Below are 56,780 nucleotides of genomic sequence, written 5' to 3'. Positions count from 1 at the left end.
CCAGCATTCAACGCAACGGCTCGGCAGGTATCACCGTTATTGCAGCGAATGACTGACCGTGTGCTGACCTTATGCTCGCCATCCGGCCCGCTAAAACTCCATTCGTTACCGCTCGAAAAATTGCTATAGGCAATCACTCGGTGATCAATCAGGTCTTCTGGTTTTTTCATCGGCGTATGGTTTGCCAGATAGTCCGGTGATGCACACAGACGCATCCGAGTGCTCGCGAAACGCCGTCCCACCAGCGATGAACTCTCCATCCGCGCAATCCGTACTGCGACGTCATACCCCTCTTCCACCAGATCGACCTGACGATCGTTCAGGCTGATATCCAGTTCAAGTTTTGGGTGCAGGCTCAAAAAATGCGTCCAGAGCGGTGCCAAATGCAACACCCCAAAGCTCACCGGCGCATTCACTCTCAAGACGCCAGCAGGCTCATGAGAGCCGGACGAAACCGCGCTCTCCGCTTCCCCCATCAACGCCAACACTTCCCGCGCTTGCTGGTAGAAAACCCGCCCTTCTTCTGTAAGCGATAAGCGTCGTGTCGTGCGTTGCAACAAGCGCACGCCCAGACGTTCCTCCAGCGCGTTCACGTGTCTCGAAACGGCAGCTTTGGACATTTCCAATGCTTCAACCGCGCCGACGAAACTGCCCTTGTCGACCACCGCGCAAAAGACTTGCATCTCCAATGCTCGATCCATTATTGCCTCACTTTGCGGAACTATAAGTCACATTAAAGCAGCTTTATCTCGATTAACGAATCTTTAAACTAAGCCCATCAAAACGCACACCAGGAGATACCCGCATGAACATTACCCTTATCGGTACCGGCAACATGGGCTCGGCTTTTGCTCAACAGTTATCCCAGGCAGGCCATCAGGTTCGCATCACCGGCCGTGATCTGGACAAGGCACGCGCCGTCGCAGCACAGCATGCAAACGTCGAAGCGTTCGCCGCCGACCAAGCGCTTGGCCAGAACGAAGTAGTGATCGTCGCTACTGCATACCAAGACGCGGTAGCCGCACTGAGTGGCCTGGGCAGGCTCGACGGCAAAGTGATCATCGACATCACCAACCCGCTGACCGCCGACTACATGGGCCTGACCATTGGCCACAGCACCAGTGCCGCGGAGGAAATTGCCAAGGCGCTGCCCGGCGTAGAGCTGGTTAAAGGTTTCAACACCTTGTTCGCTCAGGTATTGGCCTCCGGCCCCAACTTTGCCAACGGCCAACAGGGCAGCGTGTTCTTGGCAAGCGACAGCGCCCGGGCTAAGCAAACCGCTGCTGCCCTGGCAGAAAGCCTCGGTTGGCGGACCGTGGATGCAGGCGGCCTGGTCAACGCGCGCTATCTCGAGGCGCTGGCAGGACTGAACATCTACCTCGGTTACGGCGCTGGGCTAGGCACCCAGATCGCGCCGACCTGGCTCAATCGTTAATCCCATTTATTCATTGCCTGGCGCTACGGCCGAAACGGCTGTGGTCCTTGGCAACCCACACTCATACGTTATTGGAAATTCCTATGACCGCCACAAATCGCACCCTCCCCTATGCCGCTCTGGTTCTACGCGTGATCCTCGGCGTGATGTTTCTCGCCCACGGCCTGACCAAGCTGCTGGTCTTTACCCCGGCTGGCACTGCAGGTTTCTTTGAGTCCATCGGTTTTCCAGGTTTTCTTGCATACCCGGTCATCGCCTTCGAAGTCGTCGGCGGCCTGTTTTTGATTCTTGGCGTTTTTGCACGCTGGGTAGCGGCTGTAGCCACAGTGCAACTACTGGTGGCAGCAAGTGTGCATCTCGGCAACGGCTGGAGCTTTACTAACGCTAATGGCGGTTGGGAATACCCGGTGTTTCTGGCCTTCACTGCTCTGGCTTTGGCTCTGCTGGATGACGGTGCCTTTGCCCTGAAGCGCTCGGTACGTAACCAGCCTCTGTAACGTTAACTTGGTCGGCCTTGTTGCCAAGCCGACCAAGCACGCCCGAATCGGGCATCGACGAAGTTTTCATTCAAGAAAGCTGTAGCGATCAATCTCAACGCGTGCATAGCGTTTGGGCGGTTCACTAACATCAAGCGATACATTCACCCTGAATCGCTAATGGTCGATTAGTCTCCACCGATGATCCCCGTCTTGATGGTCGATGATGAGCAATTGATTATCGAGATTCTGGACCAGGTACTTAAGGACGTAGGCTTCAGAGTCACTCAGGCAAGCAATGGCAAAGAGTCGATGAGCTCAATCGCATCATGAAGAACCTTCCCTCTTAGTCTAAGACTACATGCTACCTTCGTTGAAGGAGCTGGCCGAAGATATTCGCCGCCGCCCTGAATGGAATCCTATCCCCATTATACTTATGAGGCCGCCCACGCTGATCTGGCCAGCAAAGTCCCGGTTCTCTTCAGGATTCGAGAAGCCTTGTCTGGTTTGGTCAGTCCACTCTACCCGGGATAGACCACAGGGGTTACTGGAGCCAACCCTCGACAACCTTAGCACCGTGCTTCTCTTTCCAAGCCTTCAGAACGTTATGGTTACCGCCCTTCGTCTCCACAATCTCGCTGGTTTCGGGATGTTTGTATATTTTGACTTGGCGCTGCCTCCGCGGCCCGCGAGCAGCCGGAGCGGCATTCGGGCGACCTGCTTGCGGGTCCAGTAGAGAAATGATGTCGCGTAAGCCCACACCATAGTCGGCCATCAGATTACGGAGCTTTTCCTCGAACTCGATTTCGCGCTCGAGTTCTTTGTCATTTCTCAGAGCATCAAGCTGCTGAAGTTGTTCTGCGAGCTTGGCCTCTAACGCTTTGTATTCTGCAAGTTTGGACATTGGTAACCTTTTGTACGGAACGGGCAATAGTTCGTTGTGGAGTTACTCTAACGCTTTGCCCCACTGTGTGAAATCGCTGCTGCGTTCTGCTGCTTCCAAAGTAAAGAAAGGCCGTGTTCGCGGTACTATTTCCCCACCGAGCAAGGGCTCGCTGGAGTAGTGTGTTTCGGATAAGCGATGGTGTACGTAGACTAAGACGGAGGTTGCCAATGAAGATCACAGCTATGGAGCAGACTGAATCGGTCAGCGATGTTCTATGCGACGTTTGTGGCGACAGCACCCGTATTGAAGGGTATGGATTGCAATTCGGCACTCTTAGCGCCAGTTGGGGTTATGGCTCGACCCACGATGGCGAGCGCTATGAGGTCCACCTTTGCGAGCCCTGCTTTTTCAGAACGATTTCCGGCCTCAGACGAGAGCGCATGGTGAACTTTATGTTCAGCGATGAGGACCAGGATCTCAGAGATTTCGGACTCGTTACTCGGAATAATTTTTTCAATGACAGCGGTAGTTCGACCTGAGTACTGAAAAGCCCAATTCTGCCAGCCTCCTGGCATAGGCAAGACCTACGCCCTTATTGTGCCGGTAGCTAGCCTAGACATCTTGCGTATTCATCGGTCGTTGGGGGCTATATCAGGCGGTCTGCGCTACCGCATCCCTCTGAGCCCCTTTGACGTGGTGTTGAAGGACCCCTGCAAAACGCAGCGTGACCTCCCGCCGGGTGAAGCGCCATTCCCCATCACTCCGCTCAAACTGATCGAGGTACTTGCCGGTGCAGATAGGCTGTAACGGGAAGTCATCGACCTGCTGATGAACCGTGTAGTAACTTGCCGAACTCGCCCTTTCACCGGACGGGTCCACGTCAATGAGCTGGTTGGTAATGGAGTGCCACGTACGCGGAGTGCCATCCCCATAAACCTGCAGACCCGCGTTGAAAAACGCCAGCAGTCCTTCGACAGTCGATGCCTCGTTGCCTAGCACATGAATAACGGCATGTTTGAGAACCTCTGCCACGCCCTCAAAGTCACCGTTGTCGAGACGATGGATATAGATGGCGTGGAGGCGATGGATCGCGCTTTCGGCATCCAGGCGTGCCACGAGATCCCATTGGTTGGTGCTGTCAGTCATATTGATCGCTCCAAGGATAATGTCGGTAAACAGGATTCAATTCTGCGAAGCCCCCCTCGGCGGATACCTCGACGCGTTGATATGGCTGGTCGCATCGCTGGCTAAGAACGACGCCCGTTAAACACCCAATGTGGGCCCTGGCGCTCAAGTCGTCAGCTGGCAAACAGCCTCCAGATTCACTCCGTCAGGGCCCAGTACATAGGCCGCGTAATAATTGGGGTGGTACCGGGGCCTGATCCCCGGCGCTCCGTTGTCCTTTCCGCCAGCGGCCATGGCAGCCGCATGGAACGCATCGACCTCCTCATGAGCCTGCGCGATCAACGCGATATGGGCCCCGTGGCTGGGGACAAGAGCGTGTTGCAGCCAGAGGAATGGCTTTCCTGCGGAACCGAACCCTAGTCGCCGTAGCGTCGATTGCGGAGGGTCGGTCTCGATGCTCATCATCAACGTGATCCCCAGCGGCTTGAGCGCCTGTTCGTAGAAATCACGTGCATACGAAATGTTCAAAACACCGATGCCCATATGATCGATTGCCGACCCAGCAAACTCGCTCATCAGGTAACTCCTTAAGGCGCCGATTGTTCGGCAGATTCGTAAATTCGCTACCTAAGGCGAGCATCGCCGACAGCACGGCGCGGCCGTATTAGGAGCAGGTTAGGTTTTCCTAGGTTTATAGAGATCATCAAGGGGCAAAGCGGCTACTCCTAGCCGATCAGACCTGGGAGGCGCCGCCGTCGGCGAACAGCTCGGCGCCGTTGACATAGCTCGACGCACCGCTCGCCAGGAAGAGCGCGGCCTGGCCGATTTCGTGCGCCTGACCGATACGGCCGAGCGTGCTCTTTTCGCTAAGGGCGGCGATCACCTGCTGCGCGTTGTCGGCAAGCATGCCGTGCAGGGACTGGGTATCCACCGGCCCGGGGCTGAGCAGGTTGATGCGGACGCCAGAGCCCTTGATGTCGAGAATCCAGCTCCTCACCATTGCGCGTAATGCGGCCTTGGTGGCTCCGTAGACGCTCAGACCGAGGCCGGGGTTGATCGAGGCGGTCGAGCCGATGATAACGACACTGCTGCCCGGGCCCATCAACGGCAACGCGCCCTGCACGGTGAAGGTCGTGCCCTTGACGTTGGTCGTGAAGACCCGATCGAAAACTGCTTCCGTAATCGATCCCAGAGGTTCGATCTGACCCATCCCGGCGTTGGCGATCAATACATCGATGCGGCCATGGACCGCGCTTATGTGCGTGAACAGCTCGGCAAGGTCGGCAGGGTTGGCAATGTCGGTCCGCACGGCAGAAACATTCTCACCGAGGCGACTCACAGCTTCGTCGAGCTGAGGCTGGCGGCGACCGGTGATGATCACGTCAGCGCCTTGGCTGGCGAACGCTTCGGCGATCGCGAAGCCGAGGCCCGAAGAACCGCCAGTAACCAGCACAACCTTGTTTTTGAATTGCATGGAAAATACCTCAATGAGCGAATATGTAGCGAACACTACATATATCCATGGCTGCTCGCAATATATTTAGCGATCACTAAATGCAAGCGACCCAGCAAGCCATAATGGATCTTGTATGTAGTGATCGCTACAGTTGTCGTGTCGACCTTCGAGAGATAGCCATGAACGAAAAACCCAGGCAGCGCCGCCCCGCCTTCGACCGAGAGCAAGGGATAGCCATTGCACAGGCACTGTTTCATCAGCGTGGTTTCGACGCGGTCAGCCTGGCCGACCTGACCGAGGCCATGAACATCAAGCCGCCTAGCTTTTACGCCGCCTATGGCAGCAAGGCCGAGCTTTTCGAGCGTGCGATGCATCGCTACGCCGATGAAAACGCGCTCCCGATGGACAAATTGCTGGCACCGGATCGACCCCCCGCCGAAGCGCTAACCTCACTGCTGGTTGCCGCTGCGCAGCAGTACGGACGAGATAGCGCTTTGCGCGGCTGCCTGATCACCGAAGGCTTACGCGCGGACGATCCGATCGCCCGAAACATGGCCGAGAAATTCGGCGACGCCGGAATCCAGGCGATCCGCTGTTACCTGGATCAGGTACGCCCGGACGCCGCACAGACCCTGGCTGACTACATGCTGATCACCCTGCGAGGGCTGTCTGCGGCGGCATGCAGTGGCATGTCCAGTGAACGCCTGGTGGAGGTGGCGCGGATTGCCGGCAGGCTGCTTGCCCGTGAATTCGAGGCAAGCGACAGCGCTGCGGATTCCGGAGCCACCGAGCATGGCCGCTACCCCGGCAGAATCAGCGATCAGTGATAGCCGTACCGGCGATGCTCTTGGCGAATCCGACGCCCAGCAGCTTTGCTGGCGTCTCGAAACCCGGCCGTCGTTCACCACTCATTACCCGGCGTGCCGCCTCTACTGCCGCAAGCGGCGTGTAGGTGTAGCCATTGACGGTTTCGATCACTGAACGCGCGACAGTGCCGTCAGCGCCGGTCACCTCGGCCACTGCTCGGGCGCGATGAGCTTCACGTTGTTGCGCGTCCGGACCCTCGGGGACCTGTGAAAGATCTCCATCTGGAAAGGGATCGCCAGAGAAATGCACGAACATGGATATGTTGGGAATGCCGGTGGAGTGCCAGCCAGTGACCAAGTCACCGAACGACAGCGGTGCACACAGTTCCAGGCCGTCGCCAAAATCGAAGTGCCGCGGTTGCGCATCGGGTGTTGCCACAAGCTCCCCGTCAATCCGAGCCAGAAGTCCCGCACCAATGATTTCGCTTACACTGCGGGCCGATCCACGCGACATAGAACCCGCGACCTGAAGTGCGATGCAGAGTGAATGCGGATCCTGCACACGGCGAGCAATATGCACTGCGAGGCAGTCTGTCGGCACCACGTCCCAGCCAACGCCAGGCAGCAGCATGACGCCCGACTCGGCCGCCTCAGCGCCCAATCGCTCAGCCAACCGGTACACATTGATCTCGGCCGTGATATCCAGATAGTCGACGCCAGCCTCGATACAGCCCCGCATCAAGGCATCGGCCGTTTGCGCGAAGGGCCCGGCGAAGTTCACCAGTACGCCAACGCCTTCGAGGGATTCGGCTGTTCGGGCATCGGGCGTGAATACGCGGTAAGGAACGTCCAGTTGTGCAGCCAGAACGCGCAGCTTGTCGTGATTGCGCCCGGCAATGACAATCTTCAGTCCCTGCGCTACGGCATACTCGGCCGCCATGCGCCCCATGTAGCCGGTTGCGCCATAAATCATTAATGTCTTCATTGGACGTGCTGCCAGTTCTTGTAGACGAACTCCAGGCTGTAGCCGTCTGGATCCAGGACGTTAGCGGCATAGTAATTTGGGTCGTAATGCAGGCGTGCGCTCGGTGCGCCATTATCGACCGCGCCCTGGGCCAATGCGGCCGCATAGGCAGCTTCGACTTGGGCTTTGCTGTTTGCTACAAAACCGACATGCACCGCTCGGCCTTCGACTACACCCTGGCGCAACCAGAAAAACATACGGCCGTTGGCGCCGAAGCCTTTCAGGTCCGGATGCCCAGGTGGGCCGTCCTTGCCGTCGTAGTCCAGGCGCGCGGTGATATCGAGCGGCATCAAGGCCGCTTCGTAGAAACGGATGGAGCGCTCTATGTCGCTCACAGACAGAAAAATATGATCCAGCATGACAGGTCCTCTATTGCTCAGATGATGTAGCCGCCCGCGACTTCAATGCTCTGGGCGTTGATCCAAGCGCCCTCTTCCATCAGCAACATGACGATGACCCGAGCCACATCCTCTGGCTCACCGACTCTGCCCAGCGCCGTTTGCGCAGCCAGCATCGCCTCGAACTCGTCATTGAGCCCGCCGCCCAACTCGGTTCGAATCGCCCCAGGGGAAACAGCATTGGCACGGATACGCCGATCACCGAACTCCTTGGCCATATAGCGTGTAAGCACCTCCAGCCCCCCCTTGAACGCCGCATAAGGCGCCACCCCAGCCGTGGCCACGCGGGTGGTGGCACTGGTCAGGTTGACGATGCTGGCGTTTTCTTCCAGTAGCGGCAGCAAGGTCTGCGTCAGAAAGAAAGGCCCTTTGAGATGAACATTAAATAGACCATCAAATTGCGCCTCGCTGACAGATGCCAACGGATTGAACAGGCCGTAACCGGCGTTATTCACCAAACCTGCGAGGGTGGTTGTACCCCAAGTGTCATGGAGCGCAGCGAGGACCGCCTCCCGGAACGCCTCGAAACTCCCGACATTCGCCACGTCGAGCTTGAGCGCAACGGCCTTGCCGCCCGCTTGCTCGATGCGTCGCACCACCTCATCCGCGGCGTCCGGATGCTGGTTGTAGGTGAGGATGACGCTCATGCCGTGGCGGGCCGCATGTTCCGCTGCACTGGCACCAATCCCTCGACTGCCTCCGGTAATGACGATAACGCCCATGACGTGCTCCATGACTGGTTGAATGAGCCTCCACACTAAGGGGCGTCCTCATCGCGAACGCAGCCGTTCCTACTCGAAACCTGCCTGTTTCTGCTTTTTGCTTGCACTGCTCCTGTTCCGCCATTCAGCATGGCCAGCATGAACGACCAACTGAACGAACTCCGCACTCTAGCCGCCAAGGCCGAAAACCGCCGCACAGAGACGGGCATTCCGCGCGTCGCCATGGTTCAGGGCAAGATTCCTGAGCATATGCTGGCGGCGGTCTATGACCCGATGATCAACCTGATCCTGCAAGGCAGCAAAACGATGACCGTGGGCGACAGCACGCTGCGGTATGACCCGGCGACCTATTTCGTCATGTCCATCGAGTTGCCCGCGGTGGGCACGGTGCACCCTGCCGCATCAGGCGAACCCTACTTGGCGGTAAGCCTGACGCTCGATCCCACCGTGTTATCGGCGCTGCTTACGGACTTGCCCAAACCTGTCGGGCGTCATGAAGGTGACCCTGGTTTCTCGGTGGCCGCCGTCACGCCCGAGCTGATGGATGCCTGGGTGCGGCTGTTGCGACTGATGGGCAATCCCGACGCCATCGCGGCCCTGGCGCCTGCGTACGAACGCGAGATTCTGTTTCGCGTGTTGCAAGGCCCGCACGGCTGGATGTTGCGAGAAATCGCAGCGCCGGATACCGCCATGGCCCGAGTGAATCAGGCCATCCAGTGGATCCGTCGAGATTTTGCCGAGCCCATCAGGGTTGACAGTCTGGCGCAGAAGGCGGCGATGAGCGTCTCGGCCTTTCACCGCCACTTCAAAGCGGTGACAACCTTAAGCCCGTTGCAATATCAAAAGCGCGTGCGTCTGCTCCAAGCGCGGATGCTCATGGTGGCCAGCGGCAAAAGCGTTACGGCTGCGGCTTTCGAAGTGGGCTATGAAAGTCCCACACAATTTAGTCGGGATTACGCGAGGGTATTTGGTCTTCCCCCTGCCAGCGACACACGAAGAATACTTGGGGGAATGAAGGAATTCAGACGCTAACGCCGGGGAGAAGCTGAATCCCTACAAGGTTTGGCTTGCAAGCTACTAGCGAAGGGCTGCAATCGGTGAGGAAGCGGTCGTCGGGAACGGCCTACTTTCGACTCAAGGCGAACGAAGGGTTCTTTCCATGCCAGTAAGGCTTTTGAATGCGAGCAGCCCTGGCGATCCGCAGGATCGGCTAACCGACCTAGCAGATCGCCCAATACTGCTCGAGCTCGTTCCGCACCCTTCCCATCTCAGGGGATGATCCTTTCGGCTCGTAGGCGATCGAACAGGTCGAAAAAGGCGCCGCGCGTCTCGCGGAAGTGGTCGAAACCAAAATCGCGCGACTTGGTGGTGTCGTTAACGCATTCCTGCTCGCGGCCCAGATCGGCGTCGGTGTGCCACCAAGAAACCAGCTTTTCGATGTCCGGCTCAGCCAAGTCGTGCCGCTGGGCAATCTCACGCCACACCGATCCTGCGTCCGTCATCTCATGCTCCAGCGGCTGCGGCGTCTCGGGGCAGTCTGCCACCTCAAGACCGAAATATTCGCCGATCTCGCGCCACATGCGACGCCAGCGGAAGACGTCCCCATTGACCGTGTTGAAGGCCTGATTCGCTGCGCCCGGCGTGGTCGCCGCCCACTCGAGCTGTCGCGCCAGAACCAGGGCATCGGTCATGTCAGTCAGCGCATTCCACTGCGTCTGTGAACCTGGGAACACGAACGGCTGACCGGTCGCTTTACAGATCGACGCATAAACTGCCAGCGTCGTGCCCATGTTCATGACATTGCCTCGGGCGTATCCAATCACCGTATGCGGGCGGTGCACGTTCCAAGCAAAGTTGTAACGCTTGGCGGCATCGAACAGCACGTCTTCCTGTGCGTAGTAGAAGTTATCGCCCGGTACACGTGGCTCGGACTCCCGGAATGGAGTCTCGGTACGCCCGCTACCGTAGGCTTCGAACGATCCCAGATATTGCTTAGTGCCTGTCACTAGCGAGGCGTGCTCCAGGTTAGCGCTATCGAGCGCCTCGAACAGGTTGCGCATCATTGCGCTGTTGGCCTCGACGTTAGCTTTTTCGTTTTCGCGCCGAACCCAGGTGCAATAGAAGACATGGGTGATTGGCAGGCCCGCTAACGCCTGCTCGGCGGCCTGCTTGTCCAGCAGGTCGACAGCAACAGGAATGACCCCGCTCTGCTCAGTGGCCCGGCGAGACAGACCATAAACAGACCACCCACTGGCCACCAGATAAGTAGCCAGATTGCCACCGGTAATACCGGTGGCGCCAACGACGAGCGCTGTACCTTTACGCATGATCAAACCCTTTGTTGATATGTGTAAATCCAGCTTCACGCCAGATCGATGAATGAAGTCTGGTGGAGAGGGCTCGTTGCTACAATCGAAAAAATCGCAAATCTTTATTGCGTTTCACGCAACATAACGAGACCCAAACAATGGACCTTAACGCCTTGCTCGTGTTCGAGCGCGTCGCTGCCACCGGCAGCTTTACCGCCGCTGCGCATCACTTCCATCGCGCGGTGTCGTCAATCTCGCGTCAGATTAGAGGACTGGAGGAATCCGTCGGTCAGCCGTTGCTCTACCGGCACACTCGTGCAGTCACTTTGACAGAGGCAGGCCGACGGTATTACGAAGAGGTGCGCGACATTCTTGAACGTCTCGATATGGCCACCGAAGCATTGAGTCAACCGCAGGCCGAGCCCAGCGGTGTGTTGCGCATCAATGCCCCGGCCGCCTTCGGTCAGCATCAAATCGTGCCATTGCTTTACGACTTTCAGCGCCGCTATCCGGGCATCAAGGCAGAGCTGTTTTTGAACGATCGCGTTGTCGATCCGGTGCGCGAAGGTCATGACGTTACCTTCCGGGTCGGTAACTTATCAGACTCGTCGCTGGTCGCACGGCGGCTTGCGCCGATGAACTATGTCGTCGCTGCATCGCCCGGCTACCTGGCAAGGCGAGGGACACCGGAGACCCCCGAGGCGCTCCTGGAGCACGACTGCCTTATCTATCAGGGCGAACTTGGCCGCCAGCGCTGGTATTTTCAGCGGGGCGGCATGGTGGCGGAGGCCGCTTATGAGTTAGAAGGCAGTCTCGCCAGTAACGACGCTGGAAGCTTGTTAAGGGCGGCGCTCCTAGGCCAGGGCATAATCATGTTTCCCACATGGCTGGTCGCCGAGGACTTGGCCAAGGGCGCTCTGGTGGAACTGCTCCAGCCATGGCGCTGCGAGGTCATGCCCGGCCGCCGCGAACTTTATGTATTGACCCGCGAACGTCAGCTCAGCACGCTCAAGGTACAGGTTTTTATCGATTATCTGTCCGAGACGGTGACGCCCATTCCTCCATGGGACCGCTGGCGGGAAAGACTGCCAATCGACCGGAGCGAGAAGGTTCGCTGACCTACTCCCTGATCTGTAGCCTGGCCAAGCCGCGCTCTTCTGGTGGGCGATGCGTCGTGCAGAGACAACGGCGCCGAGCTGTTGCCGACGGTGGGCTTGCCAGGTCTCAACAGGCACGGAGTGACCGCTTCGCCCCACGATGGTCTTTCATCTGACCCCAAGAACGCATAGCCGGCTCCTGACATGACCACATTGCAGGTGTGGGACAGCGGCATCAGTAGCAATTCTGTAGTGCATCGGCAGTCATAGGGCTTCTGACCGGATAGCTGACAGTGATGACAGGCAGCTAACGGGCCAAAAGCTGCCGTTAATTCCTCGTCACGAGCACCAGTAGCCGGCTAAAACAGACCATGGACACGCTGCTACCGACTTCGTAATCTCTGTGCAGACCATGTCGCTTTTTCTTCCCGCCTTATGTCGCGTCTCCACCGCGCCCTGTATGCTGCTGAAAGAGTTATCCATGGACAAGGAACGTTATCAGACATAAGTGGCGGCCCCGCTGTGTCGCTTACTTGGAATTGGACATAAACCGCTTCGCTAACTTGGGACGTCCGCAAGCGGCCGCTCCTTAGCCAAAGGTTGAGTTAGAAGGAATAAAAATCAAACATGGACGTCCTTACTTTCACATCAGTAACAATCAAGTCACTAGCTTGGCCTGCCGTAGCAATATTTCTTGTGCTAATGCTTAAAAAACCGATCACAGAGCTAATTCCCCTACTTCGGAAGCTCAAGTACAAGGAACTAGAAATTGAGTTCTCTGAAGCAGTAGCCGAATTAAAAGCAGAGGCGGGCACATCAATACTAGATGTAGGAAACCCAACAACATCTCAAGCTCAGCCTCAAAACAGACTATTGCAGCTCGTCAACTTCTCAACACGAGCTGCAATCATGGAAGCCTGGCTAGAGGTAGAGACCGCCGCAACGGCAGTCGCGAGCTCATTTTGGAATCAGCCTCCGAGTGATACCTTCAGAAATTATCCAAAACTTGGAGATTACTTACTTCAGTGCAAGGTTATCGACACAAAACAATTAGAAACTTTCAATAAACTTAAGCAGCTCCGCAACAAAGCGGCGCATGCCGAAGAGCTGAATTTAAGCGAAAGTGATGCAATATCTTACGTTGAGCTAGCCTCTGCGCTGGCCGCCCACATACGAGCTGCGTAGGTAACCGACATTAACTACATCAACAGACTTAGCCAATATTTACGATAAAGGGGCCACTTCGAGCTGCGCAATACCCATCTTTGACGATAAAACACTCAATCGTGTGCGAGCCTTTATAAGATGCCCGTTCGTTTCTGACTAAGTTGCCGGCTGAGACTGTCCCCTCTAAGAAGCCACCTCTTAAATCATTCGCCCTGAGGGCTGCAGGTCCGGTATTCACAACCTGCCAGAAAACCTTATATGGCCAAACAAGATTGGTTTTTGCCTCGAAGCGTAGCGAACTCCCGATCGGTACTGCGGCCCCATTGCTAGCTACAGCAGTCGGTCGGAAACCAGCCCTGCTCATCGCGCCGGAGAGGCTCACGCTCCCTTGAGGCACCGTCGGCCAGGCCACTGGTTTACGGTGCGGGGCATCAAACACACGCTGCATCACTCCATGAAGTCGACGTGTAGCAACTGACTTAGCGACAGCGCCAGGGCTATGCCGAGTTGCAGCCTTCTCCAACAACTCGCGACCGAGTCGGGGAGAAAGCAAATCGATCATTTGAGCCAGATCCTCAGTTTCTCCGGCCCGCTCAAAGTCCTTGCGCGCTGTATCGAGCCAGTCATCAAATGCCAGCTTTCGCTCCGGCTCTGCTTCCCACGCGTCAGCAAAATTCTCCCGAGGGTCAGAAGGATTGGCGATCCAATATGTTTGCCCTCTAACTTCAATGTACCGGTCCATCGAAGCGAGAATACTGAAGAGCGCCCCGGTGACCGTGGCCTCTTGCTGATATGCATGAGCGGCAAGCGTCGATATGACGATTGATGAAGGTCGACCATCGGGCTGCTCGGAAAAGCACAAGTCGCGATGCCGCTTCAGAATCTGGATTGCCGACTGCAAAGGGGTTTTGACCCGGAATGCGGGAATGTCCGCGACGTCGGCTTTCGCTTCGTTGAGCGCCATGGCACGGCGTCGTTCATTGAATGCGACCTCCATCCGAGCCATGAACCAATCGGCGTATCCGTTGGGATTACTAGATGGCCAGTCGTCGGTGTACTGCTGATATCGAGGGTGATTTCTATCAGTAATTGAAATGGACTTGTCCACATACTCAAGAGACAACTTTCGTGCCTCCCGTAGCGTGCGTTGCCGCTGGCCGTCCGGAATAGATGGCAGAAGATCCATATGAAACTGGGCAGCATCGGCGTAGTTCAACGTCCAGCAACGATCCCAACCAGATGGAGCTCCCATCGAATACCGTGCTGCGTACAATTTGAGCTCATGGCCCAAGTCGTCGAAAAGTTGCTTCTGAGTGCTCGATGTTTTGCTGGCACCAAACTCGCAGACAACATCCAGATCGTAATGCTCCTCGCCATTCAAGGGGCGAATCACCGTGCCAAGTCGAAAAGATCCTTGGGTATAAGCGTTTATATACACTTGCGCAAAACGGGATTCTGGCCGTTCCAGCCAATCGCAAATGGAACGATAGCTTCGATCGGCAGACGCGTAGCGTTCGTCAGGAATGTCGAGTGTGAAGGCAAGCTGATTAATGAACCGATCGGCAGAGTAGGTGACCTGCTTCATGAGCTTTTCTCACTACGCAGCGATGCCGGCAGGAAGCAGTCGATTTCTTCGTCAGAGAACGTGAACTCCTCGTTGAACTTAAGTGCTTTCTGAGCCTTCGCATAGGCCTTTGCATCCGTCTGCGGCGCGCCCTTATAGATAATAGCAAGCTGTTCCTGCAGCTCATCTCGACGCTCCGCCGCTTTGTGGTAGTTGATCGCTCCGGCCTTCAAATCAGTGAGTAAGGATAGGTAGGACTCTCGGATAGGCCAGATACGGGCAGCCGCATCACGATGCTTTTGTGCAGTTCCGCCGGGATCAAATCCTTTCATGTACCCAGACAGCAGTAAAGCAAGTAGAGAAAGGACAGCGGTGGCAATTTTCGCCCAGTCGGGGCCTAAAATCGCTGCGATCAAAGCCCCTGAGGCCGTCAGTGCTGAGATTACTATCTGCGAAATCTTCAGGTGCTGCAGGCGAGCTGCACACCGATCCGCCATTTTTTCATGCGTTTTGTGGGTGTATACGACCCGGCCTAAGCATTCGCGAATCTGCCCTTCCATATGCAAAAAGTCACTCATACCTGTCCTGCCTGAATGCCATATCGGGTCGTCAGTGTGCCACTACCCTGCATCGTAGTCGCGCTTCAGCGATATTTATCAACGCTGACTACACCTAATCGCGGTGACCGTCCGCCACCGAAGGTTAACGGGGCGCTGGTTACTCTTCAAAGCCGACAGTCCGCTTCTGGCCGATTCTGTTGAAAAAGTAGCGACCTCCCCGTGCCGTTGGCAAAATTGCTTTGTCAGCGGGCGTGGAGGCGAACAGCATGATGGGACAGTTACCGGGAGGACAGCAGCGCCTGTTCTACTCGTTCAATCTCGAAGATCACGTCCCGGCCCAACATCTCCTGCGCAGCATCGACCAGTGCTTGGATCTCAGTGATCTGCGCGCCTATCTGGCGGATTTCTATAGCCCCATCGGGCGTCCCTCGATTGACCCGGAATTGATGGTGCGCATGCTGGTCGTCGGCTACTGCTATGGCATTCGTTCCGAGCGGCGATTGTGCGAAGAGGTGCACCTGAACCTGGCCTATCGCTGGTTCTGCCGGCTGGGTCTGGAAGACGAAGTACCTAATCACTCGACCTTCTCGAAGAATCGCCATGGCCGTTTCCGTGACAGCGATCTGTTCCGCTGGTTGTTCAATGAAGTGCTGCGGCGCTGCATGGCAGCCGGCCTAGTCAAGGGCGAAGGTTTCGCCGTCGACGCCAGCATCATCAAGGCGGATGCCAGCCGGCAACGTGGGGTGGTGGGAGATGAAGTCGATTGGAGCGATCCCAAGCTCAGCAGCCGCGCCGTGCGCGAGTACCTCGAAGCACTTGATGAAGATGCGTTGGCTGAGGCTCTTCCCAAGAAGATTTCGCTCACCGATCCTCAGTCCCGTTGGACAGCAGCACCAGGCGGCCCGGCCTTCTTTGCCTACTCCACAAATTACCTGATCGACACTGAGCACGGTGTGATTATGGATGTGGAAGCGACACCCAGAAAAGATCGCGGGTAACCAAGGCCAACACCATCATCTACCGCTCCAGCCAAACCGACTGCGTCACCTGTCCGTTGAAAGCGAAATGCTGCCCCAACACACCGAATCGTAAGATCGTTCGCAGCATCCATGAGGCTGCCCGCGATGTGCCTCGACGCATCGCCAAGACACCGGAATACCTCGTCTCACGTTGCGAACGGAAGAAGGTGGAGATGCTTTTCGCCCACCTTAAACGGATCATGAAACTCGACCGTTTACGACTGCGTGGCCTGACAGGCGCCACTGACGAATTCACCATGGCTGCGATGGTGCAGAACCTGCGCCGCATGGCCAAGCTTTTGCCTCAAGGGCCACCGCTCACGGGATAGGTACGCCTGTGGCGAGCAGAAACCCTCGAATTAACCCTCAAACCTGAGCAAGGACGCTCAGTGAAACGCCGAAAGGTAACTTGAAGTGGCTTGCAGCCACTTCGACAGCAGGTACATCCGACCGCCTTGCTGCCGCTAAACCTACTTTTTCAACAGAATCGGCCGACAGCGGCACTTCAGATGTCAGCGTCGGCAGTATTCTTCTGCATCGATATTCCAGTTTTCATACTGGCGGAACGTGAGGCCTTATATGCACAGCCCTCGGAACGTGGTGCCGGAAACAGCCAGCAAACCCAACCCAAAAAAAACCGGCCATCTCGGGTTCAGAGAATGACCGGTAAACGCACCACGTACTATTCAGCGACAGGCGTTCTTGGCAGACGCAGCTGCCTGCTCAACGCCACTCAGTTAAACACCATCCCTCCGTCAATGATGACCGCCTGCCCGGTCATATAGTCCGAGTCCGGTCCGGAAAGGAATGATACGCAGGCCGCAACATCCTCAGGCTGAGATAGACGTTTCAGGGTGATATGTTGGGCGAATTGTTCCATGCCCCACTCGACGCTCTGGTTGGCGTTGTCTGCCACTTCCTGGGCAACTTTGCGCATCATCGGTGTATTGACGATACCGGGACAGTATGCGTTCACCGTGATGCCCAGGTGTGCCAGCTCTCGAGCGGCCGTTTGGGTAATGCCCCGCACGGCGAATTTAGTGCCGCCATAGACCGCCAAGTCCGGATTGCCGACATGCCCTGCCTGCGATGAAGCGCTGATGATTTTCCCGCCGTGGCCCAGTGCTTTGAACGCTTTTACAGCAGCCTGGATGCCCCACAAAACCCCACCGACGTTGATGTCGAAGGTCTTCCGGTAGATGTCCGGGGTGATGGTTTCAATCGGGGCAATCGGCGCGATACCTGCATTGTTGATGACCACGTGCAGATCGCCCAGCCCATCGACTGCTTGCTGGACGGCTTTGAACACATCATCGCGATCTGCCACATCGACCTTGATCGCCAGGGCAGTGCCGCCGTTCGATTTGATTCTCTCGACAACCTGGCTGGCCGTCTCAATATTCATATCGGCGCATGCCACCGCAAAGCCATCGGTTGCCAATCGCAATGCAATGGCTTCACCAATGCCTTGGCCGGCGCCAGTAACAAATGCAACTTTTCCTTGGGACTTGGTCATTTCCGTTTCCTTCTAAATTGTTATGGGAAATCAAACAGCGGGTACAGCTGCGCACAGGATCTCGCGGGCTCAGAAGTTCGCTTGCAGCTTCACGCCAGCGACGAGTGCGTTATCGACTTCATAAACACCGCCCGGGTGGCGGACGTATTGCAAGTTCGGGCGAACGGTCAGCCAGTCGGTAACATGCACACCGTAGTTGAGTTCAATGTTGTATTCGCTGTGCTGCACCGGAACGTACTGCGGGTTGTCATAGTCGGTAATGGCATTGGCAGCATTGATCTGGCGCTGACGCTTGCTGACGTCGTCGTTGATATGGATGCGAGCGATCCCCAGACCGATATCGTCGTTGGGGCGAGCATCGAACGGTCCGTTGTAGACCAGCCCGAGGTTCTGAAAACTGTCGATACTGCTGGTTTCTTGGTCATGGAAGGTGAAGCTGGCGAAAACGCTCAAGCCACGGGACGCATCGCCGTTGCGCGACGTTAGCTGCTGCCGGCCCATGACCCACCAACCACTTTTGCTGCTACGGCTTTTTGCGGTCATACCGGTCACTCCTTGCGGGCGGCCATCGACGTCCTCGTAAATGTCGTTGGCACTGGCGCTGCTGTGGTAATAGCCAAGTCGGTATTCGCCTGGTAGCGCATGGGTACCCACGGTTGGCTTCCAGATCACCTCTATCGGGACCAATGCTCCCTGGGTGCCACTACCGCTGAGCTTGAAGCCGTTACCGACTTCCAGATTCGAAGGATTCTGCTCGAACACTCCGATCTGCACCGCCCAGTGGTCATCCAGGTTGTATTTGGCACGTAGCGCCCACTGGCTGACGGGACCGCTGTACCAGACATCCCCCGCTACGTTGCCGATGGGAGCGGCGCAGAACGCCAGGCTCTGGAAGTCGCAAGGGAAGCTGTTGAAGTCCTCGTTGACGCCCATGCGCCCAATCTTGAGATCCAGCGCCTCATCGAAAAACCGTTGGCGATACCACATTTGTGTCAGGCGCCAGGTTTGCCCGCGCCCCCATACCTCCTGTACGGAGCTGAGCTGCCCGGTACGGGGATCGCCGATGCGTTCGTTAGACAGGTTTTTGCCGCTTCTCTCGGTGACCAACAACTGGAACTCGGCGGCGCTCCAGCCAAGCAGCTTCTGCAGGTCCAGATTGGCGCCCAACGCCCACTGCGAAGTGTATCGGGCGGTGCGGTCATCGTTGTAGCCGCCATCGAGATTGGCAGCACCCTCACCGACGTAGCCGATGGTGAAGTTCACACCCTTTTTGAGCAGTTCAGTGCGAGTGCCGCCCCAGTCCCCTAAGCCCCATCGGGACGACTCGCCGGCAGCAGTAGCGGGAAAAGCGATGCATGCAAAGAGGCTTAGCCCTACGGACAGGCGCCAGAGGTTATTCATGTCGATTGGTCCTTGTTGTTATGGTTACGACACAGCGTTATCCAATCCGCAAGGCAGGGCCGTTGCAGCTTGGGGAATAGTGATCAATGCAAGACGAGCGTGGCCTGACCTCAATGCCCAGTCAGGTCAGCTAGATTCCCGCCAGGCAGAGATATTTGATTTCGAGGTAATCCTCGATCCCGTACTTGGATCCTTCGCGCCCGACGCCGGAGGCCTTGATGCCGCCAAAGGGCGCCGCCTCGGAGCTGATGATTCCGGTATTCACGCCGACGATGCCGTACTCCAGCGCCTCGCCGATCCGGAACACGCGCCCCAGATCGCTCGCATAGAAGTAGGCGGCTAGCCCGAACTCGGTATCGTTGGCCTTGCGGATGACTTCGGCGTCATCGAAGAAGCGGAACACCGGAGCCAGGGGGCCGAAGGTTTCCTCTTTCGATACGCGAGCGTTATCCGGCACGTCGACCAGGATCGTCGGCTGGAAAAAGTTGCCTCCCTGTTGATGCGCCGCACCGCCCTGAAGCACCTTGGCCCCTTTCCCGATGGCGTCCTCGATATGCTCGCGAACCTTGGCGACCGCTTTTTCATCGATCAGCGGGCCGATGGTGGTGCCCTCGGTCAAGCCATCCCCGATTTTCAACCTACCTACAGCAGCGGCCAGCTTGTCGACGAACGCCTCATAGACCTTGTCGTGAACATACAGGCGATTCGCGCATACGCAGGTCTGGCCGGCGTTGCGGAATTTAGAGGCAAGGGCGCCCTCTACGGCGGCGTCCAGGTCGGCATCCTCGAAGACGATGAACGGCGCATTGCCACCGAGCTCGAGGGATATCTTTTTGATGTCATGGGCGCACTTCTCCATGATCGTGCGGCCAATTTCGGTGGAGCCGGTGAAAGAGATCTTGCGGACCACCGGGTTGCTGGTCAGCTCTTCGGCAATCTCGGCGGCCGAGCCGGTCACGACCGACAGCACACCTTTCGGGATGCCGGCTTGCTCGGCAAGCTCCACCAAGGCCAGCGCCGAAAAGGGCGTTTGCGAAGCCGGCTTGATCACCATGGTGCAACCCGCGGCTAACGCCGGGCCTGCCTTGCGGGTAATCATCGCGCTCGGGAAGTTCCAGGGCGTGATAGCGGCGCACACCCCTACGGGCTGCTTGAGTACCAGCAAGCGCTTGTCGGCAGAGCCCGGGATCACATCGCCGTAGATGCGCTTGCCCTCCTCCGCATACCACTCGATATAGGAAGCCGCGAAAACGATCTCGCCACGCGCTTCGGCAAGGGGCTTGCCCTGTTCGAGGGTCATGATGTGAGCCAAGTCTTCCTGGTTTTCGATGATCAGCTCGTACCAGCGGCGTAATGTAATGGCCCGCTCTTTCGCCGAGAGGGCTCGCCAGGCAGGCAAAGCACGGTCTGCCGCCTCAATGGCGCGACGGGTTTCCGCCCCACCCATGCGCGGAACATGGCCGATGACTGCGCCGGTCGATGGGTTGCCGACAGTGATGGTGGCGGCACTGTCGGCACCGATCCACTCGCCGTCGATATAGGCATGCTGACGAAACAGTTCGTTTTTTTTCAGGTTCACTGCATGTTCTCCGTCGGATACGCGGCGCCTCACGGGCGCCGTACGAACGCACTCGCCCTCGCGAGGCGGCAACGAGTGCGCTTTCTTCGCGTTGATGTTCCGGTCAATGCTGGGCTTTTTGGGCGTAGCTACCGGACGGGCTCAGGCTCGTGAACTTGAAACCTCGATAGCCTTCGTTCTGGACCGACGCGAGAATGTCTCTGAACGGGCCCAAACCGCCCATATAGAAGTAAACAGAGTTGGTCTTACCGGGTATGTTGGCTCCGAATATCCAGGAATCGGCCTTGGCAAACAGCGTCTGATCGGCGATCTCGCGGCAGGTCACGCCCCACTGGCGTTCAGATTCAGTATCGGGCTCCATGCAGGCCAGCTCTTTTTCTTCCATGAAGCCGATCATGTCGGATACCCACTCCACCTCTGTCTCGATGGTGGGCGGCAGGTTGGTGAACGGGCCGTTCGGGCCGAGAATCATGAACATGTTGGGGAAGTTGGCGGTCGCCACCGACAGATAGCTGGACGGCCCTTCGTTCCAGTGATCCTTGATGCTGACGTCATTCCGGCCGCGGATATCGATGCGTTTGTAGTTGCCGTCCACCGCGTCGAAACCGGTCGCGAACACCAGCACGTCCAGCTCGCGCTCCACGCCATCGGCGGTACGAATGCCCGCTTCGGTGATTTCCTCGATCGGGTTGGCTTTTACGTCGACCAGGGACACATTCGGCCGATTGAAAGTGGCGTAGTAGCCGCTGTCGCACAGCGGACGTTTCGCATAGAGGTCGCGTGGCATCAACTTGCGCGCCGTTTCCGGATCCTTGACGATTTCACCGATTTTCTCGCGAATGAAATCCTGAGCGGCCCGATTGGCTTGCTCGTCGATCGCAATGTCGTTGAAGGTCTGGAACATGAAGCGGAATCCGCCACCGCCGTCCCAGGCACGCTGGAAGATTTGTTTACGCTCTTCCGGCGACACGCTCATCGTTGGGATATCGCTTTCCTCGAAACCGAACGCCAGGCGAGACGAGCGTACCTGTTGCCAGATTGCATCATAGTTACGCTTGATGTCGTCGACGTACTCGCGGCTAACCGGACCATTGCCGACAGGGACGGTGTACTGCGCGGAGCGCTGGAACACGGTGAGATGGTCAACGGTAGGCGCAATGGCCGTAATCACCTGGCAACCGGTCGAGCCCGTGCCTATGACGCCGACGCGCTTGCCCTCCAGAACGGCATCGGCCGGCCAATTGGCGGTGTGGTACATCTTGCCCTTGAACTGCTCCATGCCCTTGATCTTCGGCACATTGGTGGCCGACAGCAGGCCAAGCGCGGTGACCAGGTACTTGGCGCTGTACCGATGACCATCATCAGTGGTGACGGACCAGCGGTTGGTTTGTTCGTCGAACACGGCCGAGGTGATCGCCGTTTCCAGTTGGATGTCCTTACGCAGGTCGTGGCGATCAACCGCATGGTTCAGGTAGGACAGGATCTGCGGCTGGTCGACGTAGCGCGTGGTGATGTCCCACTCCTGGCAAAGCTCGCGATCCCACGAGAAGCAGTACACGAAGGTTTCGCTATCGGACAAGGCGCCTGGATAACGATTCCAGAACCAGGTGCCCCCAACGCCAGCTGCCTTGTCGAAGGCGCGCACCTTCAAACCAAGCTCGTCGCGCAGTTTTTTCAGCATATAGATGCCACCAAAACCAGCACCAATGATAATTGCGTCAAAGTTGGTCACGTTGGTGCCAACGGAGCGTTTTGCCAGAACTGTAGTTGTCATTGTGTTCTCCTGATTGATCGGTGCGCCTGAAGTCATCGCTCGTTCGCTAAGAGAATCTTCAGGCAAGCCGGTACCGTCTCCCCCAAAAACAAGATCGGGGGCGTGTCGAACTCGATAGGTGAAGTGAGCGGATCAGCCCGACCCGCTCCGCTCTTAGTTACAGCGAGAAGCCACCATCCACCGCGATTGCCTGGCCTGTGACATGAGGCGCGCAGGCGAGGTAGACCGCCAATTGGCCCATGTCCTCGACGGTTTGCGCTTCGCCTTGCGGTAGCAGGGCCGCCTGATGCCGCTCCCAGGATTGCTCCTCGGTTTCGCCCGGCTCAGCCCAACGGCTGGACAGGCCCTCGTCACCGCGCCACATGCCAGTACCAACGACACCGGGGCACAGCGCGTTGACCGTGATGCCTTCACGGGCGACTTCTTTGGCGAATGCGTTGGAAAAACCGATGACAGCGAATTTGGATGCGCTGTAGTGAGACAGGTCTGGAAAACCGACCTTGCCGGCGATCGATGCCAGATTGATGATGCGACCGAACCTGTGCTCACGCATCAGCCGCAGTTCAGCCTGGCAACAGAGGAATACGCCGCGTGCGTTGATGTTCATGATGCGGTCCCACTCGCTGACTGGCAGCTCGTCGACCTTACCCAAACTCACTACGCCCGCGTTGTTGACGGCTACATCCAGGCGACCGTAGTGCTCGCGCACCTGCTCGATCATTGCACCAACGCTGTCGGGTTGGCTTACGTCCACTTGCAAGGTGATGGCGCGGCGACCAATTGCACGCACAAGGGCGGCAGCTTCTTCAGCGATGCCGAGGTCATAGTCGGCGAGTACCAGATCAGCGCCGGCTTTTGCCAGGCTCAAGGCGATGCCTTGGCCAATACCGCGGCCAGCGCCTGTTACCAGGGCAACCTTGCCGACCAGGGAAAACTCGACAGCAGTAGATTCGCTCATGAGATGCCTCTAATTATTGTTGTTGAATGCGACCGCTCATGGCGGTTCGCTGAGACAGATGGAGCAAATCAGGTGCCAATCTTAGAGCTGTCAGCTCAAAGCGCCGTTCCAGAGCGCTTCCAGCATCGCGAAAGGCGAATTGCGATCGCAGCCGATCAAGACGTTATGTCTCGCGATGAGCGGGACGAAGGGAGAACGGTGAGACGTTATGTCTCACCCTGTAACGCAAATCGATTCAGCTTGTGGACACCGGTCAACACGCATTAAATGGCCGTACAAAAATTAGAATTGACCATGCGGAGGTAACATGTCCTCTGGTTACTCAAAGGCTCATGTGGAACACGTGAGCAGAGTGCTACGCACCGCCCAAAGCGCGCCGACGCTTCCCGTTCCGAGCAGCATCGTCGACTCCTGGCGCCGTTCGGTGCAGCACCATCAACTCGATCCAGGCTCGCTGCAGGGCCCACGAGTGCTCGAAGCACACCAACTCAATGAGCATCGAGAGCGTATCGACGATTTCCTGAGGCTGGCGGGCGATGAGATTGGTCGACTCCACCATCGAGTGCGCGATGCCGATTATTGCGTGATGCTCACCGATACCTTGGGATGCACCGTCGATTACTGCATCGATTCAACGATCCGCGGCGAGTATCGACGTGCCGGCATCGACCTCGGCACGTGCTGGACGGAAAGCGAAGAAGGCACCACCGCCGTATGTGCGGTTCTGATCGATAAGCAGCCGATCACCGTACACAAGCAGGATCATTTTCGCGCAGCGTTCATCGGCAACACCTGCTCTGCCGCCCCGGTCTTTTCCCCTTCCGGCGAGCTTTTCGCCGTTTTGGACGTATCCGCCATACGTTCGCCGGATGACAGGCGTAGCCAACATCTGATCCGTCAGATGGTCATTCAAAGCGCCGCTGAAATCGAAAATGCGTACTTCATGTACAGCACCCAGGATCTTTGGGTGTTGCGCGCGCATCCGTTTCCCGGGTATGTCGATAGCCAACCGCAGTTCCTGTTCGCATGGGATAGCGATGGTGTGATCCAGGCGCTCAATCCCGCCGCACGGCGGCTGCTGCTACAGCGTCACGGCCGAATTCCGGATACCGTCGATGAAGCCTTTATTTCAGACCGGCTTCCTGATCGCGCTGATGACACGGTTCATTACCTATCTGCGCTGAACCTACATGTGCGACTCAAAGCGCCAAGACGCCGTCCGAGCGCACGTGCAACCGGCAAGGTGGTCGAAGCGCTCGATCCAACGGTTGCCCGAACTCTTGAACTGGCGGTGCGCGTCAAGGACCGGGGGCTGCCGGTATTGATTCATGGTGAGACAGGCGCTGGCAAAGAGCACTTCGCGTTGCAGTTGCATGCAGCCAGCAAACGCAAGGACAAGCCCTTCGTCGCCATCAATTGTGCGGCGATACCCGAAAACTTGATCGAAAGTGAGCTGTTCGGCTATTCGGCCGGCGCCTTCACCGGCGCATCAAGTAAAGGCATGCGGGGTCTACTGCAACAGGCCGATGGCGGCACGTTATTTCTTGATGAAATCGGCGATATGCCGCTCACACTGCAGACCCGCCTGCTGCGGGCGTTGAGCGAAGGCCAAGTGTCGCCATTAGGCGCCTCACGCCCACAGCCCATCGACATTCAGGTCGTGTGTGCCAGCCACCGCGATCTCGTGACGCTGGTCGAGCAAGGTACCTTCCGTGAAGACCTGTACTTCCGCTTGAACGGCGCGCGCTTCGATATCCCGCCATTGCGCGAGCGCACCGATAAATTGGCCTTGATCAATAAGCTCTTGGACGAAGAATTCACGCGATCCGCAGAGCGCTTCCAACTGAGTGACGCGGCCTTGGAGATGCTGTTGAACTACAGTTGGCCCGGCAATATGCGCCAGCTGCATCATGCGCTGCGATATGCCTGTGCGGTGTGCGCCAGCCAGGTGATCGGTGTCGAAGACTTGCCGGTAACGCTCGCTATCAGCGCCCCGGTGAACGGGGAGGAAACGTCAGCAGGAGACCCGGAACGTCAAGCGCTGATCGACACGCTCGTACGCAATCGCTGGAAGCCGGTACTTGCTGCACAGGAGCTGGGAATTTCCCGTGCGACCCTTTACCGCCGCGTGAATCAGCACGGCATCAAGATGCCCGGCAAAGGTTCGTATAACTAGACCTCCGTAGTGGAATGCCACCCTCGCGCTCAGCCAGCGCGAGGGCGGCTGCCCTTCTGACTCAGACGAGTTTTTCCAGCTCCGGCAGAATCTCGAACAGATCGCCTACCAGGCCGTAATCGGCAACCTGGAAGATAGGCGCTTCTTCGTCCTTGTTGATCGCAACGATCACCTTGGAATCCTTCATGCCAGCCAGGTGCTGGATCGCACCGGAGATACCCACCGCAATGTACAGCTGCGGCGCAACGATCTTGCCGGTCTGGCCGACCTGCATGTCGTTCGGGACGAAGCCCGCATCAACTGCCGCACGGGACGCACCAACCGCAGCCCCCAGCTTGTCGGCCAGCGAATACAGATGCTTGAAGTTGTCGCCGTTCTGCATCCCACGACCACCGGACACTACGATCTTGGCAGCTGTCAGTTCAGGACGATCGGACTTGGCGAGTTCCTCACCAACGAATGCGGAAACACCAGCATCACCCGTACCTGAAACCTGCTCCACCGACGCCGAACCGCCTACAGCATTGACCGGATCGAAACCGGTAACCCGCACGGTAATGACCTTGATCGCTGCGCTGGACTGTACGGTGGCAATGGCGTTACCGGCATAAATCGGGCGCTTGAACGTATCGGCGCTTTCGACAGCGATGATCTCGGAGATCTGATCCACGTCCAGCTGGGCGGCGACGCGCGGCAGGAAGTTCTTGCCGTTGGTGGTCGCGGCCGCCAGCACGTGGCTGTAATCCTTGGCCAGACCCGCGATCAATGGCGCGACGTTTTCCGGCAGCTGATGGGCGTACGCTGAGTCATCGGCGACCAGCACCTTGGAGACACCTTCGATCTTGGCAGCCGCCTCACCGATGGCACCGCAACCGCTACCGGCTACCAGTACATGAATGTCACCACCGATCGCTTTTGCAGCGGCCACGGTGTTGAGGGTCGCAGCCGCCAGGACCGCATTGTTGTGTTCACCGATAACCAGGATAGTCATTTAGATTACCTTCGCCTCGTTCTTCAGTTTCTCGACCAATTCAGCCACGGACTTGACCTTGATACCTGCGCTACGGGCAGCAGGCGCTTCGACTTTCAGGGTCTTCACAGTGGAGGTGGTCGATACGCCCAGTGCGTCGGGTGTCAGCACTTCCAGCGGCTTTTTCTTGGCCTTCATGATGTTCGGCAGCGACGCATAGCGCGGCTCGTTCAGACGCAGGTCGGTGGTGACGATCGCCGGGAGGTTCAGCGCAACGGTTTGCGCGCCGCCATCGATTTCACGCTCGACCTTGACCTTGTCGCCTTCCACTTCGACTTTCGACGCGAAGGTGCCCTGAGCGAATCCGGTCAGTGCACCCAGCATCTGGCCGGTCTGGTTGTTGTCGCTGTCGATGGCCTGCTTGCCTAGGATGATCAGCTGCGGCTGCTCCTTGTCGACTACTGCTTTCAACAATTTGGCGACCGCCAACGAATTGAGCTCTTCGGTCGACTCGACCAGTACGGCGCGATCCGCACCCAGCGCCAGCGCTGTACGCAGCTGCTCCTGGGCAGCGGTCGGACCGATGGAAACCACGACGATTTCACTGGCCACGCCCTTCTCTTTCAGGCGCACGGCTTCTTCCACGGCGATCTCGCAGAAGGGGTTCATCGACATCTTGACGTTGGCGAGGTCGACGCCGGAGTTGTCCGCCTTGACGCGGACCTTGACGTTGTAATCGACCACTCGTTTGACTGTTACCAGTATTTTCATAAGGTCTCCGATTGCAGGCACCACAGAGGTGGCGGCGATCAATTGGTGCGTAGTGATTGAAGGTAGCGGCGCAAGGCAAAGCCCAGAGATAGCACCGTCAGCGCGATGAAGAACCAGTCGATGGGGCCACGAACAAACACATCGAAACTGTTGCTGCTGATCAGCAGGGAACGACGGAAGTTGTCTTCCAGCATCGGCCCCAGGATGAAACCGATCAGAAACGGTGCTGAGGCGAATCCGGTACGGTTGAAAATGAAGCCGACCAGGCCGAACACCAGCATGACAGCGATATCGAAGGTGCTGTTGTTCACGGCGTAGGCGCCGTAGATGCAGAACATCAAAACGATGGGGAACAGGATCCGCTTGGGAACGTCGGCAATCCGGGAAAAATACCGGATCGCCAGCTTGCCGGTACCGAACAACACCACGGAGCTGAGCATGATGCCGCAGAACAGCGCGTAGATCAGATTCATGTTCTCTTGGAAAAGAATCGGTCCGGGAGTCAGTCCATGGATCATGAAAGCGCCGAGGATGATCGCGGTGATCACGTCGCCGGGGATTCCCAATGACAGCAGCGGAATCATGGTCGCGCCGGCAACCGCGTTGTTGCCCGCCTCGGCTGCGGCTACACCCTCGATTTCGCCCTTGCCGAAATTGTCCCTGTTGGGCGAATTGCGGCGTGCCTCCGAATAGGAGATGAACGAAGCGGCTGTCGCGCCAGTGCCCGGAATGGCACCGATGATCACACCGATGAAGCTGCCTCGAATGATGCTGCGCATGCTGCCTTTGAGCTCCTGCCAGGTCACGTCGGCACCCGCCACGGCGGTCTGGATGTGCTCCCGGGCCCGCGACAGATAGAACTCGAGAATCTCGGGAATGGCGAACAGACCAATCAACAGCGGGATGAAGTTGATGCGATCCATCAGATTGTAATTGTCGAAGGTCAGGCGCTCGGTACCGTAGACCGGATCCATGCCAACCAGCGCGAGGATCACCCCTAAAGCAGCGGCGACCAGCCCCTTCATCACCGAATCACCGGAAACGGAAATGATGATCGTCAGCGAGAAGCAGATCAGCCAGAAATACTCCGGCGGCCCGAAGTTCAGCGCCAGCTTGGCCAGGTAACCCGCCAGGAAGATCAGCGACAGATTGGAGATGAAGTCGGCGATACAGGACGCGTACAGCGCCATGGACAGTGCCTTCTTGGCTTCACCCTTCTGCGCCATCGGGTAACCGTCCAGCAGCGTGCTGGCAGACGCTGGCGAGCCCGGAGTGCGGATCAGAATGGCAGTGATCGATCCGCCATACATGCCGCCCTTGTAAATGCCGACCAGCAGCAGGATCGCGGTGACGGGCTCCATGCCGAAGGTGAACGGCAGCGCCAGGGCTACCGCCATGGTTGCGGTCAACCCGGGTATGGCTCCGATCACGACGCCAATCACCACGCCGACCGCGATCATCAGGATGTTTTCCACGCTCAGGAAAAGGCTGAGCACCTCAAGCATCTGGTCCATTTCATAATCTCATCAAGCGGGTACTCAATATCCCCAGAGCGAGCCGTAAGGCAGGGGAACATTCAGGCCATAGTCGAAGGCCAGGCAGATACCGATCGGCATCGCAACACCCAGCAGATAAATGCCAATGCGCCTGACCCCCATGGCTACGAACAGCAACATCGTGGCCAGCACGCCACAGACCGCCGCGCCCAGCAGCTCGAGCCCGAAGTAGTAAACGGCGAAGGCCAGCAACGGCAGCAGCCATTGATGGAGCGGCAAGTCGCGAAGTTTGGTGTATTTTTCTTCCCGCTCACGCTTCGGGCCAAATATCGTGCCGAGCACCAGACCGATACCAAGTAACAGAATCATCCAACCCATGATCTGAGGAAGGACCAGGGGCGACAGCAGCGGTGACTGAAGCCTGCGAGGCTCAACGATGTACGCTGGAACCAGATAAAACAGAAACGTAAGGGATGCCACGATGAGAACCAGACCGGCAGCTGCATCGACGCTGGCAAGCCTGGAGACTCTCTGGCGAATGGCGGTGTTTTTCATAATCCATCCAGATAGACAGAGGCGTCCCGCGCGGCGACGCCCCATGAAGCTGTTGAGGCTTATTCGCCGAGTCCGGCGGCTTCGACCAGATCAGCCCACTGCTTGATATCCCGCTCCACCATGGACTTGAACGCTTCCCCGGATTCCTTGCCGGCGACAGCGCCCAGCTGCGGTAGGAAATCCTCGAACGCCTGGCTTTGCATGACGTTTTGCACGCCGGCCTGCAGCTTGCCGTAGGCCTCGTCGGACATCGAGGCGCTCCCGATAAGACCGAACCAGGCGGAGGTGGCAAAGTCGGACAGCCCCGGCTCAACACCAACGGACTGCACGGTCGGCACGTCCGGCAGGAAGGGCGAAGGCTCGCTGGTGCTGACAGCCAGTACCCGCAGTTGCCCGGACTTGATCATCGGATAGACAGTTGGCAGGTTCTCGAACGAAAAGTCGACATCACCCGACAGCAGTGCCGGGAGCGCCTCGCCACTTCCACGGAACGGAACGTGGGTCATCTGTGACGCACCGATCTTGGCTTTGAACAGTTCACCCGACATATGGATGGAGCTGCCGATACCAGGCGAGCTGAAGGAGGTCTGCTCGGTCTTCGCGGCTTGCACGAACTCTTCGAAGGTCTGGAACTTGCTCTTGGCCGGTACGACGAGGACGTTAGGGATATCAATAATGTTCTGAATAAAGCGGAAGTCTTTTACCGGGTCATAGGCCAGGGGATAAAGACTCGCGCCAACAGTGTGCCCCGGGGACGCCATCAGCACGCGGTAATCGGCATCGCGCTTGGAAACCCGGGCCAGTTGCGCGGTGGCAACAGTGGTGCCGGCACCCGGGCGGTTCTCGACGATAACGTTCACACCCAGTTCCGTGCCCAGAAGGTCGGCCACCCGACGGGACAGGATATCCGTGGAGCCACCGGCGGCGTACGGAACGACCAGTGTGATGTTCTTGGACGGCCAATCGGCAGCCTGGGCGGCCGTACCGAGCAGCGGAAGCAACACGGCAGCGCTTGTCGCCACCAGCATTTTCATCAACTTGTTCATATTATCTCTCTTGTGGTTGCGTATTTGATGACCCGGCATGTCGCAACATGACCGGGCTTACGTCCAGCTCAGGCAGTGAGCCAGTACCGGTTACTGGATGGGTTACGTGAGTTGCTCGATGACCCCCTTGTCTTTCAGAACATCCAGCGCATCGGCTGAAAGCCCCAGGACGGATTTCAGAACCTGCTCCGTGTGCTCACCGAGCATCGGCGCAGGCCGCTTGTACTCGACCGGCGTGCCCGAGAGCTTCACCGGGCTCCCGACCATCCTGAAGTCCGGGTTCTTGGCGTGCGGGATATCGACCAGCATGTCGCGCGCCAGCACCTGCGGCTCAGCCAGGGCGCGGCCGATGTCGTTGATCACGCCGACTGGTACCTTCGCCGCATGGATCCGGGTGACCCAGTTGTCGGCGGTGTCCTTGAGGAAGTGCTCGGACAGCAGCCCGACGATGGCGTCGCGGTTGCGCACGCGGTCGGCGTTTTTGGTGAAGCGCGGGTCCCGCGGCAGTTCCGGCAGGCTGATGGCATCGCACAGGGCTACGAACTGAGTGTCGTTGCCACAGGCAATGATGAAATCCATGTCGCTGGCAGTGAACACCTGATATGGCACGATGTTGACGTGGGCGTTGCCCTGACGGCCCGGCGGTTTGCCGGTGCTCAGGTAGTTCTGGCTCTGGTTGCCCAGGGCGGCCACCTGCACATCCAGCAGCGCCATATCGCAGTGCTGGCCGCGACCAGTCTTTTCACGTGCCAGCAACGCCGCCTGAATGGCGATGGTGGAATACAGGCCGGTCATTACGTCCGCCACGGCCACGCCCACCTTCTGCGGGCCGGCACCCGGCACACCGTCCTTCTCGCCGGTGATGCTCATCAGACCGCCCATGCCCTGGATGACGAAGTCGTAGCCGGGCTCTTCGGCGCGCGGGCCGGTCAGACCGAAACCGGTGATCGAGCAGTAGACCAGACGCGGATTAAGCTTCGACAGGCTGTCGTAGTCCAGCCCGTACTTGGCCAGCGAGCCGGCCTTGTAGTTCTCGATCAGCACGTCGGAGGTGGCCGCCAGTGCTCGCACCAGCTCCTGACCTTCCGGCGTGGCGATGTTCACAGCCACCGACAGCTTGTTGCGGTTGGTGGACTGGTAATAGGACGCCTCGATGCTGTTCTCGCCATCCGGCGTTTTCATGTAAGGCGGGCCCCAGCCACGGGTGTCATCACCCACACGCGGCCGTTCGACCTTGATCACTTCGGCGCCAAGGTCGGCCAGCACTTGGCCGCACCAGGGGCCAGCCAATACACGACTCAGGTCGAGCACCCGAATCCCACTCAATGCACCCATGTCTCTTACCTTTTCAACACGGCCGGCACAAAACTCCGCCGACCTGGTTCAGATGAGCAAACAGCCTTCGCTCAGACGCGCTCGATGACCATGGCCAGGCCCTGGCCGACACCGATACACAAGCTGATGACCGCGTAGCGCTTGCCGCTGCGCTGCAATTCACGCGCGGTGGACAGTGCCAGGCGGGCTCCGGAAGCCCCCAGCGGATGACCCACGGCAATCGCGCCACCGTTCGGGTTGACGCGCGGGTCGTCGAACGCCACATCCAGGCCCTTCAGACAGCCCAGCACCTGCGAGGCGAAGGCTTCGTTGATTTCGATGATGTCCATATCGGTCAGGCTCAGGCCAGCACGGGCCAGTGCCTTGTTGATGGCTTCCACCGGTCCAACGCCCATGATGCGCGGCTCGACGCCGGCAACGGCGGCGGACAGGATGCGTGCCATTGGCTTGAGGCCGTGCTTCTCGCCAGCGGCCTGGCTGCCGATCAGCAGCGCGGCGGCACCGTCGTTCACGCCCGAGGCGTTACCCGCGGTGACCACGCCGTCTTCGAACAGCGGGCGCAGCTTGGTCAGTGCGGCCATGTCGGATTGCGGACGCGGATGCTCATCCTCGGCGATCACGCTCGGCGGGGTCTTGCGACCGGTCGGCACGCTCACCGGCAAGATCTCCTCGGCGAAGAAACCAGCCTGGCGGGCGGCTTCGAACTTGGCCTGTGAGGCAGCGGCAAAGGTGTCGGCCTCTTCACGGCTGATGCCAAACTCGAGGGCCACGTTGTCGCCAGTCTGCGGCATGCTGTCGTTGCCGAACTGCTCGATGATTTTCGGGTTCGGGAAGCGCGCGCCGATGGTGCTGTCGTACACCGTGAAGTCGCGGCTATAGGCCTTCTCGGCCTTGGCCATGACGAACGGGGCGCGCGACATGCTTTCCACGCCGCCTGCAACGAACAGTTCGCCTTCGTTGCAGGTGACGGCGCGTGCAGCATCGACGATCGCGGCCAGGCCACTGGCACACAGCCGGTTGACGGTCTGGCCGGGCACGGTGACCGGCAGGCCGGAGAGCAGCACGGCATGACGGGCGATGTTACGGCTGTCTTCACCGGCCTGGTTGGTGTTGCCGAGGATCAGGTCGTCGACGGCAGCCCCGTCAATGCCGGTGCGCGCAATCAGCTCGCGGATCACGTCGGCAATCAGATCATCCGGGCGAACCGGAGCCAGACCACCGCCATGGCGACCGAAGGGAGTACGCAGGCCAGCGTAGATGTAGGCGTTCAGCATGATGATACCTATATAGAAAAGGGTTATACGGCGGACGGCTCATCCAGGCGCAGCGACAGACCCAGCAGGGCACGGCGGCGCAGCCAGTGGCTCGGGCGGTAACGCGGGTCGCCGGTCACGTTCAACATGCGCTCGAGTATGGTCAGCAGGCGACGCGGACCGAGGCTGTCGCCCCAGGCCAGCGGACCCTGCGGGTAACCCAGGCCCAGACGCACGGCCTGATCAATGTCCTCGGGGCTGGCGATCCGCTGCTGAGCGATGTCGCAGGCCAGGTTGACCACCATGGCCAGCACGCGCTGCGCTACGAAACCGACGCTGTCGCGAATCACGGTAACGCCCACGCCATCGCGGGCGAACAGCGCATGGGCGGCAACGCGCATGTCCGGACGGGTAGCCGGTGTCATCATCAGCGTGCGATGGCGAGACAGATCGGTCAGCAGGTCCACGCACACCGTGCGCGCGGCATCCACGCCGAAACGATTGGTTGCGGTGGTGGCGTCATCGCCGTAGGGCGCAATCAGGCACAGCGCCTGCTCGGAAGGATGATCGCCCTCCTCCACCTGCGCACCCAGCGCATCGAGCAGCTCGACCAGCGTCTGCCGGTCGTCCGTGTTCTCGGTGGCGACCCACACCGGCGGCAATTGCTCAACACTCGGCACCGGTTGCGGTTGCGGCGCATCGACCATCTGGCCGTTCTGGTAGCGGTAGAACCCCTGCCCCACCTTGCGGCCCACGCGGCCGGCCACCAGCATCTGGCGGGTCAGCGGGGACGGCGTGTAGCGCGGGTCGTGGTAGAACTGGGTGTAGATGGATTCCATCACCGGATGGGAAACGTCCAGCGCGGTGAGGTCGAACAGCTCCAGCGGGCCCATGCGGAAACCGGCGCCCTCGCGCAGGATGCGGTCCACGTCGCCTTGCAGGGCGACACCTTCGCCGAGGATCTTCAGGGCTTCGGTGCCGTAGGCACGACCCGCATGATTGACGATGAAGCCTGGAGTGTCCTTGGCGCGGACACCGGTGTGGCCCATGCGCTTGGCCAGGTCCAACAGGGCATCGCTGACGGCCGGATCGGTGGCGATTCCGTCGATGACTTCGACCACCTTCATCAACGGAACAGGGTTGAAGAAGTGAAAGCCGGCGACGCGCTGCGGATGCTGACAGGCGGTGGCGATGGCGCTCACCGAGAGCGACGAGGTGTTGGTCGCCAGGATGCATTCGGCGTCAACGATGCCTTCCAACTGGGTCAGCAGGCCGCGCTTGGCATCCAGGTTCTCGATGATGGCTTCCACCACCATGTCGCAACCGGCAAGTTCCTCGATGGCGGCGACCGGCTTGAGCAGCGCCATGGCAGCGTCGGCGGAGGCCTCGGTGATCTTGCCCTTGGCCACCAGTTTGCCGAGGGTGGCCGCGAGATTGTCGCACGCGGTCAAGGCGGCGCCTTCACGGGCATCGTACAGACGCACTTGCACGCCAGCCTGCGCCGCGATCTGGGCGATGCCGGCGCCCATTACGCCGGTGCCGACCAGCCCCATGATGTTGATCGAGCGAGCCATGCCTATTCTCCGCGGTAGGTGGGTTTGCGCTTTTCGAAAAAGGCGGCGGCGCCTTCCTTCTGATCAGCGGAATCGAACAGTAGCTGGAATGCCTTGCGCTCAAGGGTCAGCGCGCTGTCCAGTGGCAGATCGGCGCCGGCCAGCATCACTTCCTTGATTTGTTGCACAGCCAGTGGCGGTAGCGCGGCGATTTCGCTGGCCAGGGCCAAGGCTCGCGAAAGGGTCTGATCGTCCGGCACCACTTCGCTAATCATTCCGATGGCCAACGCCTCGGGCGCCTTGACCATGCAGCCGGTCAGCGCGATGCGCATGGCCTGGAATTTGCCTACCGCGCGAATCAAACGCTGAGTGCCGCCGGCACCGGGCATTAAACCGAGTTTGACTTCCGGCTGGGCGAAACGGGCCGACTCCCCGGCCACGATGATGTCGCAGTGCATCGCCAGCTCGCAGCCGCCACCCAGGGCGAAGCCGTTAACAGCGGCGATGACCGGCTTCGGGCAGCGGGCAATCGGATCCCATAGCAGCTCGGTATGACGACCATACATCTCGATCGGCGAGGCGCTGGCAAACTCCTTGATATCCGCACCTGCGACGAAGAACTGCTCACCACCGGTAAGCACGACGGCGCGAATGTCGTCACGCCGGGCGAGCGTGCGGAAGTGCTCAGCCAACTGATGACGCACGCTCGCATTGAGCGCGTTCTTCGCTTCGGGACGGCTGATACGCACGACGGCCACACCGTCGTGGGGATACTCCAGCAGCACGACTGGATCGTTAGGTTGGCTCATCTCTGCTCCACTGTGATCATACAGATATGTCTGCTATGCGAAACTGCATTTCGCTTTTCCGTGGGGCGATAGGTTTTAACGTTGTTTTATTGAATTGTCACCCCCTAGGCATACGACTTTGGTCGGAAGATATGGCATTGGCAGAGGCCACATACGGAAAATAATTCAAAATTGAAAGCAGCGCTTGCTGAATGTCCGCTACGCGGAATACAATTTCGAAAAGCTTGATTTTATAAAAAAAGAGGCTCTACCATGCAACGCAAGATCAAGGATCGCTCCTCGGATCAAGGCGCGCTTTCGGAGACCGAACGGGTCCTGCTCGATCCGATATCGGCGCTCGAAGATGAGGAAAAGGATCGCCAGTTCGTGACTGCGCTGGCGCGCGGCCTGGAGTTGCTTCGCTGTTTCAGCCCACGCGAAAGCGTGCTGAGCAATCAGGAGCTGGCCCGCAAGGCCAATCTGCCCCGGCCGACCGTCAGCCGTCTGACTTACACGCTGACGCGCCTGGGTTATTTAAAGCAACTGCCCCAAGGCAAGTATCAGCTGGACGTAGGTGTGATGTCGTTTGGCTACGGGATGCTCTCCAACCTGTCGATTAGGGCGGTGGCGCACCCTCTAATGGAACAGATGGCCAACCACGCAAATGCGGCGGTGGCGATGGCGGCCCGGGACCGGCTGCAGATGGTTTACCTGGACGTGGTGCACGGTCAGGGGAACCTCACGATGCGACGTCAGGTGGGCACCCATCTACCGATGCATCTGAGCGCTGCGGGACGTGCGTGCCTGGCTGGTTTGCCGGAAAACGAGTGCGATTTTCTACTTGACCACATTCGCACCCGACACGCCGAGGACTGGCCCAAGCTCCGCAAAGGCCTGGAAAAGGCCTTCCGGGACTACGCTGACTACGGCTACTGCCTGTCGATCGGCGAGTGGAGCCGGGATGTGAACGCAGTTGCCGTGCCCATGACGCATGCGCAGCACGGCCTGTTGGCATTCAATTGCGGAGGCCCGAGTTTTCAGCTCTCGCGCGAAAAGCTGGAAGAGGACATCGGGCCGCGGCTGGTCCATATGGTTAGCAACATCGAGGCGAGCACCCGTTGATGCCGAAGCGGGTCGAGCCTCTTCTATATGACTGGTCCGACCATCGGACCCTCGAGGAGTAACGCATGATCCGCGATCCGGAAACGCTGCAAATCCTGCTGGATTCCATCCGCCAGTTCGTCAACGAAGCGCTGATCCCGCGCGAAAACGAAGTTGCCGAAACCGATTCGATGCCGGAGGACATCGTCGAGCAGATGAAGGAAATGGGCCTGTTCGGCCTGACCATTCCCGAGGATTTCGGGGGGCTGGGCGTGTCCATGGAAGAGGAAGTGAACATTGCTTTCGAACTGGGCCGCACGTCCCCAGCGTTCCGCTCCTACATCGGCACCAACAACGGCATTGGCTCCATCGGCATCCTGCTCGACGGTACAGACGAGCAGAAAGCCAAGTACCTGCCCAAGCTGGCCGCTGGCGACTTTCTCAGCGCCTTCTGCCTAACCGAGCCGGACTCCGGCTCCGACGCCGCCTCCCTGAAGACCACCGCCGTTCGCGACGGTGACTTCTATGTCATTAACGGTACCAAGCGCTTTATCACCAATGCGCCTCATGCCGGCATCTTCACCGTAATGGCTCGTACCAACCGCGAAATCAAAGGCGCCGGTGGCATCAGTTCGTTCATCGTCGAAGCCAACATCGCAGGCGTCACGGTCGGCAAGAGGGATCACAAGATGGGCCAAAAAGGCGCCCACACCGCCGATGTGATTTTCGAGAACGTCCGCGTGCCGGCCGAAAATCTGATCGGTGGCAAGGAAGGCGTCGGCTTCAAGACCGCCATGAAGGTGCTGGACAAAGGCCGTCTGCACATCGCCGCGCTCTCCGTGGGCGCCGCCGAGCGCATGCTCGCCGACTCTCTGCAGTACGCCATCGAGCGCAAGCAGTTCGGCCAGCCCATCGCCGAATTCCAGCTGATCCAGGCCATGCTGGCCGACAGCAAGGCCGAAATTTACGCCGCCCGCTGCATGGTGCTGGACGCCGCTCGCAAGCGCGACGAAGGCCTGAACGTCAGCACGGAAGCTTCCTGCGCCAAGATGTTCGCCACCGAGATGTGCGGCCGCGTGGCCGACCGAGGCGTGCAGATCCACGGTGGTGCGGGCTACGTCAGCGAATATGCCATCGAGCGCTTCTACCGCGACGTGCGCCTGTTCCGTCTGTACGAGGGCACGACCCAGATCCAGCAGATAATCATCGCCCGCAACATGATCCGCGAAGCACAGCGTTAACGCAGTGCAAGGGAACGTCGAGCGTGCTCCGGAGCGCTCTTGGGTTATCGAGAAATCGTCGACAACCAAGAGCTCCCCGCTTGAGAACAGCTGATCACAGCTGTGTCTGCGACGGCGGGTCTCGCCCCTGTCCCTGAAACGCCGCAAGAAAGGCTTTCAAAGCGGATGAGTTACTTTCCGGATGCCAGGCCAGAGCTAGCTCGAGCAGTGGCGTCTCTTCAACCAGCGGTATGGCTGTCGCACCGTGCGGGAGAGAGCGGAAATAGGTTCCGGGGTTCGCTGAACTGCGGCTTCGGTTAGTTCATGCATGGCATGGGAGCCGCCGCGCGACGAGGGATGCTTTAGCAGGCTGATCCGGTAACGAAGATTGTCTTCGTCCACCGCAGTTCACCGACCTTAACGAAAACCGTTAGCGGGGCACGTTCTGTACTGCCTCGATCAGTCAACGATCTCAAAGCCCAAGTCAGCTATGCGAACTCGCTCGGCTGGCTTCAATGCTTTGACCCCCCATATGAGTACATGGCGGGGCCTGGAGCTGGCGACGTATGCAAATCGTGCAGCTTCGGAAAGCGGATCTTGTAGCCAATCCTTCCAGTTTCCCTGGGAGCCAGCCTTGAGTGAAGAGACAAGCACTGTAGCGTCGTGGGATTCGCCCTTAACCTGATGAATGGTGGCGAACCGATAGCTTGAAATGGGTCGTTGCCGTCCGTGAAATAACAATTCGGAGAGAGCTTCAGTTCCCTTACCTGATGGAGCCGACAGATTCACGCCTCTAAGACCCTTTAGCAGCGGCAAAATAGATTGCGGCACGAACGGTTGATCAGGGAGCGTCTGTATCGCTCGCTTTGTCAGAACCGCCCACTCCTTCCAAGTGAGGTCAAAATTCGAGGCACCGCAACCGCTCAGGAACTTGAGGCATCTGAAAATGAATTGGCGCCATTCCAGTTTGGATTCGACCTCTATGGGGCATGAGAGGCTACCCGGCGAAATCTCAAGGCACAGCTTGGAAGCAAGCCATCCAGCAAAAGATTTAAGCGCCTGTCGAACCTCCTCAAGATCACGGCTCTCAATCAAGACGCACGACAAGGCCAATTCTTCTACGGGAGCAAGTTCAGGTGTTCCGCCGCGGGTGAAGCGCTGGAGCGTTCCGTGCCCCCGAGCAACAATCACGACGTTTCGGTAGTCATGAGTAAGCTCGGCAATCTTCGGAGTGAGCTCCGATGGGCATTTCTTGTATTGAATGAGCAGGGGCTTCAAGGGCTCGATATCTGGGTTCCCCACGGTTCTTGCGACGCGTAGCAGGTCACTACAGAAATCTACGATTGCTTGGCCGCTTCTCCAGTTGGCTGTCAATGCGTACTCAGTGAAATTGAGTTCATCAAGCAATCTGCGGACTCTGGCAGGATCTGACTTTCGGAATCCGTAGATGGACTGGTTCAGATCACCCACAAAGTGGAATTTCATGCCTCTTTGGGCCAGCTGCCGGATAATTGATAGCTGCTCAGCAGACAAGTCTTGGCACTCGTCAATGATAACGACAGGGAACCTACGAACCACCTTCGCGAAATAGTCTTTGAACTCGGCGTCTCTCAAGGCCATGAGCGCAAGCATGTCTATATCGCGGTACGTAGCAAATCCCCCACGCCAGAATTTCTTCTTGGTCTCGGTTAAGTCAGCAATGATTTCGGGGGTTTGTTTAACGGAGTTCAGCTTGGCGTCGGTCAATTCGCCAGTCGTGAAAACGAAACGCTTGGTCTCCATGTCATAGTCGTACTTGCAGGCAGAGATTTTCCTCCCACGGATCCTGGTGCGGGTCAGGTAAATGTTGGAGCTGTTATCGAGTAGTCGGATACGGTGATCGCCATCTCGGCCCGGATACCCTGTCAGATGGGTAGCGATATTACCTACGACCTGGTTCAGCAGAAAACTGTCAAACGTTGATACGCAGTGAGGATGAGGTAGCGGATCGCCCATGTGTTCATGAAGCCGTTCCTTCAACTCATCGGTCGCGCTATTGCAAAAGGTCAGGACCGCAATACCCGCTGGATACCACTGCCATTCTCGAGTGGCTTTCGCAATCATTGCGGCGACTACTTCCGTTTTCCCACTCCCAGGACATGCTCGTAGCCAAACATGCTCACCTAGCGCTGCATCGATATAGGCCTGTTGCTCAGGGGTGAGAAACGTCACTAGCGTTCCTCTAGCGTGAGCTCACACGCCCACAGAATGGCATCACGGATGTAGTCAGGCACTAGGAAGTCGCCCACCAAGTCCGTCGCCAGATAATCTGCCAAGATCTGCGCGTAAAGCCCCTTGCCCATATCATCGGAGTCGACGCGTTGTAAGAACTTCCACGCGTATTTCGCCCGCTCAGAATTCTCCATCTCTGCAAACTTGAGCTCCGAGCTGGCATTCAGCTCCTTTTGCACTGCCCCCTGGGTAGGCCATTTGCTGGATGCAACAGCAAACATTCCGGCTAGGTTGTTCCCCTGAAGTGCGAGGTCATACTCGAATGTCTTGAAGCTTCCTGCAAAAAGTCTCCCATGCTCAGATTGCTTAATTAGTGGAACCAGTTTGAGCGCGTGATTTTCTCCAGCCATGTAGCTATCGGCGTGCGGAAGGTAAGGGACAGCAACTTTCTTACCCTCCCCATGCTCGACGGTTTCTACTGATTTCGGCGGGTCGTTATCCGTGAGACCTGCGCATCGAACCGGAATATTTAGACTCTTCCGTTTCCCGTCGACATCGCAGAAAAGCTGCATGAAGTGGTTGAAGTAGATGCCGTTCAGGTTGATCACCGAGACGCCGAAGTCCTCTAGAGAGTTGCGCCCTTTCCCATATTTTTGTAGGACAATCCGCGCAAGCTCAGGAACAACAATGGCCTCAGCGATTCCTTCGACAAGGATCACCCCCCTCGAAAAAAGCAGATTGGATTTGGTTACGTCCAGCCAGCGGTCGATGAAGCTCCTGCTAGTATCTGAGAGACCACAGCTGCGCAATGGTACCGCTACCGGAGCATCCTTCCGTGACAGGTGAATGATGTTGTCCACCGATACAGCAGAGGATATGACAGTCGAGTGGGTGGTAACGATGACCTGGATTCCTTTCTGCTCAGCGACCGTTTTCAGGTGCCTGAGCAGGCGAATTTGAAGCTGCGGATGCAGGTGTGCCTCCGGCTCTTCGATCAGCAAAAGCCGTAAATAAGTCTCTTCACCGCGGTCCTCGTCCACCTCAAGGATCAGCTCGGCCAAGATCGAAGCGATGTACAACAGGTTGTTGTAACCCAAGCTATTTTCTTCAAGCGATCTGAATTGGGTCGGTTCCGCAGCACTCAGGTCGGGGTAATACAGGAGCCTCAGACCTTCCACGATTTTGGAAAAATTGACGTCTGAAAATTGAATAAGGGTTCCCTGCGATAAGTTCATCCCCAGCGCTTCCTTGAGGTTGTCTCCTATTCGCTGATTTGCCTGCTTGATGGCGTACTCATCGCTATCGGAAAGCTCGTTGTTAAAGGCGCCAACACGCTGCTCCAATGGATGGGCAGTGCCTGCCTTTCTGCAATCGTTCAGCTCCTTACGACACAGCGCCTTTAATAGGCGCGCAAGACGCGATTGCCGCCCCTCACGAAGCTTTATCTCAGCATCACGTAGTGGTGGTAGGTAGATGCAGTGGATCAAGTCGAGCGTTTCTGGGTCTACCGGCTTCACACGTTGGTGACCGCCCCAGATCAGATGCCGGTAACGGCCCCGGGATTCGCGATTAGTTGCATTGAGGGTGAGTTTGGCTTCCGGCTCCTTGCCGCACCAATCTATGAAAGCAGTGCTTTCATCCTGATTCAGCTCGCTGAAGGTTGCCTCAATGCGGATGCTCTCGGCAGGAAGAGAGGCATGGTCAAACCCGCGATAAAAGTCTCGCTCGTTGATAGAGCGCTTGCCTGACTCCGAGTCATTAAACAACTGACGAATTGCACTGATTACGCCTGTCTTACCGGCTCCGTTCTCCCCGACAAGAACGTTCAGTCCGTTGTGAAATTCGATAGAGAAACCAGTGTTGAAGCACTTAAACCCATCGATCTCTAGCGCACGCAGAAACATGAGAGTCCCTTCTTAATAGAGGCAAGCTGAGGTAGGCGACCGAACAAAAACGGTCGTAGGCGACAGGCCGCTATTGGTCGAAAGCGGGTTGCCCGCGCCACGGAAGCCCGCCTCTTGAACCAAGTCAATTACCCAGGAGCGCGATAGCATAACGACATCATGACTGGTGTACCATTGCCTGGCATCAAAGGGAAGGACGCTGAGATGGAACTATTGCTGGTCATTGTCGCAGTCGCGACATTCGTATTGCTGGTCAAGCACACCAAAGCTAAGGGCCGCATTTCCGAGCTGACGCTTAACGTCAAGGCTCGCCAGAACGAGATCGAGGATCTCGAGCGTGAGGTTGCGCGACTGCGAGGCGATTTACAGACGCAGCTCGAGGAGCTGCAGCGCTTCAAGCCCATCCAGGACGTCGAAGCTGAAGCTAAGCGCCTGCGAATCGAAGCCGAAGCGCAACGGAAAGATCTGGTCCAAGGTGCCCGCAATCGCTTTGAAAAGGCCGAGGAAAAGCTCCGGTCCGCCCTGGCGGAAGCCGACTGGATCGTGGCCATGGCGAACGAACGGGCACAGGAAGTCGCGGGCGATGCCTACGCCGCGATGGGCAAGGCCAAGGAGCTGACCGAAGCGGCTCAGGCAATGAAGAATCTCATCGAGGGGTACGGCGACGCTTACATCGTGCCCACCTACAACCTGCTCGATGATTTGGCTGAGGAGTTCGGCTTCACGGAGGCCGGGAAGGAGCTGAAACAGGCCCGGGAGTCTTCCCGGCTCATGGTCAAGCTCGGCCGTTCGGCCGCCTGCGATTACGTCGAGGCCAACCGGCGAGAGATTGCCATTCGCTTCGTCACCGACGCCTTCAATGGCAAGGTGGACTCGATTCTTTCGCGAACCAAGACCGACAACCACGGCAGGCTGGAACAGGAAATCCGCGATGCCTTTGCTCTGGTGAACCACAACGGCTCCCCTTTCCGTAATGCCCGCATCACCGAGGAATACCTCAAGGCCCGGCTGGAGGAGCTGAAGTGGGCCGTGACCGCGCGTGCCTTGAAGGAACGCGAGCGCGAGGAGCAACGCCAGCTGCGCGAACAGATGCGCGAACAGATGCGCGAGGAAGAAAAAGCACGCCGTGAGTACGAGCGGGCCATCAAGGAAGCGGCCAAGGAAGAAACCACCCTGCGCAAGGCCATGGAGAAGGCACAGCAGCAGGTCGCCGTGGCCAACGAAGCCCAGCGCGCGGAGTTCGAGGCGCTGCTGGCGGCGCTGCAGGAGCAACTCAAGGCCGCCGAGGAAAAGAACCAGCGCGCCCTTTCCATGGCTCAGCAGACCCGGGCCGGCCATGTCTACGTCATTTCCAACATTGGTTCCTTTGGTGAAGAGGTGTTCAAGATCGGCATGACACGCCGGCTTGAGCCGCTAGACCGTATCTGCGAGCTGGGCGATGCGAGTGTGCCCTTCGAATTCGACGTGCACGCCATGATTTTCAGCGACGATGCACCGGGGCTGGAGAAGCAGCTGCACCGGCATTTTCTGCGCCAGCAGATCAATAAGGTCAACCCGCGCAAGGAGTTCTTCCGGCTGGAGCTTGCCGAGATTCGCCACGAGCTCGAAACGCTCGGCGTCGAGACCCACTGGACCATGAGCGCCGTCGCCCACGAGTTCCGCGAAACGCTGCGCATCGAGCAGCAGATCCAGGACAACCCGGCGATCGCGGAGGAATGGACGCGCCACCAAATTGATGAGGGGGACACGTTGGATGTGGTCGAGGAAGAAGAAGCGCTGATTTAGGAATGACAGACGAACCCACGAGATGCTGCCCTGCCCCTTCCTGCTCGACGGTATCAAGAAACGCGTCCGCGAGGGAGTGTAACGCCGACCAGAAACATACGATCGGGTTGGCCCGCTTTACCCAGGATGACTGTTAGCTCGAGGAGCAGGCCTTTGGGTTGCGGCGTGAAGCCATCTGGACGGCAATCCTTACAACAGACTAAGGGGCTTAGTTGCGCGGTTGCTTTTTGACCTCAGCTGGAGGCCAACCGCGCCGTAATGAAGTCTACGAAGGCCTTGATCTTCGGCAGCGGTTGACGACTAGAGGGCCACAGAATGCTGAGCGTACGTCGGTCCTGGATATAGCTATCCAACAACGGGACCAGACGTTGCTGCTCGATGGCCTCAGCCACGATGAAGTCCGGCAGGCACGCAATGCCCTGCCCGGCTTCAGCCATCGCCAGCAGGGGGTCCACCGCATTGGTGACGGCGGTCTGCGGGAGATCCAGGTTCAGGTATTTGTCGTCGACGAACAGTGGCCATGCGTCCAGCTTGCCGCTAGACGGGTAGCGGTAGTGAAGGCAGGCGTGCGCTGCCAGGTCCGCAGGAACCGTGGGCGTGCCACGATGCTCGAGATAGTCCGGCGTGGCGACCAGCCGGTGGCTGAAGCCATTGAGCCTGCGCATCATCAAGCGTGAGTCCTGAACTTCGCCGATGCGCATCACTGCATCGAAGCCTTCTTCGATCACATTTACCAGGCGGTCGCTGAAATCCAACTCCAGCTCTACCGCGGGATAGGCCTGTTGGAACGCGATGAGATGCGGCATCAAGCGCATGCCCAGCTGCGGCAAGCTGATGCGCAGCTTTCCCTGGGGATTGCCTACTGCCTGAGTCAGTTCGCGCTCAGCGACTTCCAGCTCGGCAAAGATGCGGTGGCAGCGCTCGAGAAACAGCGCGCCCTCGGCTGTGAGGGTAATGGCCCGAGTCGAGCGATGAAATAGCCGCACCCCGAGGCGTTCCTCGAGACGGGTCACGGACTTGCCAATGGCCGAGGAAGACACCTCCAGCCGCCGCCCGGCTTCGGTGAAGCTGCGTGCATCGGCGGCATGTACGAAGGCCGATAGCGCACCGAGCTGGTCCATTTTTGCGCTCATGGATTACATCCTTTTGTTCCTCAATGTTTGGAATTCTAGCTTATTTTTCTTTTCTGCCCGGCCATCTATAGTCCCTGTCATCGTGATCCGCGGCGGCAATGCCGTGGGTCGCTCGTTTTTCTTGCGAGGTCTCCATGCCGCCCAGCACTTCCTATCCAGAATTACCCAAGGAGCTTGCCGAACACCGCGGCTACGCCCGAGTGTTTCAACCCGGACATCTAACATTCGGCTTTATCGCTCCACTTGAAAGCTACCCCGACAGCCCCGGTCCCACCCTGGCGGACCATGGCGCCATGGCGAGAAAAGTCGACCAGGCCGGCTTCTCGGCCATCTGGCTGCGGGACGTGCCGTTTTACGATCCCAACTTTGGTGACGTGGGCCAGATAATCGACCCGATGGTGTATGCCGGTTTTCTGGCCGCCATCACGGACAACATCGCCATCGGCACCGCAGGGATCGTTCTGCCGTTGCGCGACCCGCTGATCGTCGCCAAGCAAGCTGCCAGTGTGGATCAGTTGCTGGGGGGCCGATTCATTCTTGGCCTGGCCACTGGCGATCGACCGATCGAATACCCGGCATTCGGAAGTGACTTCGATAACCGCGCCGACCGCTTCCGTGATGCCCTGGCGGTGGTCCGTGCCGCTACCGAACGCGCCTGGCCCGTTCATGGCTCGGCCTATTACGGCGAATTGACCGGCGACCTCGACCTGGTACCGAAGCCCGCGGCGCCGCGCCTACCCACGGTGGTGGTAGGCATGGCGGGCCAGACCATGGACTGGATCGCGCAGAACACCGACGGCGTACTGTGGTACCTCACCGATCCGGCGAAACTTCCCGACATCGTCAACCGCTGGCAGCTGGCAAGCCAGGGACAACCCTTCAAGCCCTACGGCTACGGCACCTTCTTTGATCTGGACGCCGACCCAGACCTGCCTTTGCAACCTGGCCGCGTAATGCGGGCCGGGCGCAACACCCTGATCGACCTGTGGCGCCGCCAGCAGGACCAGGGGGTCGCGCATGTAGCCTTGAACTTCAAGCCGCAACGCCGCCCCACCTCAGAGGTCATCGACGAGATGGGCGAATACATCCTGCCGCATTTCCCCAGCCTGGCGCCGTCCCTGACGCCCCCATCAGCACAACGGAGTCGTTGACATGCCACACGCAGCTCACGCCATGGATTTCATTTTCCAGACCAAGCTCGGCACCTATCCACTGGCGGTGCAGTGCGAAATGCTCGCTGAACTGGGGTACCAGGGCATGACCGTTTCGTCCTGGAGCACGGAGCTCAAAGAGCTGCGTAAAGTTAAATCAGATTGGGGGCTCGATGTCGGCGGCATTTATGCGATCTACCGCCAGGGACTGGAGGACTGGTTGATCAACCTGTTCGAGTCCATCGAAGGCTGCAGCACCATCGAACTGGCCCTGCATTCGGGCGACCAGGTTCAGGAGCAGGACTTGCGGATGCTGGAGCGCTTGCTGCCGATTTGCGAGCGTCGCGACCTGCAGATCGCGCTGTACCCCCATATCCGCTACGGCATGCAGACCACTACCGAGGCGGTGCAGCTGTGCGAGCGCTTCAACCACGCGCGCCTGGGCATTGTGTTCAATGGCTATCACTGGTTCGCCAACCAGGAAGGCGAGCTGGAGCAGCGTCTGGACGCACTCTGGCCTTGGCTTAAGCAGGTCAATATCGCGGGTTGCCGACTCTCGCCGTTGGGCTGGGGTGGCGCGGCGACCATCGAGCCGCTTGATGAGGGTGAAATGGACAATTTTGTGCTGATGGGCGCGCTCGAACGTCGCGGCTATACGGGGCACGTAGGCTTCCTCGGCTGGGAGAGCATGGGCGGCGACGTGCATGGCAATCTCCATCGCTCGCTCACCGCTTTCCGCTCCATGGAGCAGCGCCTGGCGCGCAATCCTCATTGGGCACTGATGACGGACTTCCCCCGTTGAAGGCCGCCGCAAGGGATACGCCAGTGAGAAACCCCATCCATGCCCTGGACTCGTTCTTCTACACCTCCATGGGCGTCTACAGCTTCCAGGCCCAGTGCGAGATGGTCGCGGAGGTTGGCTACGATGCAATCACCGTCGCGGCCTGGGGCGGCCAACCGCTTACCGATCTTTCGCAACTGAAACACGTCAAAGCCAAGCACGGCCTGGATATCGCGGCGCTGTACCTGGTGCTGCATGAAGGCCGCAACGATGACCTGGTTCGGCGGCTCGTCGAGTCGGTCGAGGGCGTGGAGCTCATCGAGCTGGCGGTGCAGACCTCTGTCAACGGCGTGCCGGCGATTTTGAAAGTGATCGACAGTTTGTTGCCTATCGTCGAACGTCGCGGCCTGCGATTGGCCCTCTATCCCCACCGCAACCACGTCACGCAAACCACCTCCCAGGTCGTTGAGCTGTGCAACTACTACAGCCACCCTCAGCTGGGCGCAGTGTTCAACGGTTACCACTGGTACGCCAGCCAGGAAGGTGATTTGCAGGGCCGGCTGGATGCCATGCGTCCATGGCTCATGCAGGTCACCACCTCAGGCTCGGCGCTCTCACCGCTGGGTTGGGGCGGCGTTGCCACCATGGAGCCGCCCGATCGTGGCGAGCTGGACAACTTTGCCCTGCTGGGCGCCTTGGCACGCATGGGCTACACCGGGCGAATCGGCGTGCTCGGCTGGGATTATGGCGGCGACGTCTACTTGAAACTGCAGCGTTCCCTGCGTGCCATGCGCGGTATCCAGCAGCGCCTGGAAGCTCACCCAAGCTGGGCGAACCTCCCGCTTAACCGCAAACCCTGAGCACGGCGCTGCGGTTACGCAGCGCTTGCGCTATATCGAACTGGAGTTTTTATGACTGCACTGTCCGTGCTTGATCTCATGATGATCGGAGAAGGCAAAGGCTTTGCCGATACCCTTGAAGGCGCTCGTCAACTGGCGCGCCATGTCGAACAGCATGGCTACAACCGCTACTGGATCGCCGAGCACCATGATCTGCCCGGCATTGGTTCGATGGCCACGCCGCTGATCATCCAACACCTGGCCGCGGCCACCAGCACGCTGCGTGTGGGCGCTGGCGGCGTGATGCTGCCCAATCATTCGCCGCTGATCGTGGCCGAACAGTTTGGCACCTTGCACACGTTGTTCCCCGGCCGCATCGACCTTGGAGTCGGGCGCGCCCCGGGCAGCGGCGGCCCTACCGTACGTGCCATTCGCGGTATCAGCCAGGAGCGGGATTTCCCTCAGGACGTACAGCGAGTACTTGATTACCTGGAGGACAATGGCAAGGAACCGGTACGCGCACTGCCGGGTCGGCACGATGTTCCGATCTGGGTTTTAGGCTCGAGTTTGCAAGGTGCCGATCTGGCTGCACGGATGGGCCTGCCGTATGCCTTTGCCTCACATTTCGCCCCACAGATGCTGATGCACGCACTGGTGCATTACCGAGAAAATTTCCGCCCTTCCGTGTACCTGGACAAGCCCTACGCCATGGCAGGGGTGAACGTGATTGCAGCCGATACCCGCGCCGAGGCGCAGTACCTGGCCAGTTCCCATCAACAGTGGATTGTAAAGCTGCACGCCGGACGTCCAGGGTTGCTGCCACCTCCAGAGGAAGACTACCTGGCACGAATCACCTCGATGGATCGTCAGGGATTGGATCAGGCCATGGCCTGTACCGCTATCGGTGACAAGCAGGAAGTCGGCGCCTGGCTACGGCAGTTCATCGCCGCCACCGGTGCGGACGAATTGATGATCGATGCACGCATCTACGATCCAGTCGCACGGTGCCGCTCGTATCAACTCGCGGCGGAGTCGATTGAGGACTTGCTGACTCGCTGATAGCCGCCTGGCAGGGCCTCAGAGGATATCGTCTACCACTCCACCATCGACCCGCAGCGCAGCACCGCTGGTGGCGGACGCCTGGGTGGAGCAGACATAGACCACCATGTTGGCGACTTCGTCTACCGTTGCCGCGCGCTGTATCAACGAGGTCGGACGGTGGCTCATCACGAATTCCGCCGCGACGGCCTCCAGCGTCTTGCCGGATCGAGCGCGCTCTTCCTCGAGCATGTCGGCCAGCCCGTCCGAGAGCGTGGGGCCCGGCAATATGCTGTTGACCGTCACACCGCTACCCGCCACGCGCTTGGCCAAGCCCCGCGACAGCGACAATTGCGCGGTCTTGGTGACGCCGTAATGGACCATATCGGCCGGCACATTGCGGGCTGACTCCGATGATATGAACACCACCCTGCCCCATGCCCGTTCGACCATGGACGGGACCAGCGCGCGACTGAGCCGTACGCCGGACATCACGTTGGTCTGCCAGTAGTCATCCCAACAGTCGTCACCCGCCTCGAAGAAATCTGCCAAACCGTAGATACCGGCGTTGTTGACCAGAATATCGACCGCCGGCAGTGCCGCTGTGAGCACGCCGACGCCGTCTGCGCTGCCAAGATCCGCAGCGATACCGCTGAGTTTTGCCTGCGGCGCCGCTTCGCGCAGGCGCACCAGTGCTGTCTCCACAGAACTTTCACTACGGCCGTTGACGATGACTTCGGCACCCGTCAGCGCCAGACCTTTGGCGATGGCGAAGCCAATCCCCGCAGTGGAAGCGGTTACTAGCGCGGTCTTGCCTGAAAGATTGATGTGCATGCTCGCTTCCCTATAGCGCCGGCCATTGCCTGGCAGGTCGGTTCGATTTATCGATAACCTCGCGGCCGGCGGTGCCAACCGCCGACTAACTAAACTAGCGTTTCAGGTGCGGGTAAAGCCATCGAACGAAGTCATGTAGACCGCGCCGAAGGCGTCCAGGTGTTTACGGGTGGGCTCGTCCGGGCTGCCATAAACAAGAAGGCTGGTAATCGTCACGAGCTCTAGAAACTTCTCGCCGAAAGGCGCGAAGGTCTGTTCGATATGGCTGACAACCGCATCCGCTCGGTAGCGCTCGATGATGTGCACCACTGTGTGGTCATCGTTAACGCTGTATTCGTACATCAGCGTGCCCGGCTCTTTGTTTGTCGCTGCAACGATTTTTACAACCAACTGCTGGAACTCCGGGAAGTTTTCCGGCGCCAGACTGAGGGTAAAAATGTTGATGACTTCGTCTTTCATGGTCTGTCCTCACGTCGTGAAAAAAGCTGCCGCTACGCTTGGAATACGAGAGCGCCGCTAGGTTGGACGTCATGCTAAGGTAGAGCCGCACGTCGATAAACAGCCTGCAAATCACATATAGGTAGCATTTCAAGCTACCAGGAAATTGCAATGACCTCAGAAGACTCGTTCAGCGGCATCCACATTTTCCTAGCCACTGCTCGTTCCGCGACGTTCACCGAGGCAGCCGAGCGTCTGGGCCTCTCCAAGTCCGCGGTGGGAAAGGCGATCGCCCGCTTGGAGGCGAGAGTGGGCGCTAGCTTGTTCTATCGGTCGACGAGACGACTCTCCCTCTCCCCTGACGGCGAAGCCTACTTCACGGTATGGTCCGCTGCCCTGGAGGAGATCAAAGCCACTGAGAGTAATCTCGGCAACAAGCTCGGCGTGCCGGCCGGGCGCCTGCGCGTAGATATGCCGGTAGCCTTCGGTAAACAGGTGGTATTGCCGATTCTGCTGCACATGAGCAAACGCTTCCCACAGCTGCAACTGACCCTGACCTTCAGCGACCAGTTGGTGGACCTGACCGAAGAAGGCATCGATCTGGCCATTCGCTTCGGCAGCGTCGACAGCGTGCCCGGCTTGGTCGCCAGACGCCTCACCGCACACCGATGGGTAACCTGTGCGTCGCCGGACTATCTGGAGAAACACGGCACGCCGTTGACGCTGGAAGACATGACCCGGCATCGCGGGATCGTGGGCTATCGCCGCGGCAGTCTGATGCCGTGGAAGATGACCAAGGACGGGCAGGCCGTGAAGTTCTCGCCGCCACCGACGTATCAGTTTGATGACGCTGAAGCCATGATGGAGGCTACCCGGGCGGGGCTCGGTATCTGCCAGATGCCGTTATGCCTGTTTGAAAAAAATATCGAAACGCAGGACGTCGTTCCGGTGCTTGAAGCGTTCGAACCCGCTCCGGTAGAGGTTCACGCGCTGTGGTCGAAAAGCAATCACCTGCGGCCGAAAATTCGTTATCTGGTTGATGAGTTGCTGAAGCTACACGGCCACGTGTAGTAATCGGAGAACACGCGGTCAATCATCAAGGGTGGCGGTATTGACAGCGTGCCGGCCGGCTAGCGCTAGAGGTTCTGGCTCACTGACTGCTCAGCATCCGGAGCAGCTACTGGTCTACGGGTGAGTAACAAGACAACTCCGAGGCACAACGCCAGCGCCAACGCTGACACGAGCATCGCATTAGACATGCCCTGAGCAAATGCCGCAGTGTCTGATTTGGCGATCATCGTACCGAACACCGCCACTCCGATTACTCCGCCAAGTTGCCTGGCAGAGGCCATCAGACCGGATGCAATTCCGGCATCGTGCTTGGAAACCGCCGCCAACATCGAATTTGTTATGGATGGGACCGAACACGCGCTCCCGATCCCAACCAACATCAGCGCGCCGTTCAGGACCCACAGCGGCGACTCTGAATCGATCTGCGAGAGTGCCAGGAAGCCGACGACCTGAATGATGAAGCCGGTCGTGATGATCCGGCGCGCACTGATTGTTCGAGCAACCCTCGCGGATATCAGTGTCGATAGCGTCAGCACTGCGGTTAGAGGGATGAACGACAATCCGGTCTCGAATGCATCGTACTCAAGTATCGTTTGAAAATAGATGCTGAAAACGAACACCGTGCCGTAGAACGTAAGATTGATAACCGCCCCGGCCAACGACATGCTCACTAACATTGTGTTTTTGGCTAAGCGCGCGGGCAGCATTGGGGCTTGTACTTGTCGCTCCACAAGCAAGAACACCAGTAGGAAAAACGTCGCTATTGCCAGCGATGATAAGGTCAGCGCGGTCCAGCCCTGGCCGCTGGATTCGGTCAATGCGTAAGTCAGGGCTGCCACACTTATCGCGATACTTGCCTGGCCGCCTGCATCGATTTTTTTACTTATGCGGGGCGATGCCGGTGCGTAGCGACTAATCAGACAGATTGCCAAAACCCCAATAGGCACATTGATCAAGAAAACGCTTCGCCAACCCAGATAATCAATCAGCAAACCACCCATCACCGGGCCCGCAGCCAAGGCGATCCCCCCGCACGCGCCCCACAGGGCCACCGCTGATTTTCGCTGATCGGGATTTTCAAACGACAACCGAATAAGCGTGAGCGAGGTTGGCACCATAAAGGCGGCCCCCAAACCCTGCAAAACACGCATGGTGATAAGCGTCGTCATGCTGTCGGCTAGGCCGCAGCCGATAGACCCTAGGGTGAACGTTGCGAAGCCTGCCGTGAAGGCGGATTTCGCACCCCATTTGTCCCCGCAGGTTCCGCCAAGAATAAGCAGAGCGGAAAAGGCCAGCGCATAGCTGTTAATGACCCACTGCAATCCGGTGAGGTCGGTACCGAAAGCCTCTTTAAGGGCGCCCAGCCCCACATGCACGACGCTTACATCAAGCTGAACCACAAGAAAACCCAGGCAACAGGCGACCAGAATTGGTGTCAGTGACGCGATTCTTACTGGCATGGGACTATCTACTGGAGCGGCAAAGGACCCCAAACGAGGGGTACGAGGAGCAGGCGTACACCATGCTAACCAAGTAGAACCAAGCGAAAAACGCACCTGGGTTCTCCAGTAGGTAGAAATCAGCGCTACGGTCAGGGCGGTCATGCCGCATAAAAGGCTCGAATTCTAAACTGCCTGCATAAGCCAGGCATCACGGCAGGCATCTTCAATGTTCCAATTCTAGGAACAGTTAGTTGAGTTACGACGACTTTATCTCTTCGCCCGGATCTATAGACTTTCATCCATCCCGAGCCGGAACTAGCACGACATAGGTAAGTACCAAATCCTCTGCTGCTGCGGCCTCTCATCTCATCAGGACTACAAATATGAGCCAGGCGTACCCAGTGCTATTCGTTTCCCACGGCGCCCCGACCTTTGCTATTGAACCCGGCATAGCCGGCGCGCGCTTGACTGAGGTTGGACGAGCGTTGCCACGGCCTACCGCAATTGTGGTCGTCTCCCCTCATTGGATGACACGCGGCGGCGTACGTGTGGGCAGCAGCCAGACTCCTGAAACTATTCATGACTTCGGTGGGTTCCCTGAGGCGCTGTATCGCCTGCAGTACCCGGCCCCCGGCAATCCTGCGTTGGCCGAGCAGATAAATAGTCTGCTAAACAGCGCGGGAATTTCAGCGAGCACTGAGTCAAACCGGGGCTTGGATCATGGTGCCTGGGTACCCCTGCTGTACTTGATGCCGGACGCTGATATCCCGGTGGTTCAGGTTTCCATGCCCTATCCGCTCACTCCTATTGACGCTTGGCAACTTGGCCAGGCGCTCAAGCCGTTGCGTGAACAGGGAATCTTGATCATTGGTTCTGGAAGCCTGACGCATAACCTCTACGAATTCCGCGGTTACGACGGTGATCCCGCCGAATATGTGAAGCATTTTGCCGACTGGTTCAGCGATACATTGCGCGTTGCTGATATGCCTGCGCTCTTCAACTACCGTCGCAACGCGCCTGACGCCGAGCGTGCACACCCAAGTGACGAGCATTTGATGCCGCTATTCCTGGCGCTTGGCGCCGCCGGCGAGCACTACGAAATGGAGGTACTGGAAGGCGGAATCGCCCACGGTGTACTCGCAATGGACAGCTACTTGTTTCGCACCACATCCACGTTATCTCTCACCCAGGAAGGCACTCAGGTATGAGTAACCCATTGGCGATGCCAGAGCTTCAAGAAGAGCCGCAATCCGGTCTTTTGTTTCGCCGCTTGATCGGGACGACTACACCTCGCGCGCGTCTGCTACTGTTGCACGGTGTCGGCGGTAATGAAACCAACCTCGCCGGCCTTTCCAATTCCATCCCCGACGACGTCGAAGTACTGCTGGTACGTAGCCGACTGCAGATCGCGGCTGATGGATTCGCTTGGTTTCAAGTGAGTTTCGCCAGCACCGGCCCGGTTATCAACGAAGAGCAAGCCGAAGCCAGTCGCCGATGCCTGGTGAGATTTATAGAAGCGCTACCTGAGCTGCCCACCGTGATCGCTGGCTTTAGCCAGGGCGGCATTCTCAGTTCCAGTGTAGGGCTCAGTGCCCCACATTGCGTGGCTGGCTTTGGCTTGCTCAGCGGCCGGATTCTGCCGGAGCTGAAGCCCTATATTGCGAGTCCGCAGGCGTTGCGTTCCCTGTCGGCGTTTGTCGCCCATGGCCGTGCAGACAATAAACTCCCCGTATCTTGGGCAGAGAAAGCTGATTCGTGGTTGGCCCAACTGAACGTACAGCACGAAACGCACCTGTATGACATGGGCCATGAGATAACAGCCGAAGAAGTGACTGATTTTGTCCGATGGTTGAAGTCTGTATTGACTCCCGCCTGACGTGGCAAGTGGCCAACCGTGGCAAGGGTCGCATGAGGTTCGCAGCCTTTGTCACTCTTGTGGCCCCGATAGCCGCAGCTTCCGCATGTGGCGCCTATGTTCTGCGGCGAGAGTCCGCGGCGGCAATACCAGTTAGTGTCCGTCAGCTGGTGCGATTTCGAACGGCGAACCTTCCGACAAATGCATCTACTGCTAATCGCACCCAACGGTCCAGCTGCTCGGCAGAAGGCCGTGTACCGGGATGCAGCAGGCATTCCATCTGACCTTCGGTGCGAACCATGCTGACAAACAGCGCAGCAGCCGCCTCGACGCCGATAGCATGGACGTCAACCTCACCCGCTAGCGAGGCTTCACTTAGGCGCTCCGACACCATCGCAATGACGACTTTGGGGCCAGCCAGGTAAAACCTGCGACCGGCGTCTGGAAAACGCGGCGCCTCAGCTACGACCACGCGGAAAAGCGCCACCCCCACCTCAGCCAGCACGATGTCGAGATAGGCCCGCCCGATGTCCTCCAGGGTTTTCCTGATATCCCCTGGGGCTGGCTGTATCGCACGGATGGTCGATGCCATCGACGCGCACTGACGTTCGATCACCGCGACAAACATGGCCTCTTTGCTCGGAAAGCATCCATACATCGTTTTCTTCGAAACGCCTGCTTCGCGCTGAATCATGTCAGTGGTCGCAGCGCTGAAGCCATGGGACAGGAATACGGTTGTCGCCGCATCGAGAATTGCGACGGATTTGTCGATCTGAAGGTCAGGCTTGCTCATAGGAAGATCTGGTCTGTTATTTTGTCGGAGTATACCGGCCGGTATACTCCGTTCGCAAAGCGGAATCCCGCACAATTAACCATTTATTATTTGACTGAATGTTTTTTCGCTAATTAGAATACCGATCGGTTTCCGTCATCTGATCGCGTGCCTCCTCGCTCCAAAGCCGTACCGATGATTGTGACCTGCCCGCTCCGCCTCTGCTTGAGAATACGAATGAAAGCTGCGTCGTGCCTTTGTTTCGCCCGGATATTCCCTGCCTTGGCGTCCATCCTGCTGGTGGGCTGCGCGAGCGTAACAGCCGTCCATTTGCCTTCCGTTGATCCGTCCGCAGCGCTGGCGTCCTATCAAGCACAGGTTGACGATCAACCTGCTCTGAGCGATGAACAGACGCCCGTTCGCTGGTGGGAGTTGTTCAATGACACCACGCTGTCGGCAATCGAGTCGGAGCTTGGCCAAAGCCTGGACATCCAGACGGCTGCGCTGCGTGTCGAAGAAGGCCGTGCTCAGCTGGGGTTGGCCGTCGCTCCTCGTTATCCGTCGCTGGCCCTAGGTGCCGGCTACTCACGCTCGGCAATAAGTGAAAACTCGCCGTCGCATCGATTGGGAGCCCCTACAAACGGCCAAGACATGTGGTCGTTGGGCCTGCAAGCCGGCTGGGAGCTCGATCTCTGGGGTTATCTGCGCCACACGCAAGCATCCGCGCAGGCCAGGCTGGACGCGGCTTATTACGGGCAGGATGCCGTCATTACCTCGGTCTCGGCGGACGTAGCACGCAACTATCTGTTGCTACGCGGCGTGCAGGCGCAGGCCTCGTTGGTGGAAAAGAACCTTCGGATCGGACGAGACCTGGTTCGCATGGCCGAAAGCCGTGAGCGTAATGGAGCCGCCACGCGTTTCGATGCTGCCTCGGCGCGTGCCGATGCCGCCGGACTCGAAGCCCGCTTAACCCAGCTGAATCACCAGCGAGATACGCTGATGAACGCGCTGGCGCTACTGCTTGGCAAACCCCCGCGCGAACTGGATGAACGTCTCACCTTTGCCGAATTACCCTCAATGCCGTCACGCCTGCCTATCGGGGTGCCTTCCGAACTGGCTCGTAATCGGCCAGATATCCTGCAGGCAGAAGCTGGGCTGCGAGCAGCAGTGGCGGATATCGACGCGGCAAAGGCCGATTTCTACCCACGTATCGGTCTCACCGGCACACTTGGCGCGCAAGCGTTTGACCTCTCTGATCTGGGTAGCTGGGGATCCAGGCACTATTCGGTAGGCCCCACACTTTACTTGCCGATCTTCGATGGTGGGCGGCTCCATAGCCAGCTGGCCTTGAGTGAAACCCGCCATCGTCTGGCTGGTATCGCCTATCAGCAAGTGGTGCTTCGAGCCTGGCACGAGGTGGACAATGCCCTCGGCGCTTATGCCAGCGAACTGGAGCGGCACGAGCAGCTGCAGCTTGCGTTGGAACAAAGCGAAATAGCCCTGGGCGTAGCACAACGCTCATACCAGGAAGGCTCCGCGGATTTCACGGCCGTACTGGTTGCTCGTCGTAGCCTGCTCGCCAATCAAGCCGAACTAAGCGACTGCGCGACTGCCTCCGCGCTAGCTGTTGTCTCGCTGTATAGAGCCTTGGGTGGAGGCTGGTCAGAACAATGGGCGGGCGAAGCAGCAACGAACGGGGCTTCTTCATGAGCACTGCCGCACCCGCCTCGCCGCAACAGCCTGTGCTCACAGTGCGACTCGCCGTCGGTCTATTGGGGGTGTTGCTGGCAGCGATGGTGGCGGGGCTGAGTGGCCGTGTCCCAGCTTTGGTGCTCGTCGACCTACAAGGCGCGCTAGGGTTTGCCAGAGATGATGCATCCTGGCTCACGACCGCCTATTCGGCAGGCGAGCTGGCGGCGATGCCGTTTGCCGCGTGGTTCGCGATCACGTTCTCGATGCGACGCTTCCACATGACGATGCTCGCCGCAGC

Annotated in this window: 52 protein-coding genes and 1 pseudogene (2 of these 53 only partly in view); 21 read left to right on the top strand and 32 right to left on the bottom strand. The window is 58.5% G+C overall.

The window, feature by feature from the left end:
- Window positions 1–701: the 5' portion of a LysR family transcriptional regulator gene (locus GYM54_RS03145; protein WP_197445047.1), read on the bottom strand. Its footprint begins 220 nt before the window's first position; the window shows 701 of its 921 coding nt (coding positions 1–701); its start codon is at window positions 699–701; its stop codon lies off the left edge, out of view.
- Window positions 702–805: 104 nt separating this feature from the next.
- Between GYM54_RS03145 and GYM54_RS03140 the strand changes: the two genes are divergently transcribed.
- Window positions 806–1,435, top strand: coding sequence for an NADPH-dependent F420 reductase (locus GYM54_RS03140; protein WP_197445046.1), 630 nt, complete (start codon window positions 806–808; stop codon window positions 1,433–1,435).
- Window positions 1,436–1,518: 83 nt separating this feature from the next.
- Entirely contained in the window at window positions 1,519–1,932 is a 414-nt protein-coding gene (locus tag GYM54_RS03135; protein WP_197445045.1) for a DoxX family protein, read from the top strand.
- A 523-nt stretch (window positions 1,933–2,455) separates the two neighbouring features.
- Here the strand turns inward: GYM54_RS03135 and GYM54_RS03130 are convergent.
- Window positions 2,456–2,815, bottom strand: coding sequence for a histone-like nucleoid-structuring protein, MvaT/MvaU family (locus GYM54_RS03130; protein ID WP_197445044.1), 360 nt, complete (start codon window positions 2,813–2,815; stop codon window positions 2,456–2,458).
- A gap of 209 nt (window positions 2,816–3,024) precedes the next feature.
- Between GYM54_RS03130 and GYM54_RS03125 the strand changes: the two genes are divergently transcribed.
- Complete coding sequence (locus tag GYM54_RS03125) at window positions 3,025–3,336, top strand: hypothetical protein (protein ID WP_197445043.1); 312 nt, start codon at window positions 3,025–3,027, stop codon at window positions 3,334–3,336.
- A gap of 112 nt (window positions 3,337–3,448) precedes the next feature.
- Here GYM54_RS03125 and GYM54_RS03120 read toward each other — a convergent pair whose 3' ends face one another.
- The 3 genes from GYM54_RS03120 to GYM54_RS03110 all read right to left on the bottom strand — a co-directional run bounded on the left by GYM54_RS03120 (window position 3,449) and on the right by GYM54_RS03110 (window position 5,396).
- Entirely contained in the window at window positions 3,449–3,943 is a 495-nt protein-coding gene (locus GYM54_RS03120) for a nuclear transport factor 2 family protein (protein WP_197445042.1), read from the bottom strand.
- Between the two features lie 144 nt (window positions 3,944–4,087).
- Window positions 4,088–4,498, bottom strand: a complete 411-nt coding sequence (locus tag GYM54_RS03115) for a VOC family protein (RefSeq protein ID WP_197445041.1) — start codon at window positions 4,496–4,498, stop codon at window positions 4,088–4,090.
- 157 nt (window positions 4,499–4,655) lie between these two features.
- Window positions 4,656–5,396, bottom strand: coding sequence for an SDR family NAD(P)-dependent oxidoreductase (locus GYM54_RS03110; RefSeq protein ID WP_197445040.1), 741 nt, complete (start codon window positions 5,394–5,396; stop codon window positions 4,656–4,658).
- 161 nt (window positions 5,397–5,557) lie between these two features.
- On the opposite strand from GYM54_RS03110, the gene GYM54_RS03105 reads away from it, so the two are divergent.
- Complete coding sequence (locus GYM54_RS03105) at window positions 5,558–6,205, top strand: TetR/AcrR family transcriptional regulator (RefSeq protein ID WP_197445039.1); 648 nt, start codon at window positions 5,558–5,560, stop codon at window positions 6,203–6,205.
- Here the strand turns inward: GYM54_RS03105 and GYM54_RS03100 are convergent.
- From GYM54_RS03100 to GYM54_RS03090, 3 genes are read right to left on the bottom strand one after another with little or no spacing between them, the layout of a single operon-like run.
- Window positions 6,192–7,169: a trans-acting enoyl reductase family protein gene (locus GYM54_RS03100; protein ID WP_197445038.1), complete on the bottom strand. Its 978-nt coding sequence runs from the start codon at window positions 7,167–7,169 to the stop codon at window positions 6,192–6,194. The two genes, GYM54_RS03105 and GYM54_RS03100, sit on opposite strands and share 14 nt — an antisense overlap.
- Complete coding sequence (locus GYM54_RS03095; protein ID WP_197445037.1) at window positions 7,166–7,567, bottom strand: VOC family protein; 402 nt, start codon at window positions 7,565–7,567, stop codon at window positions 7,166–7,168. Before GYM54_RS03095 ends, GYM54_RS03100 begins: the two co-directional genes overlap by 4 nt.
- 17 nt (window positions 7,568–7,584) lie before the next feature.
- Window positions 7,585–8,328: an SDR family NAD(P)-dependent oxidoreductase gene (locus tag GYM54_RS03090; RefSeq protein WP_197445036.1), complete on the bottom strand. Its 744-nt coding sequence runs from the start codon at window positions 8,326–8,328 to the stop codon at window positions 7,585–7,587.
- 138 nt (window positions 8,329–8,466) lie between these two features.
- Between GYM54_RS03090 and GYM54_RS03085 the strand changes: the two genes are divergently transcribed.
- Window positions 8,467–9,360 carry an AraC family transcriptional regulator gene (locus tag GYM54_RS03085; RefSeq protein WP_197445035.1) on the top strand — a complete coding sequence of 298 codons (894 nt, stop codon included), beginning with the start codon at window positions 8,467–8,469 and terminating at the stop codon, window positions 9,358–9,360.
- Between the two features lie 236 nt (window positions 9,361–9,596).
- On the opposite strand, the gene GYM54_RS03080 is transcribed toward GYM54_RS03085, so the two are convergent.
- Window positions 9,597–10,655, bottom strand: a complete 1,059-nt coding sequence (locus GYM54_RS03080; RefSeq protein ID WP_197445195.1) for an SDR family oxidoreductase — start codon at window positions 10,653–10,655, stop codon at window positions 9,597–9,599.
- Between the two features lie 140 nt (window positions 10,656–10,795).
- Here GYM54_RS03080 and GYM54_RS03075 point away from each other — a divergent pair, with 140 nt between their 5' ends.
- Window positions 10,796–11,755: a LysR family transcriptional regulator gene (locus GYM54_RS03075; protein WP_197445034.1), complete on the top strand. Its 960-nt coding sequence runs from the start codon at window positions 10,796–10,798 to the stop codon at window positions 11,753–11,755.
- Window positions 11,756–12,361: 606 nt separating this feature from the next.
- Entirely contained in the window at window positions 12,362–12,919 is a 558-nt protein-coding gene (locus tag GYM54_RS03070) for a hypothetical protein (protein WP_197445033.1), read from the top strand.
- A gap of 28 nt (window positions 12,920–12,947) precedes the next feature.
- On the opposite strand, the gene GYM54_RS03065 is transcribed toward GYM54_RS03070, so the two are convergent.
- Together GYM54_RS03065 and GYM54_RS03060 are read right to left on the bottom strand one after the other, a co-directional pair.
- Window positions 12,948–14,486: a nucleotidyltransferase gene (locus GYM54_RS03065; protein WP_197445032.1), complete on the bottom strand. Its 1,539-nt coding sequence runs from the start codon at window positions 14,484–14,486 to the stop codon at window positions 12,948–12,950.
- Window positions 14,483–15,043, bottom strand: a complete 561-nt coding sequence (locus GYM54_RS03060; protein WP_197445031.1) for an SLATT domain-containing protein — start codon at window positions 15,041–15,043, stop codon at window positions 14,483–14,485. The genes GYM54_RS03065 and GYM54_RS03060 overlap by 4 nt, the downstream gene beginning before the upstream one ends.
- Window positions 15,044–15,291: 248 nt before the next feature.
- Between GYM54_RS03060 and GYM54_RS03055 the strand changes: the two are divergent.
- Window positions 15,292–16,373: pseudogene (locus GYM54_RS03055) on the top strand (transposase).
- A gap of 404 nt (window positions 16,374–16,777) precedes the next feature.
- Here GYM54_RS03055 and GYM54_RS03050 read toward each other — a convergent pair.
- From GYM54_RS03050 to GYM54_RS03030, 5 genes are all read right to left on the bottom strand, one after another.
- Window positions 16,778–17,560: a (S)-acetoin forming diacetyl reductase gene (locus GYM54_RS03050; protein WP_197445030.1), complete on the bottom strand. Its 783-nt coding sequence runs from the start codon at window positions 17,558–17,560 to the stop codon at window positions 16,778–16,780.
- A 69-nt stretch (window positions 17,561–17,629) separates the two neighbouring features.
- On the bottom strand, window positions 17,630–18,961 hold the full coding sequence (locus tag GYM54_RS03045; RefSeq protein WP_197445029.1) for a carbohydrate porin: 1,332 nt from the start codon (window positions 18,959–18,961) through the stop codon (window positions 17,630–17,632).
- A 130-nt stretch (window positions 18,962–19,091) separates the two neighbouring features.
- Window positions 19,092–20,540 (bottom strand): NADP-dependent succinate-semialdehyde dehydrogenase, encoded by a 1,449-nt coding sequence (gabD, locus tag GYM54_RS03040; protein WP_197445028.1) that lies wholly within the window; start codon window positions 20,538–20,540, stop codon window positions 19,092–19,094.
- A gap of 103 nt (window positions 20,541–20,643) precedes the next feature.
- Window positions 20,644–22,314 (bottom strand): NAD(P)/FAD-dependent oxidoreductase, encoded by a 1,671-nt coding sequence (locus GYM54_RS03035; RefSeq protein ID WP_197445027.1) that lies wholly within the window; start codon window positions 22,312–22,314, stop codon window positions 20,644–20,646.
- Between the two features lie 157 nt (window positions 22,315–22,471).
- Window positions 22,472–23,272: an SDR family NAD(P)-dependent oxidoreductase gene (locus GYM54_RS03030; protein ID WP_197445026.1), complete on the bottom strand. Its 801-nt coding sequence runs from the start codon at window positions 23,270–23,272 to the stop codon at window positions 22,472–22,474.
- 307 nt (window positions 23,273–23,579) lie between these two features.
- Between GYM54_RS03030 and GYM54_RS03025 the strand changes: the two genes are divergently transcribed.
- Window positions 23,580–25,448, top strand: coding sequence for a sigma-54-dependent Fis family transcriptional regulator (locus GYM54_RS03025; RefSeq protein WP_197445025.1), 1,869 nt, complete (start codon window positions 23,580–23,582; stop codon window positions 25,446–25,448).
- A gap of 61 nt (window positions 25,449–25,509) precedes the next feature.
- Here GYM54_RS03025 and GYM54_RS03020 read toward each other — a convergent pair whose 3' ends face one another.
- From GYM54_RS03020 to GYM54_RS02980, 9 genes are all read right to left on the bottom strand, one after another.
- Window positions 25,510–26,439: an electron transfer flavoprotein subunit alpha/FixB family protein gene (locus GYM54_RS03020; RefSeq protein ID WP_197445024.1), complete on the bottom strand. Its 930-nt coding sequence runs from the start codon at window positions 26,437–26,439 to the stop codon at window positions 25,510–25,512.
- Window positions 26,440–27,189: an electron transfer flavoprotein subunit beta/FixA family protein gene (locus GYM54_RS03015; RefSeq protein WP_128121813.1), complete on the bottom strand. Its 750-nt coding sequence runs from the start codon at window positions 27,187–27,189 to the stop codon at window positions 26,440–26,442.
- Window positions 27,190–27,227: 38 nt separating this feature from the next.
- Complete coding sequence (locus GYM54_RS03010; RefSeq protein ID WP_197445023.1) at window positions 27,228–28,703, bottom strand: tripartite tricarboxylate transporter permease; 1,476 nt, start codon at window positions 28,701–28,703, stop codon at window positions 27,228–27,230.
- 24 nt (window positions 28,704–28,727) lie between these two features.
- On the bottom strand, window positions 28,728–29,240 hold the full coding sequence (locus tag GYM54_RS03005) for a tripartite tricarboxylate transporter TctB family protein (RefSeq protein ID WP_197092455.1): 513 nt from the start codon (window positions 29,238–29,240) through the stop codon (window positions 28,728–28,730).
- A 59-nt stretch (window positions 29,241–29,299) separates the two neighbouring features.
- Window positions 29,300–30,286 (bottom strand): tripartite tricarboxylate transporter substrate binding protein, encoded by a 987-nt coding sequence (locus GYM54_RS03000; RefSeq protein WP_125020930.1) that lies wholly within the window; start codon window positions 30,284–30,286, stop codon window positions 29,300–29,302.
- Between the two features lie 102 nt (window positions 30,287–30,388).
- Window positions 30,389–31,621 carry a CaiB/BaiF CoA-transferase family protein gene (locus GYM54_RS02995; RefSeq protein WP_128121815.1) on the bottom strand — a complete coding sequence of 411 codons (1,233 nt, stop codon included), beginning with the start codon at window positions 31,619–31,621 and terminating at the stop codon, window positions 30,389–30,391.
- A gap of 71 nt (window positions 31,622–31,692) precedes the next feature.
- Window positions 31,693–32,895 (bottom strand): 3-oxoadipyl-CoA thiolase, encoded by a 1,203-nt coding sequence (locus tag GYM54_RS02990; protein WP_125020928.1) that lies wholly within the window; start codon window positions 32,893–32,895, stop codon window positions 31,693–31,695.
- A gap of 23 nt (window positions 32,896–32,918) precedes the next feature.
- Window positions 32,919–34,448 (bottom strand): 3-hydroxyacyl-CoA dehydrogenase, encoded by a 1,530-nt coding sequence (locus GYM54_RS02985; protein ID WP_125020927.1) that lies wholly within the window; start codon window positions 34,446–34,448, stop codon window positions 32,919–32,921.
- A gap of 2 nt (window positions 34,449–34,450) precedes the next feature.
- Complete coding sequence (locus tag GYM54_RS02980) at window positions 34,451–35,236, bottom strand: enoyl-CoA hydratase (protein ID WP_197445022.1); 786 nt, start codon at window positions 35,234–35,236, stop codon at window positions 34,451–34,453.
- Between the two features lie 252 nt (window positions 35,237–35,488).
- On the opposite strand from GYM54_RS02980, the gene GYM54_RS02975 reads away from it, so the two are divergent.
- Together GYM54_RS02975 and GYM54_RS02970 are read left to right on the top strand one after the other, a co-directional pair.
- A complete protein-coding gene (locus GYM54_RS02975; protein WP_197445021.1) occupies window positions 35,489–36,337 on the top strand; it encodes an IclR family transcriptional regulator in 849 nt (282 codons plus the stop codon).
- Window positions 36,338–36,402: 65 nt separating this feature from the next.
- On the top strand, window positions 36,403–37,557 hold the full coding sequence (locus GYM54_RS02970; protein ID WP_197445020.1) for an acyl-CoA dehydrogenase family protein: 1,155 nt from the start codon (window positions 36,403–36,405) through the stop codon (window positions 37,555–37,557).
- Window positions 37,558–37,995: 438 nt separating this feature from the next.
- Here GYM54_RS02970 and GYM54_RS02965 read toward each other — a convergent pair whose 3' ends face one another.
- Window positions 37,996–39,747 (bottom strand): UvrD-helicase domain-containing protein, encoded by a 1,752-nt coding sequence (locus GYM54_RS02965; RefSeq protein WP_197445019.1) that lies wholly within the window; start codon window positions 39,745–39,747, stop codon window positions 37,996–37,998.
- Window positions 39,747–41,651, bottom strand: coding sequence for an AAA family ATPase (locus GYM54_RS02960; protein WP_197445018.1), 1,905 nt, complete (start codon window positions 41,649–41,651; stop codon window positions 39,747–39,749). Before GYM54_RS02960 ends, GYM54_RS02965 begins: the two co-directional genes overlap by 1 nt.
- Window positions 41,652–41,855: 204 nt before the next feature.
- On the opposite strand from GYM54_RS02960, the gene GYM54_RS02955 reads away from it, so the two are divergent.
- Window positions 41,856–43,436 carry a DUF4041 domain-containing protein gene (locus tag GYM54_RS02955; protein WP_197445017.1) on the top strand — a complete coding sequence of 527 codons (1,581 nt, stop codon included), beginning with the start codon at window positions 41,856–41,858 and terminating at the stop codon, window positions 43,434–43,436.
- Between the two features lie 233 nt (window positions 43,437–43,669).
- Here GYM54_RS02955 and GYM54_RS02950 read toward each other — a convergent pair whose 3' ends face one another.
- Window positions 43,670–44,557, bottom strand: coding sequence for a LysR family transcriptional regulator (locus tag GYM54_RS02950; RefSeq protein WP_197445194.1), 888 nt, complete (start codon window positions 44,555–44,557; stop codon window positions 43,670–43,672).
- A gap of 146 nt (window positions 44,558–44,703) precedes the next feature.
- Between GYM54_RS02950 and GYM54_RS02945 the strand changes: the two genes are divergently transcribed.
- From GYM54_RS02945 to GYM54_RS02930, 4 genes are read left to right on the top strand one after another with little or no spacing between them, the layout of a single operon-like run.
- Window positions 44,704–45,720 carry an LLM class oxidoreductase gene (locus GYM54_RS02945; RefSeq protein ID WP_197445016.1) on the top strand — a complete coding sequence of 339 codons (1,017 nt, stop codon included), beginning with the start codon at window positions 44,704–44,706 and terminating at the stop codon, window positions 45,718–45,720.
- A gap of 1 nt (window position 45,721) precedes the next feature.
- On the top strand, window positions 45,722–46,522 hold the full coding sequence (locus tag GYM54_RS02940; RefSeq protein WP_197445015.1) for a sugar phosphate isomerase/epimerase: 801 nt from the start codon (window positions 45,722–45,724) through the stop codon (window positions 46,520–46,522).
- A gap of 23 nt (window positions 46,523–46,545) precedes the next feature.
- Complete coding sequence (locus GYM54_RS02935; protein WP_197445014.1) at window positions 46,546–47,361, top strand: sugar phosphate isomerase/epimerase; 816 nt, start codon at window positions 46,546–46,548, stop codon at window positions 47,359–47,361.
- A gap of 51 nt (window positions 47,362–47,412) precedes the next feature.
- Window positions 47,413–48,399 (top strand): LLM class flavin-dependent oxidoreductase, encoded by a 987-nt coding sequence (locus GYM54_RS02930; protein WP_197445013.1) that lies wholly within the window; start codon window positions 47,413–47,415, stop codon window positions 48,397–48,399.
- Between the two features lie 18 nt (window positions 48,400–48,417).
- Here the strand turns inward: GYM54_RS02930 and GYM54_RS02925 are convergent, their stop codons facing one another.
- Window positions 48,418–49,212, bottom strand: a complete 795-nt coding sequence (locus GYM54_RS02925; RefSeq protein ID WP_197445012.1) for an SDR family NAD(P)-dependent oxidoreductase — start codon at window positions 49,210–49,212, stop codon at window positions 48,418–48,420.
- Between the two features lie 102 nt (window positions 49,213–49,314).
- Window positions 49,315–49,671 carry a putative quinol monooxygenase gene (locus tag GYM54_RS02920; protein ID WP_197445011.1) on the bottom strand — a complete coding sequence of 119 codons (357 nt, stop codon included), beginning with the start codon at window positions 49,669–49,671 and terminating at the stop codon, window positions 49,315–49,317.
- Window positions 49,672–49,821: 150 nt separating this feature from the next.
- Between GYM54_RS02920 and GYM54_RS02915 the strand changes: the two genes are divergently transcribed.
- Window positions 49,822–50,721 (top strand): LysR substrate-binding domain-containing protein, encoded by a 900-nt coding sequence (locus GYM54_RS02915; RefSeq protein WP_197445010.1) that lies wholly within the window; start codon window positions 49,822–49,824, stop codon window positions 50,719–50,721.
- A gap of 65 nt (window positions 50,722–50,786) precedes the next feature.
- Here the strand turns inward: GYM54_RS02915 and GYM54_RS02910 are convergent, their stop codons facing one another.
- On the bottom strand, window positions 50,787–52,181 hold the full coding sequence (locus GYM54_RS02910) for an MFS transporter (RefSeq protein ID WP_197445009.1): 1,395 nt from the start codon (window positions 52,179–52,181) through the stop codon (window positions 50,787–50,789).
- 365 nt (window positions 52,182–52,546) lie between these two features.
- Here GYM54_RS02910 and GYM54_RS02905 point away from each other — a divergent pair, with 365 nt between their 5' ends.
- Together GYM54_RS02905 and GYM54_RS02900 are read left to right on the top strand one after the other, a co-directional pair.
- Complete coding sequence (locus GYM54_RS02905) at window positions 52,547–53,371, top strand: class III extradiol ring-cleavage dioxygenase (protein WP_197445008.1); 825 nt, start codon at window positions 52,547–52,549, stop codon at window positions 53,369–53,371.
- The gene (locus GYM54_RS02900; protein WP_231752168.1) at window positions 53,368–54,039 is read left to right on the top strand and encodes an alpha/beta hydrolase; all 672 of its coding nucleotides are present in this window, start codon (window positions 53,368–53,370) and stop codon (window positions 54,037–54,039) included. Before GYM54_RS02905 ends, GYM54_RS02900 begins: the two co-directional genes overlap by 4 nt.
- A 142-nt stretch (window positions 54,040–54,181) precedes the next feature.
- On the opposite strand, the gene GYM54_RS02895 is transcribed toward GYM54_RS02900, so the two are convergent.
- Window positions 54,182–54,811 carry a TetR/AcrR family transcriptional regulator gene (locus GYM54_RS02895; protein ID WP_197445007.1) on the bottom strand — a complete coding sequence of 210 codons (630 nt, stop codon included), beginning with the start codon at window positions 54,809–54,811 and terminating at the stop codon, window positions 54,182–54,184.
- A gap of 216 nt (window positions 54,812–55,027) precedes the next feature.
- Between GYM54_RS02895 and GYM54_RS02890 the strand changes: the two genes are divergently transcribed.
- Window positions 55,028–56,500 carry an efflux transporter outer membrane subunit gene (locus GYM54_RS02890; RefSeq protein ID WP_197445006.1) on the top strand — a complete coding sequence of 491 codons (1,473 nt, stop codon included), beginning with the start codon at window positions 55,028–55,030 and terminating at the stop codon, window positions 56,498–56,500.
- On the top strand, window positions 56,497–56,780 hold the beginning of the coding sequence (locus tag GYM54_RS02885; protein WP_197445005.1) for an MFS transporter. Its footprint extends 1,282 nt past the window's final position; 284 of the gene's 1,566 nt are visible here — the first part of the coding sequence; it begins with the start codon at window positions 56,497–56,499; its stop codon lies off the right edge, out of view. Before GYM54_RS02890 ends, GYM54_RS02885 begins: the two co-directional genes overlap by 4 nt.

This window comes from Pseudomonas sp. MTM4 (assembly GCF_019355055.1).
Taxonomy (GTDB): Bacteria; Pseudomonadota; Gammaproteobacteria; order Pseudomonadales; family Pseudomonadaceae; genus Stutzerimonas.
The sequence above is the reverse complement of the archived record's forward strand: the minus strand, read 5'-3'. Positions and strand labels throughout refer to the sequence as shown.

Coding starts and splice junctions, on each gene's coding strand:
- GYM54_RS02955 (WP_197445017.1), top strand. CDS start 41,856: ATGGAACTATTGCTGGTCATTGTCGCAGTCGCGACATTCGTATTGCTG.
- GYM54_RS03015 (WP_128121813.1), bottom strand. CDS start 27,189: ATGAAAATACTGGTAACAGTCAAACGAGTGGTCGATTACAACGTCAAG.
- GYM54_RS03005 (WP_197092455.1), bottom strand. CDS start 29,240: ATGAAAAACACCGCCATTCGCCAGAGAGTCTCCAGGCTTGCCAGCGTC.
- GYM54_RS03020 (WP_197445024.1), bottom strand. CDS start 26,439: ATGACTATCCTGGTTATCGGTGAACACAACAATGCGGTCCTGGCGGCT.
- GYM54_RS02895 (WP_197445007.1), bottom strand. CDS start 54,811: ATGAGCAAGCCTGACCTTCAGATCGACAAATCCGTCGCAATTCTCGAT.
- GYM54_RS03110 (WP_197445040.1), bottom strand. CDS start 5,396: ATGCAATTCAAAAACAAGGTTGTGCTGGTTACTGGCGGTTCTTCGGGC.
- GYM54_RS03140 (WP_197445046.1), top strand. CDS start 806: ATGAACATTACCCTTATCGGTACCGGCAACATGGGCTCGGCTTTTGCT.
- GYM54_RS02980 (WP_197445022.1), bottom strand. CDS start 35,236: ATGAGCCAACCTAACGATCCAGTCGTGCTGCTGGAGTATCCCCACGAC.
- GYM54_RS02905 (WP_197445008.1), top strand. CDS start 52,547: ATGAGCCAGGCGTACCCAGTGCTATTCGTTTCCCACGGCGCCCCGACC.
- GYM54_RS02985 (WP_125020927.1), bottom strand. CDS start 34,448: ATGGCTCGCTCGATCAACATCATGGGGCTGGTCGGCACCGGCGTAATG.
- GYM54_RS03120 (WP_197445042.1), bottom strand. CDS start 3,943: ATGACTGACAGCACCAACCAATGGGATCTCGTGGCACGCCTGGATGCC.
- GYM54_RS03010 (WP_197445023.1), bottom strand. CDS start 28,703: ATGGACCAGATGCTTGAGGTGCTCAGCCTTTTCCTGAGCGTGGAAAAC.
- GYM54_RS03095 (WP_197445037.1), bottom strand. CDS start 7,567: ATGCTGGATCATATTTTTCTGTCTGTGAGCGACATAGAGCGCTCCATC.
- GYM54_RS02910 (WP_197445009.1), bottom strand. CDS start 52,181: ATGCCAGTAAGAATCGCGTCACTGACACCAATTCTGGTCGCCTGTTGC.
- GYM54_RS02915 (WP_197445010.1), top strand. CDS start 49,822: ATGACCTCAGAAGACTCGTTCAGCGGCATCCACATTTTCCTAGCCACT.
- GYM54_RS03090 (WP_197445036.1), bottom strand. CDS start 8,328: ATGGGCGTTATCGTCATTACCGGAGGCAGTCGAGGGATTGGTGCCAGT.
- GYM54_RS02960 (WP_197445018.1), bottom strand. CDS start 41,651: ATGTTTCTGCGTGCGCTAGAGATCGATGGGTTTAAGTGCTTCAACACT.
- GYM54_RS02975 (WP_197445021.1), top strand. CDS start 35,489: ATGCAACGCAAGATCAAGGATCGCTCCTCGGATCAAGGCGCGCTTTCG.
- GYM54_RS02940 (WP_197445015.1), top strand. CDS start 45,722: ATGCCACACGCAGCTCACGCCATGGATTTCATTTTCCAGACCAAGCTC.
- GYM54_RS02995 (WP_128121815.1), bottom strand. CDS start 31,621: ATGGGTGCATTGAGTGGGATTCGGGTGCTCGACCTGAGTCGTGTATTG.
- GYM54_RS02900 (WP_231752168.1), top strand. CDS start 53,368: ATGAGTAACCCATTGGCGATGCCAGAGCTTCAAGAAGAGCCGCAATCC.
- GYM54_RS03130 (WP_197445044.1), bottom strand. CDS start 2,815: ATGTCCAAACTTGCAGAATACAAAGCGTTAGAGGCCAAGCTCGCAGAA.
- GYM54_RS03085 (WP_197445035.1), top strand. CDS start 8,467: ATGAACGACCAACTGAACGAACTCCGCACTCTAGCCGCCAAGGCCGAA.
- GYM54_RS02920 (WP_197445011.1), bottom strand. CDS start 49,671: ATGAAAGACGAAGTCATCAACATTTTTACCCTCAGTCTGGCGCCGGAA.
- GYM54_RS03025 (WP_197445025.1), top strand. CDS start 23,580: ATGTCCTCTGGTTACTCAAAGGCTCATGTGGAACACGTGAGCAGAGTG.
- GYM54_RS02945 (WP_197445016.1), top strand. CDS start 44,704: ATGCCGCCCAGCACTTCCTATCCAGAATTACCCAAGGAGCTTGCCGAA.
- GYM54_RS03080 (WP_197445195.1), bottom strand. CDS start 10,655: ATGCGTAAAGGTACAGCGCTCGTCGTTGGCGCCACCGGTATTACCGGT.
- GYM54_RS03050 (WP_197445030.1), bottom strand. CDS start 17,560: ATGACCAAGTCCCAAGGAAAAGTTGCATTTGTTACTGGCGCCGGCCAA.
- GYM54_RS03035 (WP_197445027.1), bottom strand. CDS start 22,314: ATGACAACTACAGTTCTGGCAAAACGCTCCGTTGGCACCAACGTGACC.
- GYM54_RS03100 (WP_197445038.1), bottom strand. CDS start 7,169: ATGAAGACATTAATGATTTATGGCGCAACCGGCTACATGGGGCGCATG.
- GYM54_RS02890 (WP_197445006.1), top strand. CDS start 55,028: ATGAAAGCTGCGTCGTGCCTTTGTTTCGCCCGGATATTCCCTGCCTTG.
- GYM54_RS03070 (WP_197445033.1), top strand. CDS start 12,362: ATGGACGTCCTTACTTTCACATCAGTAACAATCAAGTCACTAGCTTGG.
- GYM54_RS02970 (WP_197445020.1), top strand. CDS start 36,403: ATGATCCGCGATCCGGAAACGCTGCAAATCCTGCTGGATTCCATCCGC.
- GYM54_RS03135 (WP_197445045.1), top strand. CDS start 1,519: ATGACCGCCACAAATCGCACCCTCCCCTATGCCGCTCTGGTTCTACGC.
- GYM54_RS03105 (WP_197445039.1), top strand. CDS start 5,558: ATGAACGAAAAACCCAGGCAGCGCCGCCCCGCCTTCGACCGAGAGCAA.
- GYM54_RS03075 (WP_197445034.1), top strand. CDS start 10,796: ATGGACCTTAACGCCTTGCTCGTGTTCGAGCGCGTCGCTGCCACCGGC.
- GYM54_RS02930 (WP_197445013.1), top strand. CDS start 47,413: ATGACTGCACTGTCCGTGCTTGATCTCATGATGATCGGAGAAGGCAAA.
- GYM54_RS03115 (WP_197445041.1), bottom strand. CDS start 4,498: ATGAGCGAGTTTGCTGGGTCGGCAATCGATCATATGGGCATCGGTGTT.
- GYM54_RS03000 (WP_125020930.1), bottom strand. CDS start 30,286: ATGAACAAGTTGATGAAAATGCTGGTGGCGACAAGCGCTGCCGTGTTG.
- GYM54_RS03045 (WP_197445029.1), bottom strand. CDS start 18,961: ATGAATAACCTCTGGCGCCTGTCCGTAGGGCTAAGCCTCTTTGCATGC.
- GYM54_RS02950 (WP_197445194.1), bottom strand. CDS start 44,557: ATGGACCAGCTCGGTGCGCTATCGGCCTTCGTACATGCCGCCGATGCA.
- GYM54_RS02990 (WP_125020928.1), bottom strand. CDS start 32,895: ATGCTGAACGCCTACATCTACGCTGGCCTGCGTACTCCCTTCGGTCGC.
- GYM54_RS03065 (WP_197445032.1), bottom strand. CDS start 14,486: ATGAAGCAGGTCACCTACTCTGCCGATCGGTTCATTAATCAGCTTGCC.
- GYM54_RS02925 (WP_197445012.1), bottom strand. CDS start 49,212: ATGCACATCAATCTTTCAGGCAAGACCGCGCTAGTAACCGCTTCCACT.
- GYM54_RS03125 (WP_197445043.1), top strand. CDS start 3,025: ATGAAGATCACAGCTATGGAGCAGACTGAATCGGTCAGCGATGTTCTA.
- GYM54_RS03030 (WP_197445026.1), bottom strand. CDS start 23,272: ATGAGCGAATCTACTGCTGTCGAGTTTTCCCTGGTCGGCAAGGTTGCC.
- GYM54_RS03060 (WP_197445031.1), bottom strand. CDS start 15,043: ATGAGTGACTTTTTGCATATGGAAGGGCAGATTCGCGAATGCTTAGGC.